This window comes from Nocardiopsis sp. FR4 (assembly GCF_009830945.1).
In the GTDB taxonomy this organism is placed as follows: Bacteria; Actinomycetota; Actinomycetes; order Streptosporangiales; family Streptosporangiaceae; genus Nocardiopsis.
The window spans coordinates 1-56,632 of the sequence record NZ_VWVV01000023.1 but is presented as its reverse complement, the minus strand read 5'-3'; the positions used below and the strand labels follow the sequence as shown (position 1 = coordinate 56,632).

The following is a 56,632-nucleotide window of genomic DNA, read 5'->3' as shown; positions in this document are numbered from 1 at the left end:
GTAACCGCGCTCGATGACCACCTCGCGGATGGTCTTCTTCTCCTTCAGCGACTGCTTGGCGACCTTGGCGGCCTCCTCGTAGCCGATGTAGCGGTTGAGCGGCGTGACGATCGAGGGGGAGGACTCGGCGTAGACGCGGCACTGCTCGGTGTTGGCCTCGATCCCGGCCACGCAGCGGTCGGCGAACACCCGGGAGACGTTGGCGAGCAGGCGGATCGACTCCAGCACGTTGCGGGCGATCATCGGCAGCTGCACGTTCAGCTCGAAGTTGCCGCTCGCGCCGCCGAAGGCCACCGCGGCGTCGTTGCCGACGACCTGCGAGGAGACCTGGAGCATGGCCTCGCACAGGACCGGGTTGACCTTGCCCGGCATGATCGAGGAGCCCGGCTGCAGGTCGGGCAGCATGATCTCGCCCAGGCCCGTGGTCGGGCCGGAGCCCATCCAGCGGATGTCGTTGGCGATCTTGGCGAAGCCGACCGCGATCGTCCGCAGCTGGCCGGAGAGCTCGACCAGGCCGTCGCGGGCGCCCTGCGCCTCGAAGTGGTCGCGGGCCTCGGTCAGGGGCAGGCCGGTGTTGGCGGCGACCTCGGCGATGACCTTGGCGGAGAAGCCCTCGGGGGTGTTGATCCCGGTGCCCACCGCGGTGCCGCCCAGCGGCAGCTCGGCCACGCGGGGCAGGACGGCCTCCAGGCGCTCCACGCCGTAGCGCACCTGCGCGGCGTACCCGGCGAACTCCTGGCCCAGGGTGACGGGGGTGGCGTCCATCAGGTGGGTGCGGCCGCTCTTGACCACCGAGGCGAACTCGTCGGCCTTGCGGGTCAGCTCCCGCTCCAGGTGCCGCAGCGCCGGGACGAGGTCGTTCTGCACGGCCGAGGTGGCGGCGATGTGGATGGAGGAGGGGAACACGTCGTTGGAGGACTGCGACGCGTTGACGTGGTCGTTGGGGTGCACCGGGGCGCCCAGGCGCTCGGTGGCCAGCGAGGCCACGACCTCGTTGGTGTTCATGTTGCTGGAGGTGCCCGAACCGGTCTGGAAGACGTCGACCGGGAACTGGTCGTTCCACTTGCCCTCGGCCACCTCCAGGGCGGCCTCGCGGATGGCCTTGCCGAGGTCGTCGCCGATCACGCCGAGTTCGGCGTTGACCTTGGCTGCGGCGGCCTTGATCTGGCCGAGGGCGGCGATGTGGGCGCCTTCGAGGCCCTGGCCGGAGATCGGGAAGTTCTCGACGGCACGCTGGGTCTGGGCCCGCCACTTGGCCTCGGCCGGGACCCTGACCTCGCCCATCGAGTCGTGCTCGATACGGAACTCGCTCATTGCAACCCATCTCTCCTGGGAAAACCTGTGAGCCCCAGACTGCCAGACGCACCGGAGCACACCACCACCTTCCCCGGGGTTGACGGTGTTGCGCGCGTCATGTTGACACCGCCGCCCCCTCCCGCGCGGTCCTCGCAGGTGGCGGCCGGGTGCGCCGGTCCCCCCGGAACGATGTTCCCGGATGTTCCCCGCCGCCCCGGGTGCCGCGGACGGTTCCCGCGGTCGGCCGGCCGGACCGCCGCTTCCCGGTTCCTCGGGTCCCGGGCGCCGCCCCGGTCCCTCAGGCACCGATGCCGCGCCTGCGCTCCCGGCGCCGCCAGCCCAGGAAGCGGCGGCGCCGGGGCGCGCGCACGCGCACCACACCGAGGAGGGAGAACCCGTCGATCTCCAGAACCGGAGGGTGGGACAGGTTCGAGCGCTGGGCGGTGGTGGTGCGCCTGCCCAGGAACGACCACCCGGTCAGCCGCACCTCGACGCCCTCGGGAACGTCGATCTCCACGCGGCCCAGGACCGCGCTCACCCGCATCCGGTGGTGGTTGTGCAGGAGGAGCGCCTCGCGCATGTCCACGTCGACCCGTCCGAGGAGGGCCACCGCCAGCTCGTCGGGGTAGGCCACCCAGCGGCCCCGGCGCACGACCGTGCCGAACACGCCGAAGAGCGGCTTCGGGGCCAGCTGGAGGGGCTGCTGTTCGGCGGGCATCAGGTCGGCGGTGACCGGCGGCAGCTCACCCAGGGTGCGGGCCCGGAAGACGAGCGACGAGCGCTCCTCGAACTCCTCCAGATCCAGGCGGCCGTCCGCGGCCGCCTCGCGCAGCGCCTTCAGGACCCGTTCGCGGTCGGCGTCGGAGGCGCGGAGCCGTTCGGGGGGTACGTGCTCACTCACGTCTTCACCATAGGAGGTCGCGCGGGCGGGCGTCCCCGAGGCGGCCCCTCCGCGCACGTCAGCGCCTGCGGTCGAGGGAGCGCGCGGCGCGGGCGCCGTAGTGCTGCAGGTGCCAGTCGCCGGGCACGCCGGCCTCCGGCCCCTCGGCGGGCGCGCTGTACTGGCACATCGGAGGCATCCACACCCGGTTGGGAACGGTCACCGAGCGCAGGGTGAGGGGGTGGACAGGTGGCTGGACACGGTCATTCGGTCTTCCCCGCCTACGGGGTGTCCCGCCCGGGCCGGGCGGGAGCCGGAATCCGTCCCCGGGAGCCCGGCCGGAACCGGAGCCCGGAGACGGCCGCGCCGCGCACGGGGGCGGCCGCTTCCGGGGGACGGCACACCGCGAGTTAGCCCCGAAGGCATTGAACGACCAATAGGAAGCACGATGCCCGGCATTGGCCTACTGATGGGTCGGAGTCCGGGTTCCGCACGCCCCGCTCCCCGGGAGCCCCTGTGAGCTGGGGCCCGGCCGCGGGCCTCTCGGCGGCGGCGGAGGAGCGCGGTGGGCAGCCCGGGCGGAAAACCAATGGAGAATCGTCCGACCCGCTGCCTACCGTGTGTGTATGACCACACCTGACCCCGGTCCGCGCCTGCCCGGAAGCGCGTCCATGGCACCGCGTGACACGTCGGAAGTCCCCGCCCTGCTGCTGCGGGGGGTCGTCAAACGCTTCGGCGCACTCACCGCCGTCGACGGACTCGATCTGGAGGTGCCCCAGGGGGTCGTCCTCGGACTCCTCGGACCCAACGGCGCGGGCAAGTCCACCACGATGAAGATGCTCACCGCCCAGGCCCTGGCGGACGAGGGCGAGATCCGCATCCTCGGCCACGGGATCCCGGCCGAGTCCAAGTGGGCCCGCGCCCGCATGGGCGTCGTCCCCCAGCACGACAACCTCGACGAGGAGCTCACCGTCGAGCAGAACCTGCGGATGTTCTCCTACCTCTACCGGGTCCCGCGCCGCCATCGCCGGGAGGCCATCGCCCGCGCCATGCGGCTGGCCCAGCTCTCCGACCGGGGGGAGACCATGGTGGACGACCTGTCCGGCGGGATGCGCCGCCGCCTGCTCATCGTCCGCGCCCTGCTGCACCGGCCCGAGCTCGTCCTCATGGACGAACCCACCGTCGGCCTGGACCCGCAGGTGCGCCAGGACCTGTGGAGCGTCATCGCGGCGCTGCGCGAGGAGGGCGTCACCGTCCTGATGTCCACGCACTACATCGAGGAGGCCGAGCGCCTCTCCGACGAGGTGGCGCTCATGGCCCGGGGCAGGGTGGTCGAGCGCGGCACCCCCGCCGACCTGGTCGCCAAGTACGCGGGCGCCACCGTGGAGGAGTACCTGCCGGGGGAGGAGGGCGTCGACGGGCTGGAACGCCTTCTCCACGACCACGGCTTCAGCACCCGCCGCACCGGCACCACCGTGTCCGTCCTGCGGGCCGAGGAGCTGCCGGACTCCCTGCGCGACCGGCTGGACGTCCCGCTGCGCCGCGCCAGCAACCTGGAGGACGTGTTCGTGACCCTGACCGGGGAGAGTGTGGAATGACCCTTCAACAGAGGCAGGCCCGGGAGGACGCCCGACCGGAGGTCCACGCGCGCCCCGGCCGGTTCGAGGCCGACGCGGTCATGGGCGTCGTCGCCCGCGAGTGGATCCTCTACGGCCAATCCTGGCGGTCGACCACCTTCGCCGCCGTGGTCGAACCGACCCTCTACCTGCTGTGCTTCGGCTTCGGCATGGGCGCCCTCGTCGGTACCCTCGCCGGGTACGACTACATCGACTTCCTGGGCACCGGCATCGTGGCGGTGTCGGTGATGTTCCAGTCGATGATGCCCGCCGTCATCAACACCTTCATCAAACGCCGCTTCCTGCACACCTACGAGGGCATCCTCGCCGCACCCGTGGACGTGCGCGAACTCGTCACCGGCGAGGCGCTGTGGCTGGCGGCGCGCTCGGGGGTGTACGGGTGCGTGCCCCTGCTGGTGGCGATCGGGTTCGGGCTGCGCCCCGGTCCCGGGATGCTGCTGGTGCCGCTCATCGCCTTCGTCGCGGGGTTCGCCTTCGCCCTCTTCGGCATCTGGATCTCGGCGGTGATCACGTCGGTGCGCTCCATGGACTACGTGTTCAGCGGCCTGTTCACCCCGCTGTTCCTGGTGGCGGGCACGTTCTTCCCGCTCACCGAACTGCCCGGCTGGGTGCAGTACGCGGCCACGGCCAACCCGCTCTACCACGCGGTCGAGCTGATCCGCGGGGTGGTCTTCGGCGACCTCGGCGCCGGTGCCGCGCTGGGCCACGTCGGGGTGCTGCTGGCGTTCATCGTGCTGATGTGGTTCCTGGCCTCCTTCCAGGTGCGCCGCCGCGTCGTCAGCTGAGCTCCGCCCGGTCCCGGACCGCCCGTGGACGCGGAACGGGGTGGGAGGCGCGCGCCTCCCACCCCGTTCTCCGTCGGGCCGCCGCTACTCGCCGCCGCTGGGCGCCCAGCGGAGCTCGACACTGCCGCGCTGGCCGCCGTCGGCCACGTTGAGCGCCATACCCAGCGCCCCCCACTGGTCGGGGTCGCGTACCTCGGTGCCGGTCAGCACCTGGCGCAGGTCGAAGAACCCGGCCACCACCGCGTCGTCCATCTCCTGCATGGTCTGCTGGAAGACCGGGTCCTCGCCCAGGCGCCCGGTGGAACCGCTGCCCCGGGCCACGACCACCGTGTCACCGTCGGTGCTCACACCGGGGGGAGTGGAGTAGGGGCCGCCGGCCACGTAGTCGACGAAGTCGCTCAGCGCCTGCTCGTCGCCGCCCACCGCGCGGTACTCGAAGGACATCTCCTCGCCCCCGCCGTAGGCGGAGCCGAAGAAGCCCTCCAGGTCGACGCTGGTGACGCCGAAGGCCGTCGAGGAACCCAGGAGCCTCGAGAAGCCCTCCGGCATGGGCACGCCCATCCCGTTGAACTCGCGCTCGAACTCCTGCTGCTCGCCGGTGCTGCTGAAGAACGGGATCTCGTCGCTCTCGTAGGCGTCGGTCAGCGCCGACCCCAGGCCGCTGGAGCCGAAGGCCATGACCGTGTTCTCGGGCAGCGACTCCATGGCCGCCACGCTCGCTCCCGGCGCCTCGGACAGCCACGCCAGGTCGGACTGCTCCACCGTGAAGTCGAAGACGTCCATGCGCGCCTCCAGGTAGTCGCCGTCCACGCGCAGCGACGCGGTGGCCCGGCCGCTCAGCTCGGAGGTCTCGGCGGCCAGGTCGGTCTCGAACTCCCGGGCGAACTCCTCGACCTCCATGAGCCGGGCGAGATCCGCCCACCCCGCGGCCAGGCTGCCCCCGGGCAGGTCGGCCATGTCGGCGGAGAAGGCCTCCGCCCGGTCCAGGGTGCCGTGCTCGTCCACCTGCGCCCGCAGGTCCTCCAGCGCAGCCTCCGAGTCGCTCATGAGCGCGAAGTCCCGGACCACCTCGAAGGCGATGTCGTCGCGCTGGGAGCCGAGTTCCGCCAGGCCCTCCTCGGCCAGGCGCTCGTTCTCCACCGAGAGTGCGACCGCAGCGGCCACGCCCGCGCCCCCGTACGCCTCGACCTCACCGCTGGCGGGCCAGACCGCCACGCCCACGCGCTGGCCGATCCACTCCTCCACCTCGGCCTGCCGCGCCTCGGGGAAGGTCTCCACGAATCCCTCGGCGAACAGCTCCGTCATGTCGCCGTCGGGCTCGTCCATCTCCTCGGTGACCTCGTCCGGGAGCCGGTCCACGAACCGGAGCAGCTCCAGGGCCTGGGAACCGTTGATCGACAGGTCGAGCTTGGCGAAGGCGATCGCGTTGCCCGGGAGCACTTCCTCGGGCTGGGGGCCGCCGAAGCTGACCAGGGAGACGGTGGCCCACACGGTCGTGGCCATCACGGCGACCGCCACACCGGCGGCGGCGGGGATCAGCCACCGCCTGCCCCGGCCGCCACCGCCCGGGTACGGCCCTCCGGGGTACTGGCCTCCCGCCTGGGGCCCGCCGGGCGGCGGACCCGCGGGGCCGCCGGGAGCGCCGCCCGGGAAGGAGCCCTGCCCCGCGGAGTGCGGGCCGGAGCCCTGCGGAGGAGGAAAGCCCTGGCCCGGCTGCCCGGGCTGCGGGGGCTGCCCCGGCTGCGGGGGCTGCCACTGGGGCTGCTGTGGGGGGTCGGGGTAGGACATCGGACCTCCGGCGGGGATCTTCTTCGCGCGCGGGCGCACGGCCAACGACGGGTCTGATGCCTGGCCGACCCGGGGAGGTTCGCGTCCCGCGCCCATGGCGCGCGGCCGGTCGGGAGGGCGCGGGGGCGCGCCGGGCACCCCGGACCGGCCGCGGCGGGGCACCCGCTTCGTGGGACGCGGCTACACCGAGGAGGGTTCCTCACCGCGGTAGGGGGCGGAGGTCAGGTCCACACCGCTGTAGGCGGACAGCTTGCTCAGGCGGTGCTCGCTCAGCACCTGGCGGACGGTTCCGCTGCGGCCGCGCATGACCAGGGAGTCGGTGATGACCCGGGAGGACTCGTAACGGACCCCGCCGACCAGTTCGCCGTCGGTGATCCCGGTCGCGGCGAAGAACACGTCGTCGGAGCCGACCAGGTCACCGGTGTACAGCACCCGGTCCAGGTCGTGCCCGGCGTCCAGGGCCTTGCGCCGCTCCTCCTCGTCCTTGGGCCACAGGCGGCCCTGGATGACGCCGCCCAGGCACTTCATCGCGCACGCGGTGATGATGCCCTCGGGGGTGCCGCCGATGCCCAGCAGCAGGTCCACGCCGGTCCCGGCCCGCGCCGCCATGATGGCGCCCGCCACGTCGCCGTCGCTGATGAACTTGATGCGCGCGCCCGCGTCCCGCACGTCCTGCACGATCTGCTTGTGCCGGGGCCGGTCCAGGATGACCACCGTCACGTCCTGCGGGGACTTGCCCTTGGCGCGGGCCACCGCGCGGATGTTGTCGGCCACCGGGGCGGCGATGTCGACCACGTCGGCGGCCTCGGGGCCCGTGGCGAGCTTCTCCATGTAGAACACCGCGGAGGGGTCGAACATCGTGTTCCGCGGGCTCATGGCGATCACCGCGATGGCGTTGGGCATACCCATGGCGGTCAGGGTGGTGCCGTCGATCGGGTCGACCGCCACGTCCCACTCCTGGCCGCCGCCGTCGCCCACCTGCTCGCCGTTGTAGAGCATGGGCGCGTTGTCCTTCTCGCCCTCGCCGATCACCACGGTGCCGTTCATCGACACGGTGCTGATCATGTGCCGCATACCGCGCACGGCCGCGCCGTCCGCGCCGATCTTGTCGCCCTTGCCCACCCAGCGGGCGGCGGCCAGCGCGGCGGTCTCGGTGACGCGGACCAGTTCCAGCGCGAGGTTGCGGTCGGGCACCGTGGACTGCGGGCTGCTGGGCTGCGACATGGACGTGACACCTTCCGTCAGGGAACAGGGCGGGGTTGCAGGTCTTAGGGTAGTCACCCGACGTGATGCCGCACGGGCCCCGGTGCCCCGGAGCCGCGTGCTCCCCGGAGGGGGCCCGGTCCCGCCACGGCGTGGCGGCGAAGGTCTACTCTGGCGGGACCGGCCGGACTGGAGTGAGGCGTGACAGTGGACAAGACGGACAAGACCGCCAAGCCCGCGCGGATCTCCCCGCGCGGCGCGGCCACCCGCAGCGCTCTGCTCACGGCCGCCTCCCAGGTGTTCCGCACGGTGGGCTTCGCCAAGGCCGGGGTGAGTGAGGTCGTGGCCCTGGCCGGGGCCAGCGTCGGCAGCCTGTACCACCACTTCACCGGCAAGGCCGACCTCTACCTCGCCCTGTACGAGGAGTTCCAGCAGCGCCAGCAGGACCGCACGCACCACGCGGTCGTGCGGGCGCGCGCTGAGGGGGAGACCGACCCCACGCGGCTGATGAACATCGCCGCCCGCGCCTACCTCCTCGGCTGCATCGAGGAGAGGGAGACCACACGGCTCTTCTTCAGCGGCGACGGCCCGCCCGGCTTCGACTACCAGCTGCGCTCCCGGCTCACGCGTTGGACCGACCGCAACGTGGCGCTGTACCGCAAGGCGGACGAGCCCGTGGACGAGGCGCTGCTCATCGTGGTCAGCGGCGCCATGCTCCTGGCCGTGGCCGAGGTGGTGCGCCGCGACGACGCCGAGGCGCACGCGCTCGCCGACGACATCACCAGGCTGCTCACCCAGCTCGAACCCAAGCGCTGAACGGCGGCGCCGCGGCGGGGCCGGGCCTAACCCCACCCCGGGTCCGGCGGATCCCGGACCTGCGGCAAGCTGGACGGTGACATGAGTGAGTACAGCCGGTCCCGCGCGACCTTCAAGAACTACGCCATCTCCCTCGGGCTCATCGTGGGCATCGTCCTGGTGCTGGCGTGGGTGGTCTCCAGCCGCTCGGGCGAGAACATCCCCTCGGTGGACTACACCACCGACGCCTCGGTCGTGCGGGACGCGGCGGACTACCCCGTCACGCTGCCCTCCACCGAGCTGCGCGAGCGGGGGTGGACGCCCACCAGCTCCTCGCCCCAGGTGGACGGACCGGTCGAGTGGAGCGTGGGATTCGCCACCCCGCGGGACAGCCACGCCATGTTCACCCAGAGCGACGCGGACCCGGACACCGTCGTCGCGGAGCGGAGCGGGGGCGGCGAGCGGGTCGGCACGGTCGCCGTCGGCGGGCGCGAGTGGGAGCACTACGAGTCCGCGGAGCGCAGCGCCCTGGTCCTGCGCGAGGAGGGGGTCACCCTGGTGGTGGCCGGACCCGCCGACCTGGACGAACTGGCTCAGCTGGCGGAGTCCCTGGAGACCGGCCCCGACGGCGGGACCGGCCCGGCCGAGGAGACCGACGGGACCGGCGAGGGCGGACAGGACCGGTCCGGCGGCGGTCAGTAGCCATCCGGAACCGGTCACGGCGGCGGGGCCGCTCCCCTCGCCTTGACGCGGGCGTCAACGTCCACCGTCGTCGCATGCGCACCGGTGAACTCGCCAGACGGGCCGGGGGCACGACCCGCGTCCTGCGGTTCTACGAGACACAGGGGCTGCTGAGGGCACGCCGCGCCCCGAACGGCTACCGGGAGTACGACGAGGAGAACCACCTCCTGGCCGAGGAGATCCTGCGGCTGCGGGCCGTCGGGTTCAGCCTGGCGGGGAGACCCGGCCGTTCGTGGACTGCCCGAGCTCGGGCCACGCGACCGGGGACTCCTGCCCGGACTCGATCGCGGTCTACCAGCGCAAGATCGCCGAGGTGGACGCCGCGCTGAGCGGCTGACCGGTTCTCCCGGCGCGGTTCGGGCGCGGTGGTGTCCCGCTACTCCGCGCGCAGGTCGCGGCGCAGCTCCTTGGGCAGGGAGAAGGTCAGCGTCTCGTCGGCGGTCGTCACGGGCGTGACCGTGCCGTAGCCGTGCCCGGCCAGCTTGTCCAGCAGTTCGCGCACCAGGATGTCCGGCACGGAGGCGCCGCTGGTCACCCCGACGGTGGTCACGCCCTCCAGCCAGGAGTCGTCCATCAGCGAGGCGTTGTCGATCAGGTGGGCGGCGTCGGCGCCGGCGTCCAGCGCCACCTCGACCAGGCGCACCGAGTTCGACGAGTTGTCGGAGCCGACCACGATGACGAGCTCGCACTCGGGGGCCATCGCCTTGACCGCGTCCTGGCGGTTGGAGGTGGCGTAGCAGATGTCGTCGCTGGGCGGGTCGAGGAGGTTGGGAAACCTCTCGCGCAGAGCGTCCACCGTCTGGGTCGTCTCGTCCACCGACAGGGTGGTCTGCGACAGCCACGACACGTTGTCGGGGTCGCGCACCTGGACCTTGTGGACCTCGTCCGGGCTCTCCACGATCTGGATGTGCTCGGGGGCCTCACCGCTGGTGCCCTCGACCTCCTCGTGGCCGATGTGGCCGATGAGGATGATGTCCCGGTCCTCGGCCGCGAAGCGCTTGGCCTCCTTGTGGACCTTGGTGACCAGCGGGCAGGTGGCGTCGATGGTCTTGAGGCTGCGCCGCTGGGCCTCCTCGTGGACGGCCGGTGAGACGCCGTGCGCGGAGAAGACCACGATGGCGCCCTCGGGGACCTCCTCGGTCTCCTCGACGAAGACCGCGCCGCGCTCCTCCAGCGTGCGCACCACGTGGGTGTTGTGCACGATCTGCTTGCGCACGTAGATCGGGGCGCCGTACTGCTCCAGAGCCTTCTCGACGGTGATGACAGCTCGGTCGACACCGGCGCAGTAGCCTCGGGGATTGGCGAGGAGCACACGCCGTTGGTTCGTGGCAGTCGTCATCGCAGTCATGCGTTACATCCTAGGTGGCTTGAGGGGTCTACGGCCCGGGTCCGGGGAAAAGGCATGGTGGAGCCCGTAGCCGCCGCCGAACCGGGGTCATGGTGACACTACCGCGACGGCGGGTGTCCGGTTGGGCTGCGACGTGGCGAAATCGTTCACTTATCGCCTGCTCATGGTGTTCCTCCCTCCTCTATCCTGGTTCACCATCGCATCTGTTCACAGGCGGTTCGCCCTCAACTCGGCCCTGCTGGTTTGCTGGTCGCGCGCCGCTCACCCCCACCCGCCGAGAGCATCAGGAGCCCCCGTCCTATGTCGAACCCGACGCTCGCCACGAAGCTGGTCACCCTGGTCAAGGGCATCTTCGGGCGCAAGGACCAGGCCGCCCCCGCGGCCGAGAACACGGCCGAGGCCAAGGCCGACGCCACCACGGCCCCCGCGGTCGAGGAGACCCGGGACGAGGCCGCGACCACCGGGACCCCCGCCGGGGAGTCCGCCGAGCCGGTGAAGGCCGGGGAAGAGCCCGCTGAGGCGAACAAGCCCGCCGAGCCCGCCGGGGCCGTTTCGGACAAGCCCGCCAAGGCCGAGGGACCCGCCGAAGAGGCCAAGACGGAGGGGCCCGCCGAGCCCGCCAAGGCCGAGGACGCGGACGGCGGCCTGGAGCCCCGCACCGAGCCCGCCACCCCGGCCACCGCCGACGTCACCGAGGCGGTCGAGGTGATCGCCGAGGAGCTGGAGGCCGCCGAGGCGCACACCACGGTCGCCAGCGACGAGGTCCTGGAGCGGGTCCGCAAGGGCGCCGCCCCCTCCGCCGAGGACCTCGCCGTGCCCACCTACGACGAGCTCACCCTGCCCTCGGTCCGCGCCCGCCTGCGCAAGCTCACCATCGACCAGGTCCGCGACCTGCGCGCCTACGAGGTCGCCCACCAGGGCCGCCCCGAGTTCATCAAGATGTACGACAACCGCATCGCCAAGCTGGAGGCCGAGGTCTAGCGGTCCCGCCGGGGCCGTCGGCGGGGCCGGCCGCCCCGCCCTCGGTGCCTGGCGGGCCTGCCCCGAACTGTCGGCGCCCTCACCTAGGCTTCGGGTCATGGGCATGGAGAGTTCCCCCGAGGCGCCGCAGCCGGTACGCGTCGTCCTCAACGCGGTGGGCCAGTGGATCGGCCGCCTGGGCCGGATCTGGGTCGAGGGCCAGATCGCCGAGCTCAACCGGCGCGGCCGCATGGCCTACATCACGCTGCGCGACCCCGTGGCCAACGTCTCGGTCCGCGTGGTCTGCCAGACCTCCGTCCTGGACGCGCAGAGCCCGCCGCCAGAACCCGGCGCCCGCGTGGTCGTGCACGCCAAACCCGACTTCTACGAGGTTCGCGGCACCTTCTCGCTGCGCGCCCTGGAGATCCGCCACGTGGGCCTGGGCGAGCTCCTGGCCCGCCTCGAACAGCTGCGCCGCACGCTGGCCGCGGAGGGCCTCTTCGACGCCGAGCGCAAGCGCCCCCTGCCCTTCCTGCCCAACACCGTCGGCCTGGTCTGCGGGCGCGACTCCGCCGCGGAACGCGACGTGCTGGAGAACGGCCGCCGCCGCTGGCCCGCCGTGCGCTTCGAGGTGCGCCCGGTCGCGGTCCAGGGCGACCGGGCCGTGCGCGAGGTGCTGGAGGCGCTCAAGGACCTCGACTCGCATCCCGAGGTCGACGTCATCGTCATCGCCAGGGGCGGCGGCTCCCTGGAGGACCTGCTGCCCTTCTCCGACGAGGCCCTCGTGCGCGCCGTCGCCGCCGCGGGCACGCCGGTGGTCAGCGCGATCGGGCACGAGCAGGACACGCCGCTGCTGGACTACGTCGCCGACGTGCGCGCCTCCACGCCCACCGACGCCGCCAAGAAGACCGTCCCCGACGTCGGCGAGCAGCTGGAGATCATCCGCCAGCTCCGCGACAGGGGCAGACGCGTGCTCAAGGGGGGACTGGACCGCGAACGGGCCTGGCTGGAGGGCATCCGCTCCCGTCCGGTGCTGGCCAGCCCGGTCCGCGAGGTCGAGCGGCTCGCCGAACAGGTCCTCGACCTGCGCGACCGGGCCCGCCGGAGCCTGACCGTGTCGCTGGACCGCGCCGCCGACGGCCTCGGCCACACCCGGGCCCGCCTGCACGCCCTGTCCCCGGCCACCACGCTGGCCCGCGGATACGCCATCGTGCAGCGCCGGGACGGCTCGGTGGTCCGGTCGGCCGTGGAGCCCGACGTGGGCGAGTCCCTGCGCGTGCGCTTCGCCGAGGACAGCCTGACCGCCACAGTGGAGACGGTCCACACCGAAGACACCGCCGAGGGGGAGTAACGATGGCAGCCAAGGGCACCAGGGACCAAGCTCGCGAGAGCGCGAACGACACCGCCGCCGAACCGGAGCTCAGCTACGAGGAGAGCCGGGAGGAGCTGAACGACGTCGTGCGCCAGCTGGAGTCCGGCGGGCTCAGCCTGAAGGAGTCCCTGGCGTTGTGGGAGCGCGGTGAGGAGCTCGCCCGCGTCTGCGAGCAGTGGCTGGAGGGAGCCCGCGCCAAGCTGGCCGCCGCCGTGGACGAGCGCCGGAGCGGGGACGAGGGGGACAGCGGGGACACGCCCTTCTGAGGGAGGCCGTCCCGGGTCCGTCGCGCACGCCCTAGCGGCGTCCGTTCAGCTCGTCGCCCAGGTCGCGGATGTTGCCGGGCAGGCCCCGGAACACCCCGATCACCAGCACCAGCGCCGTCCCCAGGAACAGCCACGGCGCCACCTCGGCCAGGCGCGAGGCCAGCCCCAGGATCATCACCCGGGCGAACCCGTCGCTGCCCAGGGCGAGCGCGCTCTCGGCGGCGACCACGGCCGCGAAGAACGCGATGGGCGGGCTCACCGACAGCGACAGCAGGTCGCTGGGCCGCACCATGCACACGCTGACCAGGCACGCGAGGGTGAAGGCGATGCCCGGGGCCGCGGGGGTGCCCGCCCAGTGCGCGATCATGGTTCCGGCGAAGCTGAACAGCGTGATGGCCAGCACGCCGCCGCGTCCGGTCAGACGGGGCGGGCGCCGCGGAGCGCCCTCCTTCGGTTTCTCCGGTTCGGCCGCGCGGTCCCTTCTGGCGCGCGGCACGTTCCGGCCGCGACCGTCGGACCGCACGAAGTACGGTGCGTGTCCGGGCTCCGGACCGTCCGCCTTGCGCGGGGGCATAGCCGTCCGCCTCCCAAGTGTGTTACTCACAGTGTTTAGTGTGTCACTTCTGGTGAATGTTCGGTGTCTTTTCCAGGGAACGTGTCGTCCTTTCGGATACTTGCCCCATCCGCTACGAACACGGCTTCCACCCCTTGGACACCGGGATGGGGCGTCGCGGTTCCGGTGTTTCGCGGTCGCGGGTCCGACTCGTCCGCCCGGCGGGGGCGGCCGGGCGCGTGCGGGCCCGCCGATCTCAGGAACCGCGGACGCTCTCGCCGTGCCCGTGCGGGGACCCGTTTCCGGCCGCGCCGTCCAGCGCGATCCCGTCCGGTCCGGCCCCGTTGCCTCCGGGCCCGTCCAGTCCGGATCCGTCCAGTCCGGGTTCGGCCAGTTCGGGGGCGGCCACCGTGCGCGGCCGCTCCTCCACACCCGAGGGCCGCTCCAGCTCCCCGTCCACCAGGCCCAGGTCCCGGAACCTGCGGGCCGTCACCAGTACCCGGCTCTCCAGCGACCCCACGGTCTGGTTGTAGGCGGCCACCGTCCGGTTCAGGGCCCGGCCCAGTCCCTCCACGTGCCCGCCCAGGGTCCCCAGCCGCTCGTGCAGCTGCTTGCCCAGGTCGAACACCGCCCGCGCGTTCTCGCTCAGGGCCTGCTGCTGCCACGCGTAGTGCGCCGTGCGCAGCAGGGAGATCAGCGTCGTGGGCGTGGCGATGTGCACCCGCCGCGCCATCGCGTGCTCCAGCAGCTCCGGGTCGTACTCCAGGGCCGGGGCCAGGAAGGCCTCGCCGGGGATGAACAGCACCACGAACTCCGGTGCCGGGGTGAAGGCCGACCAGTACGACTTGGCGGCCAGCTGGTCCACGTGGGTGCGCAGGTGCCGGGCGTGGACCCGCAGGTGCCGCGCCGACTCCTCCGGCCCCGACTCCACGGCGTCCAGGTAGGCGGCCAGCGGCACCTTGGAGTCCACCACGATGTTCTTGCCGCCCGCCAGGCGCACCACCATGTCCGGCCGCCGCGTCCCGTCGCGCGTGGCGGCCTGTTCCTCGAAGTCGCAGTGCGCGCCCATCCCGGCCAGCTCCGCGACCCGGCGCAGCTGGAGCTCGCCCCACCGGCCGCGCGCCTCGGGACGGCGCAGCGCGGTCACCAGGGACTGGGTCTGGTCGCGCAGCCGCTCGGAGCCCTCGCGCACGTACTCGATCTGCCGGGCCAGCTCGGCGTGCGCGGCGGCCCGGCCCGCGTCGGCCTCCCGCAGCTGGCGCTCCACGCGGTCCAGGGTCTCGGTGAGCGGGCCGACCATGCGCTCCACCGCGCGCCTGCGCTCCTCCAGGTCGCTCCCGGCCTCGGCGCTGACCGCGCGCAGCCGCCCCTCCGCCATCTCCAGGAAGCGCTGGCCGCTCTGGTCCAGGGCCTGCGCGGACAGGGAACGGAACCGGTCGGTGAGCTGTTCCTCGACGTAGGCGGCGTGCTCCCGGGCGGCGCGCGCGTCGGCCCGGGCCTCGGCCTCCCGGCCGCGGGCGAGCAGCCATCCCACGGCGGCTCCGACCGCCAGTCCGACGAGGAGCGTGAGTACGAGTGCGAGGCCGTCCATGAGGGCCTATGGTGTCAGTCCCCGGTGCCGGGCCGCTCCCCGCCACGCAGGACATCGGTGAGCAGACCGACCAAGTCGGGCATGTCCACGGCTTCGGGGTCGTGGAGCCACTGGAGCTGGAGGCCGTCCATCGCTGCCACGAGCAGCGCGGCGACCTGTTCGGGGGTGGCCCCGCCCGCCAGGCGCTCGCCGTGGCGCTCGCGCACGTTCCGGGCGATGGCCGTGCGCAGCCGGGCGTAGCGCTCGCGGAAGTAGTCGCCCGCGGGGTGGTCCTCGGTGACCGCCTCGGCGGCCAGCAGCGAGTAGAGCCGTACGAGCCCGGGGCGCTCGGTGTTGAGGGCGACCAACCGCGCCGTCCCGGAGAGGTCCGCCTCCTCCCCGAGCTCGGCGCCGTCCACCTCGTCGCGGCGGGCGAGCACCGCCACCAGGAGCGCCTCCTTGCTGGGGAAGTGGTGCAGCAGCCCCTGCTGGCTGAGCCCCACCCGCTCGGCGACCGCCGCCAGCGAGCTGCCCCGGAACCCGTTCTCGGCGAACTCCGCCAGGGCGGCGGACACGATCTGCTCGCGCCGCGCGGTCGCGGGCGGCCGTCCGCGACCGCGGCGGGCGGCGGGGGGAGGCGTCGGCTCGGTCATGGGCTCTCCAGGCTGTCGGCGGAACGGCGGTCGTGCTCCCGGGCGAGGAGCCCCCTCCGGGCGAACAGTACGGACCGGGGACTTCACAAGCCCAAGTTAAGCGTTTAACCTGAGGTTCGATTTTACCGACCACCCAGTAGGTCAATTCCCTGTCGCAGCCACGCAGCCCCGGGAGCAGTACATGAGCACACCGAACGACGCCGATCTCGCCCGCGCACGCCGGGTGGAGGCCGCGCTGGCCGCACTCGACCTGGAGGGCCGGGTCCGCCTGCTCTCCGGCGAGTCCATGTGGGCGATCGCCGCCAACCCCGACATCGGTCTGGGCCGCCTGGTGATGTCCGACGGGCCCGTCGGGGTGCGCGGCGAGCGCTGGACCCCGAACGACCCCTCGGTCCAGCTGCCCAGCCCCACCGCCGTCGCCGCCACCTGGGACCGCGACCTGGTGCGCACCGCCGGTCACCTGCTCGCGCAGGAGGCCCACCGCAAGGGCGTGCACGTCCTGCTGGCCCCCGCCGTCAACATGCACCGCTCCCCCCTGGGAGGGCGCCACTTCGAGACCTACTCCGAGGACCCCTACCTGACCGGGGAGATCGGTGCCGCCTACGTCCGGGGCGTGCAGGACGGAGGCGTGGCCACCACCGTCAAGCACTTCGTGGCCAACGACTCCGAGACCGACCGCTTCACCGTCGACGTGCGCGCCGACGGGCGCACCCTGCGCGAGATCTACCTGGCGCCCTTCGAGCGCATCGTGGCCCGGGCGCGGCCCTGGGGCGTGATGGCCTCCTACAACAAGGTCAACGGCACCACCATGACCGAGCACGCCGAGCTCAACGCCGTCCTGCGCGAGGAGTGGGGCTTCGACGGCTTCCTCGTCTCGGACTGGACCGCGGCCCGCGACACCGTCCGCGACGCCCTGGCCGGGCTCGACGTGGCCATGCCCGGGCCCAACACCGTCTACGGCCAGCACCTGGTCGACGCCGTCCGCGACGGCCGGGTCCCGGAGAAGGCGGTGGAGGCCATGGCCCGCCGGGTGCTGCTGCTCGCCGCCCGGGTGGGCCTGCTGGAGGGCGCCGAGCCCGTCGTCGCCCCCGCCGAGCGCCCCGCGCCCCTGGACGGGCGCGAGGTGGCCCGCGAGGTGGCCGCCCGCTCCTTCGTGCTGCTGCGCAACGAGGACGCCGCGCTGCCCCTGGAGCCCGCGCGCCTGCGCCGGGTGGCGCTCATCGGGCTCGCCGCCTCCGAGGCCCGCACCAGCGGCGGCGGCAGCGCCAGCGTCTTCGCCGAGCGCACGGTCACCCCGCTGGAGGGGCTGCGCGCCGCCCTGCCCGGGGACGTGGAGCTGGTGCACGCCGTGGGCGCCGACCCCCGTGCGAACCTGCCCGCCCTGCCCGGTTCGCTCACCGCCACCTTCCGGGCCGCCGACGGGCGCGTCCTGGCCACCGAGGCGCTGCCCGACGGCACCGCCCGCTGGATCGGCGAGCTGCCCGAGGGCGTCTCCAACGCCGAGCTGGACAGCGTCGAGGTGAGCGGTACCCACACTCCCGCCACCGGCGGCGAGCACCTGTTCGGCGTCTCCGGCGCCGGACGCTACGTCCTCACCGTCGGCGACCGGGTGGTGCTGGACGACGAGCTGCGCTTCGAGGGCGACGACCCGGCCGCGGCCATGTTCGACCCGCCCGCCGCCTCCGTTCCCGTGGAACTGGCCGCGGGCGAGCCGGTGCGGGTGAGCGTCACCAAGGCCCACCAGGACCTGGGCATGGGCGACTTCGCGTTCATCGGCTTCACCCTCACCCACCGCGAGCCCATGGCCGGGGCCGACGCCCTGATCGAGGAGGCCGTGTCGGCCGCCCGGGAGGCCGACGTGGCCGTCGTGGTCGTGGCCACCACCGAGGACGTGGAGTCGGAGGGCTTCGACCGCTCCTCGCTCACGCTGCCCGGACGCCAGGACGAACTGGTGGCGCGCGTGGCCGAGGCCAACGACCGCACGGTGGTCGTGGTCAACGCGGGCGCGCCGGTGGAGATGCCCTGGCGCGAGCGGGTCGGCGCGATCCTGTTGACCTGGTTCGGCGGGCAGGAACTCGGCGGGGCGCTCGCCGACGTGCTGCTCGGCCGTCGCGATCCCTCCGGGCGGCTGCCCACCACGTGGCCGGCCGCGCTCGACCAGGCGCCCGTCAGCCAGGTGGCCCCCGTCGACGGCGCGCTCGACTACTCCGAGGGCGTGTTCGTGGGCTACCGGGCCTGGGACCGCGCCGGGACGGCCCCGGCCTTCTGCTTCGGGCACGGACTGTCCTACACCCGATGGCGCCACGACGCGGTCGAGGTCCTCCGGAGCGGGCCCGGGACCGTCTCCGAGGACGGGGAGGCCCTGCTGGCCCGGGTCCGCGTGCACCTGACCAACACGGGGGAGCGGGACGGCCGCGAGGTCGTGCAGGTCTATCTCGCCCCGCACGAGCCCGGCGACCGCCCGGCCCGCGTCCTGGCCGGGTTCGCCGCGGTCGCCGCGTCCGCCGGGGAGTCCGTGGCGGTGGAGGTGGACGTGCCGCGCGACGCCGTGCGCGTGTGGGCCTCCGACGCCGACGAGTGGGAGTACGTCCCCGGCGGCTACGACCTGCTCGTGGGCCGCTCCCACGGCGACACGCGCCTGTCGGTCCGGATCGAGGTGGAGTAGGGTCCCGGCACCTCACGGGTGCCCCCCGCGCCCGCGCCGGGAGCCGAACGGCTCCCGGCGCGGGCCACCTCGCCTTCCCCGGGGTGCGGATGATCCGTGAGGAGCGGAGGCCGGACCTTCCCGGCACGGGGGCCGGCCGGATCCTGGCCGCCATCGTCGGTCGCCCCGCGCCGGTCAACCCCACCAACCAACCCGAGGACCGTGGTCTCCCACATCACGTTCCCGCCCCAGTTCGCGGACCCGGGAGCGGGTTCGGTGCAGGCGCGACTGCCCGTCCTCGGATCCGCTCTGTGCGGGCCCGCCCTCCTGCCCGGGGCCGCGATCGTCGCCTGACGAGGGTCCGGGGGCGGGTCAGGTCCCGCGCCGGACCAGCACCGGCCTCCACGGGGACAGGTGCACCTCGGCGCGCTCGGTGACCACCTCCACGATCCGGCGGGCCACCTCCCCGGGGTCCTGGGCCTCCAGGCGCACGGTGGTCAGCTTCGGGCGCAGCATGTGGCACAGCATGATGTCGTCGGCGCCGACCAGCCCCACCTGTTCGGGCACGCGCACCCCCGCGTCGTGCAGGGCGCCCAGCAGCAGGCCGCTGAACTCGTCGTTGTAGCCGAACACCCCCTCGGGCAGCCCCTCCGCCAGCCAGGCGCGCACGACCGACCCGGCCGACTCGGGCGACCAGTCCATGTCCTGGGTGCGCACGGTCGCCCCCTCGGCCGCGGCCGCCTCGCGCAGACCCCGCAGGCGCTCCTCGCCCATCCCGCGCAGGGGCGGCTCGGCGGGGATCACGGCGGCCAGGTCGCGGTATCCGCGTCCGACCAGGTGGCGGGCGGCCTCCTCGCCCACCGTGCGGTTGTCCATGCGCAGCGTGGACAGCCCGGTGCCCTTGACCTCGGCCGGGTCGGCGCCCACCGCGACCACCCGGATGCCGGACTTGCCCAGCAGGTCGATCCCGGCGGGGGTGAGCCGGTCGTAACCGGCGATCACGGCGGCGGGCCGCATGCCCGCCCAGCCGCGGGCGGCCTTCACTCCGCGGTTGCGCTCGGCCCCGTACTGCATGAGCGTGTAGCCCAGCTCGCGCAGCGCGTGCGTGAGGCCGTACAGGAACTCCGAGGCCAGCTGGCCCTGCACCACGTCCAGGTGCACGTGCAGCACCATGCTGCTGGAACCGGTGCGCAGCGACCGCGCGCTGGCGTGGGGGACGTAGCCCAGCTCGTCGGCGACCGCGCGCACCCGGGCCCGGGTCGCCTCGGGGATGCGTGCTCCGGCCGGGGCGTCGTTGAGGACGTACGACACGGTCGCCGTGGACACCCCCGCCTGTCTGGCGATGTCGGTGATGGTCGCTGGTCGGGGGCGGATCGAAGTCATGCCGCTATCTTGCCCTGCCCGTCGGGGACCGGACGCGGGGGAGCGACCGGTCGGGTCGGGGGTCCGTGTGAACTGCTCACGAAGAATCCATTGAAAAGGTTAAACGTATAACTTAGCTTAAACGAATAACCAATGGCTGAACAGGCATTTCCCCCTACCTCATGCCAGGGACGACGCACATGCCCACCACCCCCTCCCATACGGGGAGCAGGCCCCGCCCGCCCCCGGCGCCCCCGCGGGCGGACGGCGCGGAATGCGGCGCCTGGTCCCCGCGCTCGGCCTGGTCACCGGAACCGCCGCCGTCTTCGGCACGGTCTTCAACCCGGTCGGCGGCCCGCTCTCGGACCGCCTCGACCGGCGCAAGCTCTTCGCCCTGGTCTGCGGGATCGTCTCGGCGCCGGCCATGCTCATCCCCTACCTCGTCCCGACCTGGACGGGGATGCTGGTCTTCGCCGTCGTCAACGGCAGCGCCTTCGGCTGCTTCATGGCCGTGGACACGGCCATGGCCACCCTGGTCCTGCCCAGCGAGGCCGACGCCGCCCGCGACATGGGCGTGCTCAACATCGCCGCCGCCGGACCGCAGATCATCGCCCCGTTCGTGGCCTCAGCGATCATCCTCCACCTCGGCGGATACGGCTCCCTGTTCCCGGTCGGCTCGGCCGTCGGACTCCTCGGGGCACCCGCCATCGTCTTCGTCCGCGGCGTCCGCTGACCCCGCCCGCACCACCAGAGAGGAACACCTTCCATGAGACTGCGAACCCACGAGGCGGGTACCGGCGACCGCACGGCACTGCTCGTCCACGGCGCGATGTCCGACCACGGCACCTGGCACGCGGTCCGGGACCACCTGGTCGGCCTCGGCTACCGCGTGGTCGGCGTGGACATGCGCGGCCACGGCGCCAGTCCGCGCGGCGACTACTCCGCCGAGGCGCTCGGCCAGGACCTGGCGGACTCGCTGCCGGTCGGCGCCGACCTGGCCATCGGCCACTCCATGGGCGCACTGTCGCTCTCCCTGGCGGTGGACCGGCTGCGCCCGGCGCGCGCCGTCTACTCCGACCCCGCCTTCGCCTTCCCGCCGCAGCTCGCGGCGGCGATCCCGGCCATGCGCCGCATGGTCGCCGGGGCCACCTTCGAGAGCGTGCGCGCGGCCAACCCCCGCTGGAGCACGGCCGACGTCGAGGCGGAGCTGGCCGGGTTCGCCGCCTTCGACCCCGACTTCTTCGACGTCATGGCCGAGTGCGCCCGCGCGGACCGCATGCCCGCGACCGCCGTCGTGCCCTCCCTGGTCCAGCTGGCCGACCCCAGCCTCACCGTCGACTCCGACGGCGCCCGCCTGCTGGCCGAGCGCGGCTTCACCGTCCGCACGGTCGGCGGCGCGGGCCACTGCGTCCACCGCGACGACCTGAAGGGCTTCCTGGGGTCCCTGGAGGGCTGGCTCTGAGCGCGCGCTCACCCCCGAGCACCCCGAGCGAAGGCACAGCCAGGACCTCACGACCCCCCGCCCGGCCCCGGCACGGTGACGTGCCGGGGCGGTGTCGTGCCCGGGGGTGGACCGCGGGGAGCGGACACGCCGACGGGGGTGACGGAGGGCACCCGGGAACGACCGGTTCCGGTCATTCGCTTTCCTCGCGCAAAAGTTTTCGAGACCCTGGGGTCTCTCCGTACACCCCGGCCGGAGTCCCCTCCCCGGCCGCCGACCCCTCGGCAGTCCCCCACCTTCCCCAGGAGGCGCTCTCCCATGAGACTGGAGACCTACACCAGCGGTACCGGCGACCGCACCGTCCTCCTCGTCCACGGATCCACGGCCACCCACGAGACCTGGCACGCCGTCGAGGCCGAACTCCTCCGCCGAGGCCTCCGGGTGGTCACCGTCGACCTGCGCGGCCACGGCCGCAGCCCGCGCGGCGACTACTCCCTCCAGGCGCTCGGCGACGACCTGGCCGACTCCCTGCCGGCCGGCGCCGACCTGGCGATCGGCCACTCGGTGGGCGGTGTGGCGCTGTCCCTGGCGGTGGAGCGGCTGCGTCCGGCCCGCGCGGTCTACGTCGACCCGTCGTTCCGCCTGCCCCCCATGCACGCCGACGCCGGTCAGCGCATGCGCCAGGTCTTCGCCACCGCCGACGCCGCCCACGTGCGCCAGCGCAACCCCCGGTGGACCGACGACGACGTCGAACGGGAGGTCCGGGGCTTCGCCGCCTTCGACCCGGAGTTCTTCGACTTCGTCGCGGCCGAGATCGCCGGACGCGACCTCCTCCCCGCCGGGCCGGTCGTGCCCTCCCTGGTCCTGCGCGGTGAGAACAGCATCACCGTCACCCCGCAGGCCGCCCGGGAGCTCGCCGACCGCGGCTTCACCGTCAGGGTCGTTGGGGGCGCCGGGCACTGCGTGCACCGCGACGACCTCCCCGGTTTCCTCGCCGCCCTGGAGGGCTGGCTCTGACGGACCCCGCGGCGGCCGGGGCGCCTCAACCGCCCTGCTGGCGGCCGGGCGCGCAGTCCTCCATGGCCCGGCGCCAGTCGCGCACCGAGGGCCAGAACTCCTCCCGCACCGGTTCGGGGGTGAACAGCCACATCCGCTCCCAGGCGGGTGAGGCCCGGCCGGAGATCTCCGTGCGCGGCTCGTAGGGGGGCAGCCCGCTCACCGGGTACCACGTGTACTCCAACGGGTCGAGCAGGGCCATGAGCCGCTCCTCCACGCCCCGGTCCGGGCGGACCTTCACCAGCATCCACGGCCGGTACCGGCGCAGCACCTCCAGGCCCCCGGCGACCACGTCCGGCTCCGTGCCGACCGTGTCGATCTTGAGCACCGTGGGGAAGGCCGCAGCGTCCTCGTTCCACCGCGCCAGGGTGGTCACCTCCACGCTGATGTGCGACAGGTCGGTCCGGGCCGTGCGCACCAGGGTGTTGCACATGTCGTTGTGCCGGGCCCGGCGCAGGTGCGCGGTGCCCGTGTGGTTGCTCAGAGCCAGTTCGACCACGGTGAAGCCCAGGTTGGCTGAGGAGGAGACCACCCGCGCCGCCGAGGCGATCTCCGGGGTCGGCTCGAAGGCGAACACGGGGCGGCGGGTGCGCGCGGCGGCCAGCAGCGAGTACACCCCCACCCCCGCACCCACGTCGAACACCGCGCCGGGGCGGGTGTGGTCGAGCATCGCCATGAAGCAGGCCAGGCTGTCGGGCTCGTGTCTGGCCAGGCCGAACGAGGCCAGCCGCCGGGGAACGGTGAGGTCGCCGGGCAGTTGCAGGGTGAGACTGTCCGGACCGATCCGGCGCGTGTCCGACTCCAGCCGCGGCAGGGCGAAGGACACGCGGCGGCTCCACGGCGGGACCCGCTCGGGATCCAGGCCGCCCAACCGTCTGGGCAGGCGGACGCGCAGCTTGCGCGTCGCGAAGCGGACCAGCGGGTAGCGGTGCACGAGCGCCCTCAGTTGGTCGGTGACCACAGTTGTCTCCCCCCAGGAGCGAGGCCGCGGCGGGAGCGGCGACCGGTCGTCCACCGCTTCCGCGGCGACGGAGCGCGCCGGTCCGGCGCCCCCGCGCCCGGGGCCCTCGTACCCTCGCGGTCGGCGCCCGTGCCGGACCGCGCGCCTCGTGCCGACGGCCGTGTTTCGGTCCAGGGCCGGGAACGGAGGGGACCGGGGTACGCGACGGGTGACCCGCGCGCGCCGGACGGCCTTGCGCCCCCTTCCCCGGCAGCGTCTGTCGAACCTACTCTGAGTATTGGTGTCTGTGCACAGTGTTTCGGCGATTGGCCTGGCCTTTTCCGTGCCCGACCGCTGCCGGGCCTCCTCCCGGCGGGGGATCGTCCCACCCCGGGGTCCGCATAGACTCTGGGTTTGTGAGTCTGTCTATCGGGATCGTCGGCCTGCCCAACGTCGGCAAGTCCACCCTTTTCAACGCGCTGACCAAGAACGACGCTCTGGCCGCGAACTACCCGTTCGCGACCATCGAGCCCAACGTCGGAGTCGTGGGCGTGCCCGACGCACGGCTCACCAAGCTGGCCGAGATCTTCGACTCGGCGAAGGTCATCCCGGCCACGGTGGACTTCGTCGACATCGCGGGCATCGTGCGCGGCGCCTCCACCGGTGAGGGCCTGGGCAACAAGTTCCTCGCCAACATCCGCGAGAGCGACGCCATCTGCCAGGTGATCCGGGCCTTCGACGACCCCGACGTCACCCACGTCGACGGCGAGGTCGAGCCCTCCCGCGACATCGAGACGATCAACACCGAGCTGATCCTCGCCGACCTCCAGACCCTGGAGAAGGCGCTGCCGCGTCTGGAGAAGGACGCCAAGCGCAACGCCAAGGACAAGGACGCCCAGGAGCTGCTGGCGGCCGCCCGCGCCGCCCAGGAGGTCCTCGACGGGGGCACCTCGCTGTCCGCCGCCGAGGGGGTGGACCTGGACCGCCTGCGCGAGCTGAGCCTGCTCACGGTCAAGCCGTTCATCTACGTGTTCAACCTCGACACCGACGAGCTGGCCGACGAGGCCCTGCGCACCAAGCTGCAGGATCTGGTGGCCCCGGCCGAGGCGATCTTCCTGGACGCCAAGATCGAGGCGGAGCTGGCCGAGCTGGACGAGGACGAGGCCCAGGAACTGCTGGAGTCCATGGGGCAGACCGAGTCGGGTCTGGCGCAGCTCGCCCGGGTGGGCTTCTCCACCCTGGGCCTGCAGACCTACCTGACCGCAGGGCCCAAGGAGGCCCGCGCCTGGACGATCCGCAAGGGCTCCACCGCCCCCGAGGCGGCCGGGGTCATCCACACCGACTTCCAGCGCGGCTTCATCAAGGCCGAGGTGGTCTCCTTCGACGACCTGGTCGAGGCGGGCGACATGCAGGCGGCCCGAGCCGCGGGCAAGGTCCGCATGGAGGGCAAGGACTACGTGATGGCCGACGGCGACGTCGTGGAGTTCCGCTTCAACGTGTAGCGGTGACGCATCGCCACGTCGCCGATCCGGCAGACGTGCGGGTCAGGAGGGGCCCGGCTCCTCGGAGCCGGGCCCCTCCCCGTGCTGGGACGGCTGCCCCCGGCCACCCGGCGCCACCCCTGCCGTGCCGGGGCCCGGCGGCGTTCGCGGTGAGCGCCCAAGCCTCGTCTCCGTGTACGGGACACGCCCGGCCCGGGACGGCGGGCGCCAGGCGCGGGCGCTCTCCGCAGGAGAAGCCGTCGGCGGGCCGGGGTCGGTCCGTGATCACCGCGGCGCGGCGGATCCACTCGGGACTGCGGGCCGCCTTGTACAGGAAGTCGGCGACGTCCGCGCGGCTGACGGTCGGGACGCCCTTCATCGGGGGACGTTCGCCGACGAGGTACGTGCCCTTGGCGGGGCCTTGGTCAGCCTGGTCGGGTAGACCAGCGTCCAGTCCAGTCCGCTGGAGCGGACCGCCTGCTCGGAGAGCTCCTTGTTCGCGTAGAGGTTCCTCAGGACCGTGCGGTACATGGCCTTCCGCACGATGCTCGCCGAGCGGTGGGTGTCTCCGGCGCCGAACGAGGACAACCACACGAGGCGGGACGCACCCCCTCCTCGGCCGCGCCGGTCACGGCCGCCGCGGCACGGGTGAACAAGCCGTCGGCGCGTACGGAGGCGCCCCTGCCGAGAGCCGAGATGACGGCGTCCTGTCCGGTGACGGCCTTCGCGGCATCGCCCTGCGAGGTGGCGTCACCGGCGATCACACCGACCTGACCCGCCGGGCCCTCCAGCGCCTCCGGCGTGCGGGCCAGGACGGTCACCGTGTCGCCGGCCGCGAGGGCCAGGCCGACGACGTGGCGGCCGGTGGGGCCGGTCGCCCCGAGGATCAGGAGCTCCATGGGGTGTGCGTCCTTCGTGCGAGGGGTTCTCCGTGCTGGCACCGAGGCCGTCACCGGGGCGGAATCCGCCGCCTGTGCGGTAGGCCCGCGGCGCGCACGCCCTCCGGGCGAGCTCGTGGCACTTTGCCGCCACAACGGAACAAAGGACCTGTACCACAGGCCATGGGGCTCCGCGGCGAGGCCGGGTGCCGGGCGTCGGACCAAGCCCTTGACGGAGCCGGGCGATGAACGGGCTCCGTGGGAGGGCTCCGGTGACATCCCGCTGACCGTTCGCCGGACGGCGGGGACACACCTTGCTCTCCCCGAGGAAACTTCTCTCTTTCCGGCCCGACCATAATTGCGGCAATGTGCACGGCCACGGGGTGAGTTAGCTGGAACATTGCCGTATTGTGCACCTTTTGCGAAGTTGGGCCGTTGCGCGCAATGTGTGGTTGACGGGGAAACGCGCCGCCGCCAAGGGCGTTCCCAACCCGCACAATGCCTCACTATAGGGATGGGGTAGACAAGGGCATGGCGGATACGCCGTCCGGACCGGGCGGCACGGAACTGTTCAGGAGGCGGGGATGGCGAATGCGTCACGGCGCGGCACCGCCGCGCGTGACCGGGAGGACGCGGCCACGGAGTCCGGCGTCCCCCGCGCCCGGAGGCTGAGCGCCGGTGCGGGCGGCCGCTGGTGGGTCGGCGTGGGACGCGCCGTCCTGTGGGCGTTCATCCTCGTCGTCGTCTTCAACGGCATCTGGTTCCCGCTGCGCGGGGGCCTCGCCCTGCCCGGCCCGGACCAGCAGCCCGAACAGGCCGAGGACACCGCCTATCCCGAAACCGCCGCCGCGGCCTTCGGGCTCCGGTTCGCCGACGCCTACCTCGGCACCGCCGACCCCGAGGCGCGCCTGTCCGACCTGGCCGCCTTCGTTCCGGAGGGGGAGGCCGCCGCGCTCGACGTCCCGGCCGACAGCCTCACCGGAGAAAACCTCACGGTCGTCGCCGTGGACGTGCAGGACGAGCACAACGCCCTCGTCGTCGTGCGCGCCGACGTCAACGGCGAGCCCATGCGCCTGGACGTGCCTGTCTACGCCGACGGGGACGCCCTGGTGGTGTCCGGGCGCCCGGCCCTGCTGGCCGCTCCCACCCGGGCCTCCCTGCCCGAGGGCGCCTCGTTCGAGACCGACCCGCGGGCCGAGGAGCAGCTCGGGGAGGTGCTGTCCGGTTTCTTCGAGGCCTACGCGGGGGAGCCGGCTCACCTGGAGCGTTATGTGGAACCGGGTACCACTATTGCTCCGCTTCCGGAGAACAGCCTGGAATTTGGTGAACTGTCCGATATCACGGTGCCAACCCGGGCCTCGAACGGGAATGATGACGTACGACAGGTGGCGGCCACCGTCCGTTGGAACCTCCCGGCCCCCGAGGACGCCGACGCCGGTCAACTGACGCAGAACTACCTGGTCACCGTCGTGAACTCAGGCACTGAGTGGCACGTACGCGACATCCAGGGCGCCCCGCACTCGTTCGGCGGATGACGGGGCCGGTAGGCAAGGAGAAGAGAAGGACCATGCGCACACCAGCAACGACACCGGGGGGTGGCTCCTGACATGCTCCCCCTGATGTCCTCCACACCGGACGCGTTCCACGCCGCCGGAGGCGCCGACCTGCTCTTCCTCGCGGCGACGGTCGCCCAGGAGAACGCCCCCGACACCGGAGGCCTCGCTGATTTCCTACGCGGGTTCTTCGGGCCGCTCTTCCTCGTCATCGTGTCCATCGTGGCGGTGTTCTTCCTGTTCACCAGGGAGATCACCCGCTTCGCGCAGTTCATCATCCTGGCGATCTTCATCGGGATCGTCTTCTACGTCCCCGGCATCATCGAGGTCATCGCGGTGGCTCTCGCCCGAGCGATGGGCGTATCGACGGAATAGGCGAGGGAGGCCGGGAACGTGGATCTGCCCACGTACACCAACATCTGGCGTATCGAGAAGCGGCTCTACAAGCTCTACGATTTCCGGCTGCCCATGCCGCTGCCCGTGGGCACCTTCGGTGTCGCCCTGGGCGTGTTCGCGCTCTGGGTGGTGCTGCTCAGCCTCCTCAACGCCCCGTTCGTCTTCGGCAACGGCTGGCACCTGGTGCTCTGGGTGGTCCCGCCCGGGGTGATCACGGTGCTGGCCACACGGCCGGTCATCGAGGGCAAGCGCCTGACCGAACTGCTCCTCTCCCAGGCGCGCTTCCTCACCGAGGCGCGGGTGTACAACCGGCTGGCCCCCGAGTACGAACCCTCCGAGGTGCGCGTGACCGTGCGCGTGTGGCACCGCGCCCCCGAGGCGGGCCCCCTGCCCCTGGCCGGGCGACCGCGCGCGGAGGAGGAGGCCGCGGCCGGGCCCGAGCGCACTCCGGCGCGGGCCGAGGAGGCCCGGCCCTCCGGTGCCGAGGCGCCCCCGCTGCGGGGCGTGGCCGCTCCCCCGGCACCCGTCCGCGAAGCCGGGGGCGACCCGGTGTACACGCCCGCCGGAATCGAACGCGCCCCGGCCGTGCCGGAACGCCCGTCCGCAGCCTCCGAGCGGGCCCCGGCCCGAGCGGAACGCGCTCCCGCCGACGGGCCCGAGCGCGCACCCGCCAGCCGCGAGCGGGCCCCCGTGGCCGTCGCGGCGCGGCCCGAACCCGAGGAGCGCCGGCCGCTGCCCCCGGAGGAGGGGTTCCCCGGCGGCCGGGGCGGCTCCGACCCGGACCCGGGCACCCCCGACCGGACCCGGCGCGGGGTCGGCCGCCGTGTGCTCAACTACTTCGGCTTCGGCCTGGAACCGGAGCCCTCCGACCCCCCCGAGGAGGCCCGCCCGCGGCGGCGGGAACCGGAGCCCGCCGACGACGGTCTGGGCGGGGGCTTCGACGAGGACTTCGTCGGGGAGAGGGTCTACGAGACCGAGGGCGAGGAGCAGCGCGACAGCGACGCGTGGTTCGCCAGCCTGCGCGCCTCCTCCGGTGAGACGCCCGTCGGCCTGTCCTCCAAGAGCGCCTACAGCGTCGGCGACACGGCCGCCATGAGCCGGCAGGAGGCGGTCGGCGAGGCCGCCGAGGCCGACCGCGCCGAGGAGGAGACGCCCGCCGCCCGGCGCCTGCGCGGCCGCACCCAGGGCATCCGGGTCGCCAAGGACCTGGAGGAGCGCCGCTCCGAGCGGGTCCGCGAGCCCGGTCCCCGCGAACAGCGCTCCGCCCGGGCGCAGGGCCGGGGACTGCCGGACACCGGGAGGGCCCCGGAGCGGCCCCGGCGCAGGGGCCGCCCCCACGCCGCCCCGTGGGAGCTCACCGAGGGCCGGACCGACCAGGGCGGCCAGGCCGACATGTCCGACTACGCGGCCAGGTACGCCGCCGCCACCGGCCGTCCCGCGGCCGACACCGCGGCCATGCCCTGGCTGCCGCCCTCCTCTCCGGAGGAGGAGGCCGGTGAGCGCGCCCGGCCCGAGGAGTCCGCTGACGGGACGGCCGACGACCGGGAGAGCGGAGGCGACGGCGCCCCCGCCGCCGAGTCCCGGTCCCCGGGGCGGGTCTCCGGTGCGCCCGCGGCACCGGAGGCGCCCGCCACCGGGTCGGAGCCCGCTGAGCGGGCCGCCCCGGGCACGGCCGGGACGCCCGTCGCGGAGCCGGAGTCCGAGGAGCCGGAGCCCGCGGGACGGGCGGTCCGCGGGGCCGACGACTCCGCGGCCGTTGAGGCGCCCGCCCCGCCGCAGTCCGCCAAGCCCCCGCTGGAGCTGGACCACGGCACCGGCGAGCAGGCGGCCATGCCCGCCCAGCCGCGCGAGGAGCCCGAGGACCGCGGGCCGAAGTGGAACGAGCACATGTCCGTGCTCGACCAGCACCTCAGCACCGCCGACACCCCGGCGCCGCCGCGCCCCAAGTTCGCCGACGCCGTGCCCGATCGCGAGCCCGGGGACAGGGCCAAGGACCCCGCGCGGTGGTTCGAGGACGGCAAGAGGCGCCACCCGGACCAGCCCAAGGTCGGTGACCGCGGCAACCCCGTCATCCCGGCCAGCGAGCTGCGCGAGGACGGTTCCTCCACGACCGAAACCGGGGACGCCGAGGAGTCCGGGGCCGGGGGCGCGGAGGTAGCCAAGGCCGGGGGAACGGAGGCGGACAAGGCCGGGGAGAACGCCGAGCCCGACGCCGGGGCGTCCGGGCGCGCTGAGTCCCCGGTGCGCGGGGAGGGGCCCAAACCGCCCACCCAGCTCGACCACGGCACCGGCGAACTCGCCAGCTTCGCGGAGGTCCGTGAGGACCCCGCGCGCGGCGACGTCAACGTCCGCGCCGACGCCGCGGGCTCCGCGGCCCGCCGCCGCACCGTCTCCGACCTGGAGGAGGCCGAGGCCGCCGCCCTGGCGCGCCGCCGCCGGGCCGCGGAAAGCGGCAACGCCCGGGGTTCCGACGACGCGCCCCCGGCCGCCGCGCCCGCCGCGGAGCCGCGCCCGGAGGGGGCCGAAGACTCCCGTGACCAGGTCCGGGCCCGCTGGAGCATGCGCGCCACCGGGAGCGCCGCCGTTTCCGGGGAGGAGGCCGCCGCCCGGGAGGAGACCGCCGGACCCCCCGAGCACGGGGACCGGCCCGAGCGCACGGAGCCGAACGGGCGCACCGAACGCCCCGGGGCCGCCGACCGGACCGGGCACGCGCCCCGCGCCGGGGACGACGGGCCGGAACCGCACCAGGGCGCCGACCCGCACGACGGCGTCTTCCACCGGGTCGCGCAGAACGCCCGCCGCATCGGGCACCTCTTCGGCCAGCCCGCGCCCGGGGAGGAGCCCGAACCGCCCCGGCACGAGGCCAGGACCGAGTCCAAACCCGAACTGGAACTCGACCACGGCACCGGCGAGCAGGAGCGCCTGGGCGACACCCCCAGCGGCGTTCCCTCCCACCGGCCGGAACCCGCCGAGGCGCGGGCACGGCAGGAGGAGCCCGCCGGCGACTCCGGCGGCACCCGGGGCTGGCGGCGCCTGGCCAAGGTCGTCACCGGCGGCGCGGCCCCGGTCCGCTCCGATCTGCCCGCCAGCGACATCGAGCGCCTGCGCACCCCGCTGGACGGGCCGCGCAACCTCGTCGTGCTGGGCTGCACCGGAGGTGCGGGGCAGACCGTCACCACGCTGATGATCGGCCACACCCTGGCCGCGCACCGCGACGAACCCGTCGTGGCCGTCGACGTCAACCCCGGGCCCAACGGCCTGTCCCGCCGGGTCGGCGCCCAGACCCCCGAGACCCTCACCAGCCTGCTCGCCAACGCCGGGGCGGTCCGGGACCACGCCCGGATGAGCGCGTACACGAGCCGGACCGAAACCGGTCTGGAGGTCATCCAGACCCTGGACGACCCCTACGTGCAGACCCTCGACGACCGCGACTACGGACAGCTCACCTCGCTGCTCGGCGGCTTCTACGGCCTCACCCTGCTCGACCCCGCGGCCACGGGGGTGGCCCGCGCCCTGCCCGCCGCGGACGGCCTGGTGCTGGTCGCCCCGGCCAGCGCCGACGCCGAGCGCGCGGTCTCGATGACCTTCGACTGGCTGGACGGCAACGGCTACGCCAACCTGCGCGCCAGATCCGTCCTCGTGGTCAACGGCGTCAGCAAGCGCAGCCTGGAGGCCGTGGACGCCGCCGAGCGCGTGGCACGGGGCCGCTGCCGCGCCATCGTCCGCATCCCCTGGGACGACCACCTCGGCTCGTCCTACACCCGGATCGACGTGGGCGCCCTGCGCCCCGCCACCAAGCGGGCCCACGGCGCCCTGGGCGGGGTCCTGGTCACCTCACTGGCGCATTGACGTCCCCCCGGGGGGCGGACCCCGGGGATCGGCCTCGCGGCCGTGGGCGCGGTGCGCCCCGCGGCGCCCGCTGGTTCCTGCCTCCCCGGCCGGCGCCAGCGCCCCGGAAGGGGGGCGGCGGCCTCACTCAGCCTCCACAGGCGCTCTGCCTTTCCGCTTCCCGCGCCAAGGCGGGTTTGCGTCCGGCGGCGAGCACGACGCGGGACGCGCCGAGGTCCCGGCCGTGTCCGGTGCCGCACCCCGAACACGTCCAGGTACGGATGTTGAGGGGCTTGGGCCCGTCGGCCACCCCGCACTCGGCGCAGGTCTGCGAGGAGGCCGGGAACCGGTCGACCCTGGCGGGGGCGCGCCCGTACCGGGCGGCCTCGTACGCCAACGCCGACACGAGCGAGGCGGAGTACCGGCCCGCCGCGTCCTCGGCCACGGTCACCGTGGAGGGGGTCGAGGGAGGGGACGGTTTTCCCTCGTCGATGAGTTTCCAGCGGGCGTCGGCGGTGAAGCGGACCGACTGGCGGTGCTCTTGCGGGACCTGAACCGGGGCGGGCCCGCCCCGGGTCCCCGCGTTTGCCTCCGAGGGAGCCGAAGAAGTCGCGGTGGGCGGCTCCAGGCCGCGCAACGCCTGCTGGAGGAGATCACGCGGGCGCTGCGCGCGCACGCCCCCGCGAAACGGGGAACCCCCGGGGAGGGCGGGCCGCGGCCCGCCCTCCCCGGGGGCGCCGGGAGAGCGGGTCAGCGGCCCACAGGGGTGAAGTCCCGCGCGGAGAGGAACTCCGGGCGCGGGCTGGGGGCGCTGAACGGCTTCTCGCACGCGTTCTCGACGCTGTTGAACACGATGAAGACGTTCGAGCGCGGGTACGGCGTGATGTTGCCGCCCGAGCCGTGCATGCAGTTGGAGTCGAACACGGTCACGTCGCCCGCAGAGCCGGTGAGCACGTCGATGCCGTGCTGGTCGGCCAGCTGGGTGAGCGAGGACTGGTCCGGGGTACCCACGTGCTGGCTCTTGAGCGAGGACCGGTAGTGGTCCTCGGGGGTCTCGCCGACGCAGGAGACGAACGTCCTGTGCGAGCCCGGCATGATCATCAGGGCGCCGTTGTGCGGGTAGTTGTCGGTCAGGGCGACCGAGAAGCTGCACGCCCGCATCCGGGGCATGCCGTCCTCGGCGTGCCAGGTCTCGAAGTCGGAGTGCCAGTAGAAGGAGCCTCCGCCGAAACCGGGCTTGTAGTTGACGCGGCTCTGGTGCACGTACACGTCCGATCCGAGGATCTGCCGTGCGCGCTCGACCAGCCGGGGGTCGTTCACCAGGTCGGCGAACACCTTGCTGATCTTGTGCACCTCGAACACCGAGCGGACCTCGTCGGAGGTGGGCTCGACGATCACGCGCTCGTCGGCGCGCAGCGCCGGGTCGGAGCTGAGCCTCCTCAGCTCGTCTCGGTAGGTTTTGACCTCCTCGTCAGTGACGAGGGACTTGATCTGCGTGTACCCGCGGCGGTCGTAGCCCCCGATCTCCTCGGAGGAGAAGGGGCCCTCGCCGGATCCCCACACGGTGGGGTCCTTGCGGTACAGCAGGGCGGGTTCGGTGCCCTTGCGGGTGGGGTACTCGTCCGCGGTTGTTGCCGGAAGATCCATCTGCAGAGTCATGGTCGACCCCCTCGCGGGGTTCATCCTCTCTGTGGTCGACGGTTTTTCCTGCCGACATGCGAACTTAACAAAGGTCAGGCAAGCCTCATTCACGGCCTCCGGAGGCCGGTGTTTAGCAGTCTTTTAGCTGGGTATGACAGCTATACTATATGGGGCAAAACAATATGACGGGCCCGTCTTTTCCCGTCCTTTGCCCTCTTTCTTTCCCTCTAATCCGACCGTTTACCTGCGTGGCGTTACCCCGGGTGATCGAGTTTGGGTTGGTGCGTGCATATCCCCAGGTCGTCCCCTTGCGAGCCTTGCGGCTGGTTTGCGCCATTACGCAGGGCACTTTTATTGTGCGCTATATCACACTGCCATGGTTCAGGGTGTGATGCGTAATCCTGGCCGCGTTCGTACCGGCCATCTGCGCTTCGGAAGGAGTTTCCTTCCGGGTATGGCGCCGAAAACCCGGTCACCGCACAGTAGTGGGGTCTTTGTTTCCTCCGCCCGCTCGAAGGAGAAACGTGTTCCCCCTCCCCCGCCTCACCGGTGCGTTCACCCGCGCCACGGCCGCGGTCGCCGCGGTCGTCCTCGCCGTCGTCCTCGGCTGGGCCGCACCGGCCTCGGCCCAGGTGCCCCCCGGCATCCCCAGCACCGCCACCGCCCAGAGCCAGCTCAACTCCCTCACCGTTCGGGCCAAGGGCCCTCAGACCGGCTACGACCGAAGCCTCTTCCCGCACTGGAACGTGGTGCAGAGCCCCTGCACGGCCCGCCAGTACGTGCTGCGGCGCGACGGCCGCGACGTGGTGACCAACTCCAGCTGCCAGCCGACCTCCGGCCGCTGGTACAGCGCCTTCGACAACGTCTGGGTCCACGACGACCCGTCCCGGATCAGCGTGGACCACCTGGTCGCGCTCAGCGAGGCGTGGAAGACCGGCGCCGCCTCCTGGAGCACCGCGCGCCGCACCCAGTTCGCCAACGACGTCAACAACACCCAGCTGTGGCTGGCCACCCCGTCGAGCAACAGCTCCAAGGGTGACAAGGACCCCTCGCAGTGGATGCCGCCGAACCGGTCCGTGCACTGCGCCTACGTCAAGTCCTGGGTCAACGTGAAGTACGTCTACGGGCTCACCGTCACCTCGACGGAGAAGTCCTCCATCCAGAGCACCATCAACACCGCCTGCTGACCCTCCGCCGGGCGGGGCCCGCCTCCGGGGCCCCCGCCCGGCCCCCTCCGGGAGTTTCTGGCGCGCCGTAACCCTGTCCGCTTCTTCGCTCCGGCACGATGCTCCACTATGGGAGAGGCACAGGCGCCCGGCGGGCGCGGCCCCCGCGGGGCCCGCACGCCACGCGACGCGACCAGGAGGGCTAAGAGATGACCGGCACCAGGGGGACCCGCGGAGCGACCCGCCTCGCGGTCCGCTACTTCGACGACCGCGTGCTGATCAGCGACAGCGAGGCCTGGGCCTACTTCCGCCTGCCCACCGTGTCCTACGAGTTCACCACCCCGGAGGAGCGCCAGGCGCTCGCCACCAACATCACCATCGCGCTGGCCGCCATCCGGATGAACGACGCCGAGGTGCACCTGCGCGTCGCGCACCGCACCTACCCGGCCGCGGACTGGGCCACCCGCCTGGACGCCACCTCCGACTCCGGCCCCGGCTGGTACGACTACCTCGACGAGATGTACCGGCACGTGTGGGCCAAGGACTTCTGGACCAAGGAGGTCTACCTCGGAGTCCGCCTCGGCCAGCGCAACCCCGGCGCCGGGCTCGGCCTGTTCTCCCAGATCTTCGGCGTCTACCAGCGCACCGAGCAGGTCCTGGGCATCAACGACGACGCGGTGGACGACAAGGAGATCGCCCGCTGGACCGACCAGTCCGAACGCCTGGGCCGCGCCCTGGCCGCCAGCTCCCTGCACGCCCGCCACGCCACCTCCGACGAGATCGCCTGGCTCATCCGGCACGCGGTCAGCGGCACCGCCGAGGAGATCCGGCCCTCGGCGGTCGGACGGCGCACCTGGGGGCGCGGCGAGATCGAGGCGCTCGTGGACGGCGTCGTGCACAACGGGCGCTCCATGCTGCGCCTGGAGCAGCCCGCCGGGTCCACCTACGTCGCGTTCCTGTCCTTCGCGCGCTTCCCGGACCTGATGCCCTTCCCCGACGGCGAGCCGTGGATGCACCACGCCGACGCGCTCCCGTTCCCGGTGGAGATGTCCCTGCGGATGAAGCTCATCCCGCCGGCCAAGGCATCCAAGGACGTCGGCCGCAAGCTCGCCCACGCCCGCGACATGGACGCCCACATCCGCGAGGCCGGGGTGGAGGCGCCCATCGCGCTCGCCGAGCAGATCGACGCCGCCCGCATGCTCGAGCACGGCATCACCAAGGAGCGCCTCCCCTTCGTCTACGGCTGGCACCGCCTCATGGTCTCCGCGCCCACCGAGCGCCTCCTGGTCCAGCACGTGGAGGCGGTCGTGGAGCACTACCGCGACATCGGCATCGACGTCATCAACTCCACAGGCGACCAGTTCTCCCTCTTCAACGAGTCCCTGCCCGGCGACCGCATCCGCCTGGGCGCCTACGCCCAGCGCCAGCCGCTGCGCACCATCGCGGGCGGTATGCCCACCGCCACCGTCGACGTCGGCGACCGCGTCGACCACTCCGGCGGAGGCTGGGTCGGCCCCTACATTGGCGAGACCATCGGCCGCGCCCGCTCCATCGTCCACTTCGACCCCATGGTCGCCGCGGCCCGCAACCGCCCCACCGCCATCGCCATCACCGGTGAGCCCGGCGGTGGCAAGACCACCCTGGCGCTTCTGCTCATCTACCAGCTCGCCCTGCGCGGGGTCACCGTGGCCGCCATCGACCCCAAGGGCGACGCCGAGTCCCTGGTGGAACTGCTCCGGCGCCGCGGCCGCAAGGCCCGCATCATGTCCCTGGGCTCGGCCCAGCCCGGCCTGCTCGACCCCTTCGCCTTCGGCGACGACCTGCCCGCCAAGAAGACCATGGCCACCGAGACCCTGCGCCTGCTCCTGCCCCGCATGAGCGAGGAGCGCGAGTCGGCCATGATCCAGGCGGTGGCCGCCGTCGCCAACCAGCCCCAGCCCTCCCTGGCCAAGGTCGTGGACCACCTGGTCTCCTCGCCGGGGGCCGCCTCGCGCAACCTGGGCGCCGTGCTGCAGTCCATGTCCGAGATGCGGCTGGCCAGCCTGTGCTTCGACCCCCAGGGCGACGCCCGGATCGACACCGAGGGCTGGACCACCGTGTTCACCCTGGGCGGGCTCACCCTGCCCGACTCGGGTGTGGGCCGCGACGACTACTCCTACGAGCAGCGCCTGTCCGTGGCCCTGCTCTACCTGGTCTCCCAGTTCGCCCGCCGCCTCATGAACGGCCTGGACCGCCACCTGCCCAAGGCGATCTTCCTGGACGAGGCCTGGGCGGTCACCTCCACCCCCGAGGGCGCCAAGCTCGTCCCCGAGGTCTCGCGCATGGGCCGCTCCCGCAACACCGCTCTCATCCTCGTCTCCCAGAACGCGGGTGACCTGCTCAACGAACAGGTCACCAACTGCCTGTCCTCGGTGTTCGCGTTCCGTTCCAGCGAACGCTTCGAGGTGGAGAGCGTCATGTCCCTGCTGGGTGTCGAGCCCACCGAGGACCACCTCGCGGTGCTGCGCAACCTCGGCAACGGCGAGTGCCTGTTCCGGGACCTGGACGGGCGGGCCGGTCGGATCGGGGTCGACCTGGTCTCGGAGAACCTGCTGCGCTGGCTGGACACCAACCCCACCCGCCAGCGGCCCGCCGAGGAGGAGGGGGACGAGGACCTCGTGCCCACCGGCGGACACGACGAACGGGTCTAGGCGTACTGGCCTGAGAGGTCAGGCGGGGACCCTCCCCCCCCGGGGCCGTGCGGGCGGCCGCGCGGCGAGGTGGAGGCCGACAGCGGCCCCGGCGGCCCGGATGGCCAGGTGCTTGCCCGCCATCCGCATGGAAAGGCGCGGTCCAGAGCGGTGGGCGGGACGCGCGTGCGGTCCGCGGCAAAGGTGTACGGGATGCCAGGTTCGGGGCGCGCTCCGGGTGGGCATCTCCTACCCTGTCGGGTTCCTCCCCGAGTGCCCCGACTGAGCCAGCCCCTCCCCGCACCCCCGACCGACCCACCACTCACGAGGGACCGCCCATGAGTGAGGACGTCATCCGGCCGCGACCCGTCGTCGACCCCGCCCTGCCCGAGCAGCGGCGCGGGGAAGCCCTCCGGGAGGGGGATCCGCCCGGCCCCGAGGACGGCGGAGGCGAGGGCGCCACCCGCCTGGTGCGGTTGCGCGAGGGCGGCGTCCAGGTCCTCGGCGTCGGGTTCACCATGGTCCTGGCCCTGCTCACCGCCGGGTGGTACCTGGCCATGGTGATCGCCAGCATCAGCCTGGTCGCCTACGTCGCCGCCCTGGCCTGCCGCCGCGACGCCCATCCCGTCACCCGCGCCGCGGGCGCCGCCGCCGGGGCGGGCACGGTCGCCACCGCCCCCGCCTGGCTGATGGACGTCGTCCCCCAGGACCCCTCCATGGGTATGCCGTGGGCGCTGTTCGGCCTTCTCGTGGCCATGGTCACCGCCGACACCCTCACCTCCCGGGCGTACGGACCGGCCGGGAGGCGCCGGCGCGAGCACGTGGTCCTGCCCGAGGACCTCAGCGAGGCCGACCACGCCCTGCTCGTGCGGGTCCAGGACACGATCGGCCTCGTGTGCGAAGCCCGCGAGGAACTCGGCGGCGAGGCCCTGGACGGTGACCGGGCGCTGGCCGTCCTGCGCGAACAGGAGTGGCGCATCGCCTCGCTGCTGGCCCGCCAGCGCGAACTGCGCCGCGCCCACCTGCGCCGCTGGCAGCGCGCGGTCTCCCCCCGGGTCCGGGAGGCCCTCAAACCGCAGCGGGAGTACCTGCACGCCGTCGAGGAGGCGGTACGCGCCCGGGTCGACCAGATCACCGAGTACGGGCGCCTGGTCCAGGAGGCCGTGACCGCCCACCGGGAGTGGGAGCAGTGCCAGGAGGCACTGGACTCCACCGCCGAGTACGCCGACCACGTCGCCGCGGCGGCCTTCCTGGGCGTGAGCTCCGCCGAGGTCGGCGAGCTCGCCGCCACAGCCGCCCTGGCCCGCAGGGTGCGCGACGAGAGCGTCGAGCGCGCCTTCCGGGGCGGGCGCCGCCTGGCCGCCTCCACCGGTGCGGACGGCCGCGCCCGTGACGGCGGACGGAACGCCAGCACGGGCGCGTGGGAGGCGGCCGCCCCGTGGGGCGCCGAGGCGCCGGGGCACGCCGGGCCGGACGGGACCGGGCGCGGGAGCCCCGCCCCACGGCCGCCAACGGCTGACCGCGCCAGCGCACGGATGCGGTGAAGATCACTCCGGCGGCGGCTCCGGCACCCGCTGCGACCAGCCATGGCGTAGCTGTCCGATTGCGGACAGCGAGCTCTCCGGCAAACGGTCCCAAACACTTCCGGCTTCTGAGACATTGGGCGCATGAGCGAAGTCAGGGAGAGCATTCGCCACCCCCTCGCCGCCGCCGAGGAGGCCGTGGCCGTCCGGGTCGCCTCGGGCCGGGGGGGATACGTGGAGATCCTCCGGCACGCCCGGCAGGCCCTGGCCGACGCGCTGGATGCGGGCTCCGACCCCGACGGCCCCGACGTCAGCGCCGCGCTCACCCAGCTCACCGACCACGTGGACCGGGCGCTGGCCGACCACGTCCACCGCCAGCGCCGCTGGCCCCCGCGTACCGACGGCGAACGCCTCACCCGCGCCTTCCGCGCCCTGGACGAGGCCGGGGTCATCGCCCGCGAGGACTTCGCCTGCTGCGACGGCTGTGCCAGGACCGCACTGGACGGCGAACTCGCCGCACGCAACTCCAACCCCAGCGGCCTGGCGGCGCGGGGCTACGCCTTCTACCACCACCAGGACGCCGGGCACGCTGCCGGGGGCGCGCCGCTGACCATCCGCTTCGGGGCCACCCATCCGCTGCGCCGGGCCGCCGTGGGCGAGGAGACCGCCGAGGCCCTGCGCGCCCACGGGCTCACCGTCGACTGGGACGGCGACCCCGAGCGGGGCCTGCGGGTGCTCATGGACTGGAACCGCCGCCGCTTGGGCCGCCAGGCCGCCTTTCCCGGCCCCGCCGTGAACGCCGAGCCCATGGTCGAGGTGGCCTTCGACAGCCCCGGCCCCTACGAGGCCCCCGAGTGGGTCTCCCACTACGAGGGCCGGGTGAGCGTCCGCGAGCTGTCCCGGATGGTCCTGCCCTGGCTGCCGCGCTCCTTCGTCGCCACCCTCACCAGCGACCGGGGGGACAGCGTCGCCCTGGAACGCGACTTCGACCTGCTGCGCGTGCGCCAGGGCCCCGCGCTCTCCCGGGAACGCGTGGAGGAACCCCTCAGCCGCTGGGCGGTCGGGGCCCTCTGGCCCCGCGAGGAGGCCCGCCCCGACCCCTCCGGCCTGCTGGAGGTCCACTACGCCGACACCGCCGAGGGCGGTCTGGGCTTCATGGACTACCCCGTGCCCCTGGAGACGGCCGCCGCCCGCCACGTCGTCTACCAGCTCACCCCCGCCAAGGGCACGTTCGCGGTGTTCACCGCGGCCAACGGTCGGGTCGTCCAGATGATGTGGGAGAGCGGCCCCCGGCTGTGGCTGGAGAGCCCCTCACCCGGCGAGGGCCTGTCCCGGGGCCGCCACGTCACCCTGCCCGAGGCGGAGGAGATGGTGCGCGTGCTGGCCGAGGAGGGCCGGGTGGCCCTGGCCGACCTGGGGGAGCTGAGGGTGACCTCCTGGTGAGCCGCCGGAGCCGGGGCGCCCCGCTCAGCCGAAGTTCGCGCCGAACCCGAAGAAGGCGCGGACCTTGGGCGGAATCAGCACCAGACCCACGATCACCAGGTTGTACGCCAGCATCAGCACGTAGACCGGCAGCTGTTCGGGCGTGTAGATGAACACCGTGAACATGCTGAACAGCACCATCACCGACACCAGCAGCTGCACCAGGATCACGGCCCCGTAGACCAGCCGCGAGCGGGTCATCACGCCCGCCGCCGCGAAGGCCGAGAAGACCCCCCACAGGCCCAGCGGGAACACCGGCCCCCAGCCCTGGCCGCCGGGGTCCCCCAGCGCCGCTCCCGCGTACGCGGCCGTGAGCACCAGCAGGTAGAGCGCGTTGAGCCCGAGCATCACCGCCGCGATGACCACCGGCACGGGCCCGCCGTGCCCCGCCGGGGCGAAGCCCGCCTGGGGCCCGGACGCACCCGGGCGCCCGGGCAGGGGTGCCCGACCCGTCGGATGCCCCGAGGGGGCCGCGTAGCGGCCGGTTCCCGCTCCGGGGGCGGTGGAGGAACCCGGCGGTGCGGCGTACGGGCCCGCCGCACCCGGCCCGTGCGCGGCCGGCCGGAGGCCCGGCGCCTGGTGGGGACCGCTCGGACGGTGCGGACCGCCGTACCCGTGGGGCGCGCTGTTCCCGTGCGGGCCGGACGGGGTGCCGGACCACGGTGTGTGCGCTCCGCCGCCGGAGGGCTCCCCGCGGTCCCTGGCCCGCCGCTCCCGCGCCAGGAGGGCGAGCGCCTCGTCCGGGCTCGGCCGCGTCGACGCGTCCCGGCTCAGCAGGGCCCCGATCAGCGCCCGCAGCGGTGCGCTCTCCGGCCCCCGCGGCCCCTCGTCCAGCGTCAGCCGGGGCGGCACCGGTGCGGTCAGCACCGCGCTGATGATGCCCGTGATGCTGTCCCGCTTGAACGGCGAACGCCCCTCCAGCAGCGCGTACAGCGTCACGCCCAGGCTCCACAGGTCCGACGCGGGCAGCGCGCGCTCCCCCTCGAACCGCTCGGGGGCCATGTACTCGGGGGAGCCGATGTACACACCGGTCTGGGTCAGGGCGGTGCTGCCGTCGACGTTGGCGATCCCGAAGTCCGTGAGCACGGTGCGGTCGTCGTCGGTGAGCATGATGTTGGCGGGCTTGACGTCCCGGTGGGTGACCCCCGCCGCGTGCGCCGCGCGCAGGCCCTCCAGCAGGGCGCGGGCGGCCTCCTCCACCCGTTCCACCGGCAACGGCCCGCGGTGGTCCAGGTGGTGTTGCAGCGAGGCGCCGCTGAGCAGCTCCATGACGATCCACGGGTTGCCGTCGTGCTCGAGGACGTCGTGGACGGTCACCACCGCCGTGTTGGTGATCCGCGCGGTCGCCCGTGCCTCGCGCAGCGTGCGCTCACGGGCCTCGGCGTGCTCCTCGGGGGACATGCCCTGGGGGAGCAGGACCTCCTTGACGGCCACGTCGCGCTGCAGGGAGGGGTCCCAGGCACGCCACACCGTGCCCATCCCGCCGACGCCGAGCCGTTCCCGCAGCTCGTAGCGGCCGACGGAGGAACGACCGGGAGAGGACATGGGCACGCGTCCCTTCGGGGGTGGGGGAGAGGAGGGGAGGAGCGGCGACTCGGAGTTCCGGGAGTACGGGAGCACGGTGCGCAGGCCAATCTATCCAAAAAAGCCCGCCTGCGGCGCTTTGCGGGGTCCTGGCGCGTTTCCCGGCGGAGTTCCCGCCATCGGGGGACTTCGGGGCCGGCGGGCTGTGTGTTGTGGGTGGTGCGGGTCGTTCGCCTAGCTGACAGGGGCGGCGGGGGTGATGGCGCCGGGTGGCTCTGGACCCTCCTGTGCCGCGCCGTGACCGCTGGCCGCGTCCGTCGCCAGGGCGAGGAGCGCGTGGGCCAGCACCAGCCCGCACACGGCCGCGCAGGCCCATCCGAGGGCCCGGCCCCCGCTCACGATCAGCACGGCGGCCACGGCGGCACCCTGGAGGGCGGCCACGAAGGGAGCGGCCCCAGGCCAGCCGATGTCCAGGCCGAGGATCGGAGAGACCGCCTGCGCGAGGGAGAGCACCGCCGACGCCGTCAGCAGGGCGGCCGTCGCCCCGGGGCGGGGCAGCCCGATGCCGCGCAGCAGCAGGAGAAGGGCCCAGTGCGCGCCCGCGAGCAGGACGCAGGGCAGGACGACGACGGCCAGGACGACCGCGGGGCCCGCGCCCAGGAGGGTGGCGAGCGCGAGGAGGCCGAACAGCAGCAGTAGCCCGCAGGTGAGCAGCGGGTACAGCACGGCGGTCACCAGGAGGACAGCGGCACCGGCGCCGGAGGGCGGGCCGGGTCGGGGAGCGGGAGGCGGGGGCGGAGCGGGCGGGTGGTCCATGGCAGCGGGGTTCCCGGTCGCGGACGTGGTGGGTGGTTCCTTCCCCGGTGACGGCTGCGCACTCCGAGTGGGCCGTGCCGGGGTGTGGCCTGGGAGCACCGTGGGAGGGAACCCGGGTCCTATGTCGGGTTTCGGCTATGCGCCAATGGGGACTCGGGCAGCCACTGAAGACGGTTCAGGTACCGAGTACCAGTCCGGTTGATTGCATGGTGTCCGCTTTTGGTGGAGAAACTGGGTGTGACGCCCCTCATAGTGGCTACGTGGGTAGAAAATTGTGGCCTGGATGTTTTCGGGTGTTTCGGAAGGCCAATCACGCCTGCTACCTGCGCAAACGTGGAGAAGTGAGGGTTTTGTACCCCCTGTTCCGGGGAGGTGGGCCCCCGGAACCGGAAAACTCGTCGCGTTGCGCCCATCTCTGCCCGGGGTGATGACGCACCATAGAGGATGGGGTAAAGACATCGGGGGCCTTGCGGTCGCGCTCGGCCGCGTGCGGTGAGCACGCGTGCGCGGGCGGGATCCGTGGGGCCCGGTGTCTGTGCACGCCCCCCAGGCCGAACCACGACGCAGGAGCCAGCAGATGACGCATCAGCACGTCCGACGGGGCGGTTGGCGACGCATGGTGATGACGTTTCTGCTGTTGACGGGTTTCGTCGTACTGCCGTTGAGCGGTGCCCAGGCCAATCCGCTGTGCCCGGGCGAACCTGCGCCGCTGCCGGAGTCGGCCGGGAGCGGTTCGGACGGCCTGCTGGTGCCCCCGCAGTCGCAGTCCTCCATCGAGGGCTCCACGGACGGTCTGCCGCCCGACGCCAGCATGTACGGCCAGTACGGCACCGCCGGCCAGCAGTGGCACATGATCACCGAGTCCTGCGTGGACGGGATCAGTAACGGCGCCCAGGCCACCCTCGCCAACACCGCCTGGGACCTGTCCAAGACCATCAACCAGTCGACGATCACCGTCTACCAGGCCGCGACCTCGGACGGCCTGCTCGCGAGCTTCAACGAGCTGGTCGAGAACGTCGTGGTCACGCTGCGGGAGGGGATCTGGCGGCCGCTGATCCCGACCGTGGTCATTCTCGGTGCGCTGTGGCTGGGATGGTTCGGGCTCATCCGCAAGCGGATGACGCTCACGATCGAGTCCAGCATCTGGATGGTCGCGGCGACGGCTCTGGGCCTGTGGATCCTGGTCAACCCGGCGCAGATCATGGGTATGGCCAGCAGCCTGGTGAACTCCGGCAGCCAGCTGGTGACGAGCACCGTCGGCCAGGTTCCCTACGGGGGCGGGTCGGGGACGTGTCCCCCGGGGGCCCAGGCGCCGGAGCGGGCGGACTGGGAGTCGGAGGCCGACTTCCAGGTCAGGCGCAACGCGGACATGCTGTGGTCGAGCCTGGTGTGCCAGCCCTGGGTGGCAGGGCAGTTCGGAAATGGCGATATCGCGGAGATCGCGGCTCAGGAGCACGCCGCAGACCTCATCACCGCGCAGGGTATTAGCCGTATAGAGCAACAGCAGATCGCTGATGGAGATCTCGAAGCGACGCCTTTGGTCGAAGAGAAGCAGGCGGCCTATGAAGAGATCGCTTCGAACGTCGAGTCTTCCTTCCCCAGCGTGTATCCTCTCTTTTCGGGGCAGGACCAGGGGAGCCGTCTTGGAGTCGCTACTCTGGCGCTTTTCGCTTCGATCTTCGCCGGTGGCCTTATCCTGGCGGGGTCGGTCGCACTTATCGTTCTGAAGATCGCCTTCCTTCTTCTCTTTCTCCTTGCACCTGTCTTCCTGCTGATCGGTATCCACCCGGGTTACGGACGCATGGTCCTGCTGCGCTGGGTGGAACTGATGGTGGGCTTCCTGCTCAAACAGATCTTTATCGTCCTCCTGATCTCGTTGCTGGTCATGTGCTACGGCATGGTCATGTCCACCAGTCTGGGATGGGGCCTGCAGATGATTCTGCTGGCGCTCTTCACCGTGGCGCTGTTCGTCTACCGCAAGCCCTTCGCCTACCTCTTCGCCTCGGTCAACGCGAACACCTTCACCTCGCGCATCGTCAGCGACGCGGCGCAGAGCCAGGCGCTCAGCAAGAGCGCGGTCGTCCTCCCCCCGGTCGCGAACCTCAAGGCCCAGGCATGGGGTCTGCGCCGAGGACCGCAGATCGCCGGGGTGGCCGCCGGGGTACCCGCTGGCGGAGGCGGTGTGCCGACCAGTGGCGTCGAACCGGGGGTCGGGGACGAGGCTCCGGCCGACGGCGGTCCCGTCCGCGCGGAGGGGGCGCGGGCACGTGGAACCGCAGGATACGGAAGGGTCCGCGACAACGCGGCTCCCCCGCTCAACGTCTCCAGGAGCGCTCCGGCGGGCGGTGGCGGTCCCCGTAGCGGCGCGCCGACCCGAAGCGGTGACCAGGCGCCCAGCCTTTCCGGCGGTGGCGCTGGCGGAGGAGGCCGGGGATCCATCCCGCCCCGGCCCAGCGGCGGCTACACGGGCACGGGAGACACCGGTTGGGCGTCGGTGTTCGGTACGGGCTCCGGCAGCCGGGGCGGTTCCGAGCGGCGCGACGGGGGAGGCGGCTCCGTGTTCGGAGGCGGCGCTCCCGCCTCGGGCGGTAGCCGCGCGGCCAGTTCCGAGCGGCCTGACCCCGGCACCGGCCGTGGCATCTTCAGCGGGCGCGAGGACACCCCGCCCCGAGGCAACCCTGACGCCCGCGGTTCGCGCTGGAGCGCTCCGCGGGAGAGGCGGGACCGACCGGCACCGCAGCGTCCGGCCCGGCCCGCTCCCTCCCACGAGGGCCGTGGCCGCGGTGACGGAGACGGCGGCTGGATCACCGGTTCCGGTAGGCGCAAGGACGACGCTCCCATCACCCCCTTCTGGGGCGAGAGCAGCTCCACCACGAGGGACCGGAAGCGCGACGTGCCCTTCTGGCTGAACAACGACTGAGGAACAAAGGCCCCGACCGATGCCCAACCCTCTCCCCGAACGTGCCCAACGGGCGGTCTTCGTCGGCCTGATCGTCGTGCTGGTCGCGTTCGGCCTGTACATCAGTCTCGGAGGCTTCGGGGGAGAAACCGAGGAGGAGCCGAACACGGCTTCCCCGAACCCCGGAACCACCCCGGAACAGCCTGGAAGCGGAGGAGGCAGCGGCCCGAACGGGCTCTCCAACGTCGAGCCGAGCCCGATCCCGACGACCGCCGCCGAGGATGTCGACGTCCTCGAGTGGTTCCCCTTCTCCGAGCAGGAACTCCAGGCGGCGGGCGCCGTGGCGCGCTCCTTCGCGGAGGCTTACGGGACCATCGACTACACCGAACCCCCCGAGTCCTACTACGGCTCGATGGAAGCTCTGGCCACCGACGAGTTCGCCGAGGTGCTCGCCGAAACCAGCAGGGTCGGTGCCTTCTGGGCCGAAATGTCCGAAGCCGAGGCCGTGGCCGAAGGGCGTGCGGAGATCGACTCGGTGCGGACCTTCGGGGAGGACTCGATCACCTTCGTCGTGACGGCGCAGTCCATCACCGAGACCGCGAACGCCCAGTTCGACGAGGAACTCGGACAGTTCGCCGTCACCGTCGAGCGCAGCGGTGACTCCTGGCGTGTCTTCGACTTCCAGCCCGCGGATGTCGGGCAGTACGGGGAGGAGTAACCCGAGTGATCTCCCTTTTCTCCCCCAAGTCCTCCGACAGGGGAGCGGCGGGCCTCTGGGTCGGCGGCGCCGTCGTGGTCGCGGTCTCCCTGATGATCATGCTGGCCATGTTCGTGATCCCCGTGATCACCAACACCACCCAGCAGATCGGGTCCTTCGTGGCCAACGGGCTGACCTGCTCTCCGAACGCGGACGCCGAGCAGCCGGACGCGAGTGGCTACGCCATGGACTCCATTCCGGAGAACTACCTGGAACTCTACGTCGAGGTCGGTGAGGACCGGGGGGTCCCGTGGAACGTCCTCGCGGGCATCGGGCAGGTGGAGTCCCACCACGGCCGCTGGGACGGACCGGGTATCACCGAGGGACACAACGACTGGGGTGCCGCCGGACCGATGCAGTTCGGGGCCCTGGACGGCTCGGCGGCGGGTAACAGCTGGGGCGGGGAACCGATCCAGGCGGTCGAGGACCGTCCGGAGAACGGCTACGGCGTGGACGGCAACGGGGACGGGATCGTCAACGTCTACGATCCCGCTGACGCCATCCCGGCCGCTGCTGACTACCTGCTGGCTCACGGCCTGGAGGAGGATGTTCGCCGGGCCATCTACGGCTACAACCACGCCTGGTGGTACGTGGACGACGTCCTGGGTTGGGCTGAGGAGTATGCCGAGGGCAACTACGACACCTCCGGTTCCATCCGCACGGCGGTTCTGTGCCAGTTCGACGAGGCGGGCGCACCCATCGGGCGTGCTCCCGACGAACTCACGCAGGCCGTCATCGACTGGGCCCTGGACCAGCGCGGAAAGCCGTACATCTGGGGTGGCACCGGCCCCAGCGGCTATGACTGCTCAGGTCTGACGATGAAGGCGTATGAGAGTATCGGCGTCACGATTCCGCGTGTGTCCCAGGACCAGTGGAAATTCGGCCCCGAGGTTCCCATAGGCGAGGAGCAGCCCGGTGACCTGGTGTTCTTCGATGTGACTCGGGCGGGGGAGCCGCCCGGACCCGGGCATATGGGAATGGTGATCGGCGACGGGCTGATGGTGGAGGCCTGGTGCACCAACTGTGGACCGATCGCGGTGCGCGAGTACGATGACCCCAATCGTGCGGACATCGTGGGTTTCACCCGTCCGCTTGAGCACCCGGACGTGAAGGCCCAGCTGGAGGCACAAGATAGCCGTGGTTGAGGAGAAGGCACCACCCCAGAAGCAGGGGCTGCACGGGTGGAAGGCCGCCGCGGCGGTCTTCGGGGGCGGAACACTGGCGGCCTTCGGGGTCTTTGGAGTCCTTCTCGGCCTTGCCAGCATGTTCTTCAACTTCACTTCCTCCGGCATGGCGGGCGGGGACGAGGGCTCCGGTGGCAACCCCGCAGAACGCATCGGGGAAGCCCGGTCTTCGTTGGAGGAAGGCGAGATGAATGTCTGCGAAGACAACATCGAGTACCTGTCTTCTGTCAACGTCACGCGCCAGGACGGCAATGAGGACTACGTTGACACCGCATCCGGTGGTCAGCCAGAAATCGAGGGGGCTGAGCGAGTAGTTCGGGATGAGTGCCTATGGACTATCGTGCCCAGTTCAGGTTCTTCGCTTTGGGATTTTCATTTCTCCTATGAGGCGGTCATCGATGCTGAAGAAGGGGAGGCAGTTGAAGAAGTCGCTGCTTCCAGGTATGCGGTTCTCAAGTCTGAACTTGCGAGCAACCTCACTCAGGTCGATTCCGAGGGGGATGCCGGATTTGGCGATAAATCCCACTCCGTCTACGGAACCGGGGAACAGGGCCAATCGGTGTACATAGCTCTTGTTCAGACGAAGAGTGCCGTCTACCAGATTCGATTCGATGATCGGACGGGAAGCTCGGTTGGAACCGTTTCGGAGAACGAGTTCAAGAATGAGGCCAGAAAAGTCTCCAGCTTCCTTGGGTACGGTTTCGAGTACTGGATCCCTGAGTAAGAGTTCGTTGGCTTATGCGGTCATCCGGAGGGAAGGCCCCATGGCGGCCGGAGCAGTCCGATAAAGCCTGTCAGGCCACCCCGGCCATGAAGTGGTGGCGGCACAGGGTCGCGTACGACTCGTTGCCCCCGATGTGCACCTGCTCGCCCTCGTAGACCATCACGCCGTCCACCACGCGCGCGTTGTGGGTGGCGCGGCTGCCACACCAGCAGCGGGCCGACACCGGCAGCACCTCCACCTTGTCGGCGAGCTCCACCAGGCGCTGGGAGCCCGGGAACAGCTGCCCCTGGAAGTCGGTGAGGATGCCGTAGCAGTACACGTCGATCTTCATCCCGTCGACGACGCCAGCGAGCTGTCCCACCTGCTTGGCCGACAGGAACTGTGCCTCGTCGCAGATGGCGTAGGGGGCCTTGCGGTCGGCGATGTCGTCGTACAGGTCCAGGCCGTCGGTGACCTCTATGGCGGGCGACTTCAGGCCCAGACGGGACGAGATGATGCCCGCGCCGGCGCGGTCCTGCCTGGTGTAGAGGACACCTTCCCCGCCGCGGGAGTGGTGCTCCTGGAGAGCCATGGTGCTCTTGCCCGAGTTCATCGCCCCGGTGAAGTACTTCAGCTCCGCCATGTCTCTTCCTGCGTCGGGGGTCGTGGGGTGGTGGGGGCGCTGTCAACGGCTCTCGGATCCCCGCAGCGTCGGCCTCTGCCGCGCCGGGTCGCCTGCCGTGGCCAGCAGCGAAGATACCAGTGCCCGCCGAGGTGCCCGGAACCGCTGTCCTCCCGGCCCCGTCTCACTTCCAGGAGAGCTTTCCCGAAGGAGCGGGAAGTCCGCGCCCGTTCCGGCGTTTGTGGGCCTACCGCTCCCGACAGCCAGTCAGACCGAAAACGTAAGTGTGGGATGCCGCACGCATCATTGCCCTCGGCTGTGACTCCACTGTCATCTTCAGGTTCGTGGGAAGCGTGCCTTTCGGCGGTGCCATAACCCCATAGGACAGCGTCGGTGCAGCACACGAGAGGCGCACAGGCCCACGGCAAGGCTGCGGGAACGCCCTGTGCCTGATGCGCGGCGAGAGAAGGAAGTCCACTTAGATATATTTAGCTGCTCCATGCCCGAATAAGGCTGGAATTTCGAAGGGGGATGCGGCATTGAGGCGTGATCAGGTCACTCAGATGGTGGAGAGCCGATGGTTCTCCAACGTGATGCTCATGGTGATTCTGGTCAACGCCGCGATTTTGGGTTGGGCGACTTACCAGGATTCGGCTCTTCCATATTTGGTCGTTGTGGAACGGATCGTCGTCGGTCTCTTCGTCGTGGAGATGACTCTCAAGCTCTACGCCTGGCGCTGGCGCTTCTTCCGCGACCCGTGGAACTGGTTCGACTTCTTCGTGGTCGTCGTCTCCCTGATCCCGGCTACCGGACCGTTCGCCGTGCTCCGCATCCTGCGGGTGCTGCGGATCCTGCGGGTGATCACCGTCGTACCGCAGATGCGCCAGATCATCACCGCCCTGTTCAAGGCCGTGCCGGGGATGGGCACGGTGATCGGGCTGCTCCTGGTCGTCATCTACACGGCGGCGATCATCGCCCACCAGCTGTTCGGCGAGGACGTCCCGGAGTTCTTCGGCAACCTGGGCACGTCGCTGTACACGATGTTCCTGCTGATGACCATGGAGAACTGGCCGGACGTCTCGGACGCGGTACTGGAGCAGCACCCGATGGGCTGGGTGTTCTTCGTGCTCTACATCGTGCTGACCACGTTCATCATGCTGAACCTGGTCATCGGCGTGATCGTGACCTCGCTTGAGCAGGAGGTCAGCGAGGTCCGCTGGGCCGAGGACCAGGAGATCGAAGAAGTCCAGCACGAGGCGGTCATGACGCGGCTGGCGGAGCTGGGGCGGCAGGTGGAGCGCCTGGACCGGCTGCTCCGCGAGCGCGAGGCCGCGCCCGCCGTCAACGGAGCCAGCGCGCCGGAGGCCGACCGGCCGCTCGAAGCGTTGGAGTCCGTCGGGGAGTGCGAGGGGACCTCCGCCCGGAACTCTCGCAATGATCTTGAGTAGTGCCACGGTGAAGCACCCGGATGCCCGGGGGCGGGCTTCCGGGTGGTGTGCTGTGTGCGCACCGGGGCCAGGGATGGCGGGGGAGGGGTGTGGGAGGTCCGGGTGCGCTGCAGTCCACGGCCGCGAACGGTGTTGAGGAAGGTGGTCCACTCCTCGGCGGGGAAGGGGAGGTGCCCGGCGCCGGGGTGCTTGGAGTCGCGGATGGCGGCACCGCCGCAGCCGTTCTTGCGGAAGCCCTCAGAGATGTGGGCGACTTCGGCGCACTCCTGCCCCTGGGCGCTGTGGCTGCTCCTGCGGAACTCAAGTCGGACGGTCATGCCATGTCCTCCGGGGACCGCAGCACATCGTCGGTGAGCTGGAACGAGAGGGGAGTGGAGGGAGCCACGCTCTGCACATTGCCGAATGCCAAGGTATATCGCTCCATTTCCTCCGGTTGATCCAGGTGGAGACCTTCCACGGCCGTCTCCACGTAGGCGATCGGGGGATCCCTGGGATTCGGGAAGTCCAAGATCGTGAACGGCCCAGCGAGGGCCAGGTGGGCTCCTGCGGTGTACGGCAGGACCTGGACACCGATGTGATGCCGAAGGGCCATGTTCTTGAGATAGGTGAGCTGCTCCCGCATCACCTCAGGGCCGCCGATAACGCGTCTCAACGCACCTTCGTCGATGACTGCCGCCGTGTGCGGCGGTTTGATGCGGTTGAAGATGTTCTTGCGCTCCATCCGCGCCCGTACACGGCGCTCCACAGCGCTTTCCCCTAGGACGCGTCCGGCGCGCATGACAGCGGTCGAGTACTCGGGGGTCTGCAGGAGCCCTGGGACCGTGAGTCCTTCGAACCTTCGGACCAGTGAAGCCTCGGCCTCGAAGTCAGGAAGGGCGTTACCTCCGAAGACGTCCTTGTAACTGGACCACCACCCCGACTCTGTGGACTCGCGGGTGAGCCCGTGTAGGGCTTTCCGCTCCTCTTCGGAAGCACGGTAGAGATCGGCGAGTGCATCGATGTCTCGGGCTCTGACCCGCCTGGCTGTGGCGTTTTCGATGCTGCTGATCGTGGACAGGGGAACACCGGGCTCCTTGGCGGCTGCGGCCAGCTTGAGACGGTGGGCCTCGCGTAGGCGGCGCAGCTCGCGGGCCAGGCGACGGCGGCTGCCGCCCCGTTGACCGACCTGGGCGCGAGGCCACCGTGCCGCTGGCCAGTTTCGTCCGCCCCGTTCACCGCCACCGCACCGGACGGCACCTGACCTGCCGTTACCGATGCGGCCTCACTTCCAGGGACGCCCGCCTCAAACCCAGGAGGAATGGGCTGGAACTGAGTGCCGAATCCGGTCGGGGCCTGGCCACGGTGCATGCCTTCGCCACCGAGTGGGGAGACAACGGCCAGGCGGAGTTCCGCAGTGTGTGGTTCCTGCTGGCCTACGACCTGACCGGCAACCCGTGGAGCACCACCGACGACTGATGCTCGTGCGCTGACATGTCCGTGACATGAGACGGGCCCAGGAAAGCGTTGCAGCGCTTCTCCCGGGCCCTCAATCCCGAAATCCAACCCTCAGAAAGTAAGGAGACAGGATCTGATGCGGAATCCTATCCCCTCGCCCCGCCGCCCTGACGACGTTCGCCGCATTCGCCCGTTCTCGCGCCGCACCCCGCTCGTCGGCCCGGCCTGCCCGGTATGCGAGCACCCCTCCTGCCGGGAGAGCCGTGCCCAGTGCCTGCCCCGCCTCGGGGGTCACCGCGCCGAGTTCGCCGTGGAGCACGCCAGCGCCGCCGAGGTCCAGGCCCGGCACCACCACCTGATCGTCTACTTCGGCGAGGCCACGCAGTCCTTCTGGGCCATCACCCCCGCCGGCATGGTCGAGGCCCGCGACGTCGACGCACTCCTCCTGGCCCTGTGGCCGCACACCGACCCGCCCGCCGCCCGGCCCTGGGCCGGGCCCACCGCCGGACGCGTCCCCGTGGCCGCCTGAGCAGCGGGTGAACCGCATGACGGCGAGGGGCGCAGAGTCATCTTCCATCGCTGTGTGTACTCGCCTGCCTCTTCGGGCAGTGGCATGACCGGTAGGGGAAAGCACGACACCGAGGAGGTTGTCATGGCTTCTGAGCCCGCGAGCCCGCTCAAGGACAAGAACTACAACCTGGTCTGGGCCATCCACCAGTCGCTGGAGAACGTCTGGCGCCTGGAGACCTACATCCAGGACGCCGAGAGCCGGGGTGACGAGGAGCTCGCCCGCTGGTTCCGCCGGATCCAGGAGAACAACCAGAAGGCCGGTGAGCAGGGCAAGCAGATGCTTGTCGAGCGCATCAAGAAGGAGAACGGCTGACCTGCCGGTCCCTCCCTTCCGCTCATAGAAAGGCGCCCCCGGCCGGGGGCGCCTTTCCGCGTGTCCGGGGTACGGCCCAGAGCACCGCCGGTAAGCGTGTTGACCGTTCCTGGCCGCACTGGTCTCCGCTGGGGCGGACGTGCACGGGCCGGGACCATTACGGCGGACCTGGCGGGGGTTCCCGAAGAGTCACCGCCGATGCCGGTCCCTCGAAGGGCACCCGATCCGGGGCCGGTCCGGCTCAGGGCGGCGAGCGGCTCCGGCGCGGTCCGTTCCCGCCCGGGTCAGGCGGTCACCGAGAGCACGAGGGCTTCGCGCTCGCCGGGGCGCTCCGCCCGCAGGGCCCGGGATGCGGCGACCAGGTCGGCCGCGGTGCCCGGCTCCGGGATCAGGCTCGCCACCGTGCCGTCGCTCAGGTGCGTGCGCAGCTCGCTCGGGTGGCCGTCGGAGTGGTGCACGAGCACCATCCCGTCCACGTCCCGGCACCACATTCCGGGGAAGTCGCACCCGGCGTGGATACCGGGGTCGGCCGAGCGCGCCTCGTCCCAGGTCACCACGTACAGCGGTCTGCCGTCGGCGTCGCGGTAGGTCAGACGCAGCCCGTTGTTGACCTCGTGCACCTGGCTCGGTTCCCAGTCCGGGTGGTCCAGCACCGCGATGGTCTGCTCGAACGACAGGATCTGCGTCCGTGAGCGCTCGTCGGCCGCCCGCGCGCGGACCTGTTCGCTCACGCTGGGCAGCGCGGCCAGCAGCAGGCTGATCACCGCCATGGCGGGCAGCAGCCCGGGTTTCCAGCGGCACCCCGGCCGGTTCGCCGCCAGCGACGCGCCCATGCCCAGCGTGCTGATCGCCGCGGTCAGGAAGGCGATGTTGGCGTTCGTCCCGCCGGGCAGGCTCATGACGTCCGGGGCGAGGAAGGTGACCACGACGGGCGTGACCATGGCGGTGGCCGTGACGAGGGCGGCGGAGGCGGCGGGGTGGTTCACCCCGCAGTGTTCCAGCCACTGCGTACTCAGCCAGAACATGAGCAGGATGACCCCGGCGACCACCGGGGTCAGGAGCAGGATGCCCTGTCCCGCGCCGCTCATGGTCAGGGCGTGGGCCGTGTCCCACACGCCCACGGGGAACAGGGACATCAACGGGGCCCACACCAGGCACAGGGTGAGGATCGCGCCGACCGCGGCGACCCGAGGCCGACCCGTGGATGCGCGAGGCAGCACGCCGTCCATCAGACCGAATCATCCTCCTGGTGGGAATGACACGTTACGCCTGTTGTGACTTGGGAGCCAGATGTGCAAGAAGGGATTTCCGCTTGACTCTGGCGTCCCCCAAGGTCGAGGGCGGGTTAAGGCACGGTCTCGGGTTGTTGCGCGAATGGTCGACCCTTCACACGAATCCGTTACCGGCCGCCGGGTCGCGACCGCCACTACCGCGGCCGCCCCCTCGCGGCCTGCCGCTCACGCGACCAGGAGGTCACGTTCGGTCACCGGTCGGGGCCGTCGGGACGGCGAGGCGTCGGGTGGGCACCACCGCCGGTCCCGACACGGCCCAAGGGAGCCCACCGGCGGTGTGCCGGAGGCGACCCCGGGTCCTGCCCGGACGCCCCCGGGACGCGGGCCTCCCGCGACTGGTCACCGGGGCACCGAGGTCCGCGGGAACTCCCGGTCCCACGGTCCCCCTGCCCAGGCGGCCGGACCCTACTCGCCCAGCTGGCGGCGGAACGGTCTGCGGGCGGACTCGAACTGCGCCCAGGCCGGGTCGAGCTGGCTGCGCAGCTTGATCTCCCCCTCCGGCCAGTCCATCAGGGCGGCCTCGAACTCGGGCAGCACACCCGAGTCGGGGTCCAGGTAGTAGCGGTAGTCGCGCCTGCCCCCCGCGGTCTGGCGCATGAACAACGCGCCGTTGTCCCCCAGCACCCCGCTCACCCGGGCCTCCAGGTCGTCCAGGGCCGAGGCCGAGGCCCCCTCGGGCAGCCTGTCCTCGTTCATGTGCGTGTAGGGCACCACGACCTGCACGAACAGCGAGAACGCCGGGAAGTCGCGCCGGGTGAGCGGGTGGCGCAGCAGGATCTCCACCGCGCCCTGCAGCGGGACGCGGCCGTGCAGGGTCACCCAGCCGCCGGAACCGCCGAGCATGTCGGCCATCTGCCGCACCACGGCGGGCATCGACGTGGGCGGCAGCGGGTCCAGCGGGGGCTCGTCCAGCGGCGCTGTCCTACCGATCCACCGGACCGTGTCGTCCTCGCCCAGCGCCAGCATGGTGACGTGCTCGGCCAGGCGCTCGCGGGTCTCCCCGGACAGGAACATGTTGTCGGGGTGGTACACGCCCACCTCGATCCGGCCGCTGGCGTGGTCGACCCGCATGGACACCGACACGTGCGACAGGTCCAGCTCGTGGTCGTCCCAGCGCACCGTGGCGGACAGCTGGTCGTGGTCGGCCGGGCGCACCGGACGGAACGCCCACCGGTCGTCCCCGGGTGCGGAGCGGGCCCAGCGCTCGGACTGGATGCGCGCCTCCTCCGAGGCCCCCGGGCGCAGGGTCAGGGCGTAGGCGGGGCCCCCGGTGAGCCGGGAGGGGTCGTCCAGCGCCGCGAGCTGCTCCAGGAGCTTGCCGGGGTCCACGTCCGGGGACAGGTCCAGGTCCCCCACGCCGCCGCCCCCGGGTTTGGGGGCCGGGCCCACCTCCCACTCCAGGTCGGGGTGGATCGCGCGGACCAGGGCGGTGACGCGCTCGGAGACCTCGGGGGGTACGGGCTGGTCCGACTCGACCGCGTCGGCCAGCGCCTCACGCGCGGAGGGCCAGGCGTCCCAGAACTCGGTGACGGCGGTGGTGGAGTCGGCGGAGCGGCGACGACGGAACAGAGCCATGCCCCGATTTTCGCAGAACCGGAACACCACCCTCGCCGCTTCCGCGCCCGTGCGCCGGCCCCCCGCGCGCGGTCCCGCCGACGGGCCCGGCCGACCCGCGGCCCCCGCCCCCGGCGCCCGACGTGTCCCAGCCCTCGCCCGGTCCCGGTGAAAGGGCGTGGCCGCGACCCCCGGCGGGCGCATACGCTGGACGCACTATGACTTTGCGTGTACTGGCCGCCATGTCGGGCGGGGTCGATTCCGCGGTCGCCGCGGCCCGGGTGGCCGAGGCGGGCCACGACGTCACCGGCGTCCACCTGGCGCTGTCCAAGAACCCACAGTCCTACCGCACCGGCGCGCGCGGCTGCTGCACGGTGGAGGACTCCCACGACGCCCGCCGGGCCGCCGACGTCATCGGTATCCCCTTCTACGTGTGGGACATGTCCGAGGAGTTCGACCGCGAGGTCGTCCAGGACTTCGTCGCCGAGTACGAGGCGGGCAACACCCCCAACCCGTGCCTGCGCTGCAACGAGAAGATCAAGTTCGAGGCCGTGCTGGACCGCGCCGTGGCCCTGGGCTTCGACGCGGTGGCCACCGGGCACCACGTCCGCAAGGTCGACGGCCGCCTGGTGCGCAGCGTGGACCAGGCCAAGGACCAGTCCTACGTGCTGGGCGTGCTCACCGCCGAGCAGCTGGAGCACGCGCTCTTCCCGCTGGGCGACTGCACCAAGGAGGAGGTGCGCGCGGAGGCGGAGCGGCGCGGCCTGTCGGTGGCGGACAAGCCCGACAGCCACGACATCTGCTTCATCGCCGACGGCGACACCAAGGGCTTCCTCAACCGGCGCATCGGCGAGCGGCCGGGGCCGATCCGCGACGAGGACGGCAACGTGGTGGGCACGCACGACGGCGCGCACACCTTCACCGTGGGCCAGCGCAAGGGCCTGGGCCTGGGCGGAGCCGCCCACCCCCGGTACGTGCTCTCCATCGAGCCGGTGAACAACACCGTCACGGTGGGTCCGCGCTCCTCGCTGCGCGTGGACGCCATCACCGGTGTGCGCCCGGTGTGGAGCGGGTCCGAGCCGCTGACCGAGCCGACCGACTGCCACGTGCAGCTGCGCGCCCACGGGGAGGTCTACCCGGCCCGCGTGTGGCAGCGCGAGGGCGGCGGGGGCCCCGAGCTGGTGGTCGAGCTGGCCGAGCCCGCCACGGGCGTGGCCACCGGGCAGGCCGTGGTGGTCTACGAGGGCGACGCCGTACTGGGGTCGGCCACGATCTCCGCCACCTCCCGGGCCACCGCCTCCGCCTGAGCGGTCCCGGGCCCGTGACCCGTGGTTCGTCCGAGCGGTCCGGCCCCCGCCCCCGGGGCCCGGACCTGCGGCGACGGGCCCCGGCCCGGCGGCCGGCGTGGGGCTCGCCACCTCGCCCGGGAGCCCGAACCCCTTGCCGGGGTTAGGTAAGGCATAGCATAGTTGCGGGGCGAGCTAACGACGTGGTGCGCGATAGCTGACATCCCGGCCTGAGCATGCGAACGGCCGTGCGGGACGATCATGATTGTGACGTCAAAATGGGCCCGCACGGCCTTGAGCCATCGTATCTGCACCGGGATCCC

General features: G+C 72.1%; 48 protein-coding genes and 3 pseudogenes (1 of these 51 cut by a window edge). 29 read left to right on the top strand and 22 right to left on the bottom strand.

Annotation, left to right across the window (positions count from 1 at the left end; genetic code table 11):
• The 3 genes from FYW95_RS19430 to FYW95_RS19420 all read right to left on the bottom strand — a co-directional run.
• Window positions 1–1,314, bottom strand: the 5' portion of a protein-coding gene (locus FYW95_RS19430; RefSeq protein ID WP_159941810.1) for a class II fumarate hydratase. 75 nt of this gene lie to the left of the window's left edge; the window shows 1,314 of its 1,389 coding nt (coding positions 1–1,314); it begins with the start codon at window positions 1,312–1,314; the stop codon falls past the left edge of the window.
• A 280-nt stretch (window positions 1,315–1,594) separates the two neighbouring features.
• On the bottom strand, window positions 1,595–2,197 hold the full coding sequence (locus FYW95_RS19425; protein WP_160050629.1) for a DUF1707 SHOCT-like domain-containing protein: 603 nt from the start codon (window positions 2,195–2,197) through the stop codon (window positions 1,595–1,597).
• A gap of 58 nt (window positions 2,198–2,255) precedes the next feature.
• Window positions 2,256–2,399 carry a hypothetical protein gene (locus FYW95_RS19420; protein ID WP_159941812.1) on the bottom strand — a complete coding sequence of 48 codons (144 nt, stop codon included), beginning with the start codon at window positions 2,397–2,399 and terminating at the stop codon, window positions 2,256–2,258.
• 448 nt (window positions 2,400–2,847) lie between these two features.
• On the opposite strand from FYW95_RS19420, the gene FYW95_RS19415 reads away from it, so the two are divergent.
• Entirely contained in the window at window positions 2,848–3,774 is a 927-nt protein-coding gene (locus FYW95_RS19415; protein WP_159941937.1) for an ABC transporter ATP-binding protein, read from the top strand.
• A complete protein-coding gene (locus tag FYW95_RS19410) occupies window positions 3,771–4,598 on the top strand; it encodes an ABC transporter permease (RefSeq protein WP_159941813.1) in 828 nt (275 codons plus the stop codon). Before FYW95_RS19415 ends, FYW95_RS19410 begins: the two co-directional genes overlap by 4 nt.
• Before the next feature lie 84 nt (window positions 4,599–4,682).
• On the opposite strand, the gene FYW95_RS19405 is transcribed toward FYW95_RS19410, so the two are convergent.
• Complete coding sequence (locus FYW95_RS19405) at window positions 4,683–6,386, bottom strand: hypothetical protein (RefSeq protein WP_160050628.1); 1,704 nt, start codon at window positions 6,384–6,386, stop codon at window positions 4,683–4,685.
• A gap of 180 nt (window positions 6,387–6,566) precedes the next feature.
• The gene (gene glpX / locus FYW95_RS19400; RefSeq protein ID WP_159941815.1) at window positions 6,567–7,610 is read right to left on the bottom strand and encodes a class II fructose-bisphosphatase; all 1,044 of its coding nucleotides are present in this window, start codon (window positions 7,608–7,610) and stop codon (window positions 6,567–6,569) included.
• Window positions 7,611–7,796: 186 nt separating this feature from the next.
• Here glpX and FYW95_RS19395 point away from each other — a divergent pair, with 186 nt between their 5' ends.
• From FYW95_RS19395 to FYW95_RS28970, 3 genes and pseudogenes are all read left to right on the top strand, one after another.
• Window positions 7,797–8,405: a TetR/AcrR family transcriptional regulator gene (locus tag FYW95_RS19395; RefSeq protein WP_159941938.1), complete on the top strand. Its 609-nt coding sequence runs from the start codon at window positions 7,797–7,799 to the stop codon at window positions 8,403–8,405.
• Between the two features lie 81 nt (window positions 8,406–8,486).
• Window positions 8,487–9,086: a DUF4245 domain-containing protein gene (locus FYW95_RS19390; RefSeq protein ID WP_159941816.1), complete on the top strand. Its 600-nt coding sequence runs from the start codon at window positions 8,487–8,489 to the stop codon at window positions 9,084–9,086.
• Between the two features lie 74 nt (window positions 9,087–9,160).
• Window positions 9,161–9,283, top strand: a pseudogene (locus tag FYW95_RS28970) (MerR family DNA-binding transcriptional regulator); the annotation flags it as partial.
• 218 nt (window positions 9,284–9,501) lie between these two features.
• On the opposite strand, the gene FYW95_RS19380 reads toward FYW95_RS28970, so the two are convergent.
• The gene (locus FYW95_RS19380; protein ID WP_236567709.1) at window positions 9,502–10,437 is read right to left on the bottom strand and encodes a 4-hydroxy-3-methylbut-2-enyl diphosphate reductase; all 936 of its coding nucleotides are present in this window, start codon (window positions 10,435–10,437) and stop codon (window positions 9,502–9,504) included.
• A 336-nt stretch (window positions 10,438–10,773) separates the two neighbouring features.
• On the opposite strand from FYW95_RS19380, the gene FYW95_RS19375 reads away from it, so the two are divergent.
• From FYW95_RS19375 to FYW95_RS19365, 3 genes are all read left to right on the top strand, one after another.
• Complete coding sequence (locus FYW95_RS19375; RefSeq protein ID WP_159941818.1) at window positions 10,774–11,454, top strand: DUF8129 domain-containing protein; 681 nt, start codon at window positions 10,774–10,776, stop codon at window positions 11,452–11,454.
• Between the two features lie 97 nt (window positions 11,455–11,551).
• The gene (xseA, locus tag FYW95_RS19370; protein WP_201294939.1) at window positions 11,552–12,784 is read left to right on the top strand and encodes an exodeoxyribonuclease VII large subunit; all 1,233 of its coding nucleotides are present in this window, start codon (window positions 11,552–11,554) and stop codon (window positions 12,782–12,784) included.
• A gap of 2 nt (window positions 12,785–12,786) precedes the next feature.
• Complete coding sequence (locus FYW95_RS19365) at window positions 12,787–13,071, top strand: exodeoxyribonuclease VII small subunit (protein WP_159941819.1); 285 nt, start codon at window positions 12,787–12,789, stop codon at window positions 13,069–13,071.
• A gap of 31 nt (window positions 13,072–13,102) precedes the next feature.
• On the opposite strand, the gene FYW95_RS19360 is transcribed toward FYW95_RS19365, so the two are convergent.
• The 3 genes from FYW95_RS19360 to FYW95_RS19350 form a co-directional block, all read right to left on the bottom strand.
• Window positions 13,103–13,645: a DUF6542 domain-containing protein gene (locus tag FYW95_RS19360; protein WP_159941820.1), complete on the bottom strand. Its 543-nt coding sequence runs from the start codon at window positions 13,643–13,645 to the stop codon at window positions 13,103–13,105.
• Window positions 13,646–13,880: 235 nt separating this feature from the next.
• Window positions 13,881–15,215, bottom strand: a complete 1,335-nt coding sequence (locus FYW95_RS19355) for a DNA recombination protein RmuC (protein ID WP_159941821.1) — start codon at window positions 15,213–15,215, stop codon at window positions 13,881–13,883.
• Between the two features lie 14 nt (window positions 15,216–15,229).
• The gene (locus FYW95_RS19350; RefSeq protein WP_159941822.1) at window positions 15,230–15,847 is read right to left on the bottom strand and encodes a TetR/AcrR family transcriptional regulator; all 618 of its coding nucleotides are present in this window, start codon (window positions 15,845–15,847) and stop codon (window positions 15,230–15,232) included.
• 181 nt (window positions 15,848–16,028) lie between these two features.
• Between FYW95_RS19350 and FYW95_RS19345 the strand changes: the two genes are divergently transcribed.
• Together FYW95_RS19345 and FYW95_RS28655 are read left to right on the top strand one after the other, a co-directional pair.
• Window positions 16,029–18,512, top strand: a complete 2,484-nt coding sequence (locus FYW95_RS19345) for a beta-glucosidase (RefSeq protein WP_160050627.1) — start codon at window positions 16,029–16,031, stop codon at window positions 18,510–18,512.
• 201 nt (window positions 18,513–18,713) lie between these two features.
• On the top strand, window positions 18,714–18,845 hold the full coding sequence (locus FYW95_RS28655; RefSeq protein WP_255459614.1) for a hypothetical protein: 132 nt from the start codon (window positions 18,714–18,716) through the stop codon (window positions 18,843–18,845).
• An 18-nt stretch (window positions 18,846–18,863) separates the two neighbouring features.
• Here FYW95_RS28655 and FYW95_RS19340 read toward each other — a convergent pair whose 3' ends face one another.
• Complete coding sequence (locus FYW95_RS19340; protein ID WP_159941824.1) at window positions 18,864–19,874, bottom strand: LacI family DNA-binding transcriptional regulator; 1,011 nt, start codon at window positions 19,872–19,874, stop codon at window positions 18,864–18,866.
• A gap of 253 nt (window positions 19,875–20,127) precedes the next feature.
• Here FYW95_RS19340 and FYW95_RS19335 point away from each other — a divergent pair, with 253 nt between their 5' ends.
• The 3 genes from FYW95_RS19335 (at window position 20,128) to FYW95_RS19325 (ending at window position 22,311) form a co-directional block, all read left to right on the top strand.
• Window positions 20,128–20,586: an MFS transporter gene (locus tag FYW95_RS19335; protein ID WP_236567703.1), complete on the top strand. Its 459-nt coding sequence runs from the start codon at window positions 20,128–20,130 to the stop codon at window positions 20,584–20,586.
• 33 nt (window positions 20,587–20,619) lie between these two features.
• Window positions 20,620–21,315: an alpha/beta fold hydrolase gene (locus tag FYW95_RS19330; protein WP_159941825.1), complete on the top strand. Its 696-nt coding sequence runs from the start codon at window positions 20,620–20,622 to the stop codon at window positions 21,313–21,315.
• Between the two features lie 297 nt (window positions 21,316–21,612).
• Entirely contained in the window at window positions 21,613–22,311 is a 699-nt protein-coding gene (locus FYW95_RS19325) for an alpha/beta fold hydrolase (protein ID WP_159941826.1), read from the top strand.
• A gap of 25 nt (window positions 22,312–22,336) precedes the next feature.
• Here the strand turns inward: FYW95_RS19325 and FYW95_RS19320 are convergent, their stop codons facing one another.
• Entirely contained in the window at window positions 22,337–23,311 is a 975-nt protein-coding gene (locus FYW95_RS19320; RefSeq protein WP_159941827.1) for an FkbM family methyltransferase, read from the bottom strand.
• 395 nt (window positions 23,312–23,706) lie between these two features.
• Here FYW95_RS19320 and ychF point away from each other — a divergent pair, with 395 nt between their 5' ends.
• On the top strand, window positions 23,707–24,792 hold the full coding sequence (ychF, locus tag FYW95_RS19315) for a redox-regulated ATPase YchF (protein ID WP_159941828.1): 1,086 nt from the start codon (window positions 23,707–23,709) through the stop codon (window positions 24,790–24,792).
• A 354-nt stretch (window positions 24,793–25,146) separates the two neighbouring features.
• On the opposite strand, the gene FYW95_RS28650 is transcribed toward ychF, so the two are convergent.
• Window positions 25,147–25,365 (bottom strand): NAD(P)H-binding protein, encoded by a 219-nt coding sequence (locus FYW95_RS28650; RefSeq protein ID WP_236567704.1) that lies wholly within the window; start codon window positions 25,363–25,365, stop codon window positions 25,147–25,149.
• On the bottom strand, window positions 25,284–25,670 hold the full coding sequence (locus FYW95_RS27790; protein ID WP_201294937.1) for an NAD(P)H-binding protein: 387 nt from the start codon (window positions 25,668–25,670) through the stop codon (window positions 25,284–25,286). Before FYW95_RS27790 ends, FYW95_RS28650 begins: the two co-directional genes overlap by 82 nt.
• A gap of 563 nt (window positions 25,671–26,233) precedes the next feature.
• Between FYW95_RS27790 and FYW95_RS19305 the strand changes: the two genes are divergently transcribed.
• From FYW95_RS19305 to FYW95_RS19295, 3 genes are all read left to right on the top strand, one after another.
• Complete coding sequence (locus tag FYW95_RS19305; protein ID WP_159941840.1) at window positions 26,234–27,184, top strand: conjugal transfer protein; 951 nt, start codon at window positions 26,234–26,236, stop codon at window positions 27,182–27,184.
• A gap of 72 nt (window positions 27,185–27,256) precedes the next feature.
• The gene (locus FYW95_RS19300; protein WP_159941841.1) at window positions 27,257–27,577 is read left to right on the top strand and encodes a hypothetical protein; all 321 of its coding nucleotides are present in this window, start codon (window positions 27,257–27,259) and stop codon (window positions 27,575–27,577) included.
• A gap of 18 nt (window positions 27,578–27,595) precedes the next feature.
• A complete protein-coding gene (locus tag FYW95_RS19295; protein WP_159941842.1) occupies window positions 27,596–31,447 on the top strand; it encodes a conjugal transfer protein in 3,852 nt (1,283 codons plus the stop codon).
• Between the two features lie 127 nt (window positions 31,448–31,574).
• On the opposite strand, the gene FYW95_RS19290 is transcribed toward FYW95_RS19295, so the two are convergent.
• Together FYW95_RS19290 and thpD are read right to left on the bottom strand one after the other, a co-directional pair.
• Window positions 31,575–31,877, bottom strand: a complete 303-nt coding sequence (locus tag FYW95_RS19290) for a zinc ribbon domain-containing protein (RefSeq protein ID WP_159941843.1) — start codon at window positions 31,875–31,877, stop codon at window positions 31,575–31,577.
• Between the two features lie 299 nt (window positions 31,878–32,176).
• On the bottom strand, window positions 32,177–33,085 hold the full coding sequence (thpD, locus tag FYW95_RS19285; protein WP_201294936.1) for an ectoine hydroxylase: 909 nt from the start codon (window positions 33,083–33,085) through the stop codon (window positions 32,177–32,179).
• 506 nt (window positions 33,086–33,591) lie between these two features.
• On the opposite strand from thpD, the gene FYW95_RS19280 reads away from it, so the two are divergent.
• From FYW95_RS19280 to FYW95_RS19265, 4 genes and pseudogenes are all read left to right on the top strand, one after another.
• Entirely contained in the window at window positions 33,592–34,254 is a 663-nt protein-coding gene (locus tag FYW95_RS19280; RefSeq protein ID WP_160050626.1) for a GmrSD restriction endonuclease domain-containing protein, read from the top strand.
• Between the two features lie 188 nt (window positions 34,255–34,442).
• Entirely contained in the window at window positions 34,443–36,923 is a 2,481-nt protein-coding gene (locus FYW95_RS19275; RefSeq protein ID WP_159941845.1) for an ATP-binding protein, read from the top strand.
• A gap of 317 nt (window positions 36,924–37,240) precedes the next feature.
• Window positions 37,241–38,236 (top strand): annotated as a pseudogene (locus FYW95_RS19270) (hypothetical protein); the annotation flags it as partial.
• A 333-nt stretch (window positions 38,237–38,569) separates the two neighbouring features.
• Window positions 38,570–39,868, top strand: a complete 1,299-nt coding sequence (locus FYW95_RS19265; protein ID WP_159941846.1) for a DUF6891 domain-containing protein — start codon at window positions 38,570–38,572, stop codon at window positions 39,866–39,868.
• A 24-nt stretch (window positions 39,869–39,892) separates the two neighbouring features.
• Here the strand turns inward: FYW95_RS19265 and FYW95_RS19260 are convergent, their stop codons facing one another.
• Window positions 39,893–41,452 carry a serine/threonine-protein kinase gene (locus FYW95_RS19260; protein ID WP_160050625.1) on the bottom strand — a complete coding sequence of 520 codons (1,560 nt, stop codon included), beginning with the start codon at window positions 41,450–41,452 and terminating at the stop codon, window positions 39,893–39,895.
• Window positions 41,453–41,665: 213 nt separating this feature from the next.
• A complete protein-coding gene (locus tag FYW95_RS19255) occupies window positions 41,666–42,166 on the bottom strand; it encodes a hypothetical protein (RefSeq protein WP_159941848.1) in 501 nt (166 codons plus the stop codon).
• A gap of 703 nt (window positions 42,167–42,869) precedes the next feature.
• Between FYW95_RS19255 and FYW95_RS19250 the strand changes: the two genes are divergently transcribed.
• The 4 genes from FYW95_RS19250 to FYW95_RS19235 are packed head-to-tail and all read left to right on the top strand — an operon-like array spanning window position 42,870 to window position 47,811.
• Entirely contained in the window at window positions 42,870–45,167 is a 2,298-nt protein-coding gene (locus FYW95_RS19250) for a type IV secretion system protein (protein WP_236567705.1), read from the top strand.
• 19 nt (window positions 45,168–45,186) lie between these two features.
• Complete coding sequence (locus FYW95_RS19245; RefSeq protein WP_159941850.1) at window positions 45,187–45,864, top strand: hypothetical protein; 678 nt, start codon at window positions 45,187–45,189, stop codon at window positions 45,862–45,864.
• 5 nt (window positions 45,865–45,869) lie between these two features.
• Entirely contained in the window at window positions 45,870–47,048 is a 1,179-nt protein-coding gene (locus FYW95_RS19240) for a C40 family peptidase (protein ID WP_159941851.1), read from the top strand.
• Window positions 47,041–47,811 (top strand): hypothetical protein, encoded by a 771-nt coding sequence (locus tag FYW95_RS19235; RefSeq protein ID WP_159941852.1) that lies wholly within the window; start codon window positions 47,041–47,043, stop codon window positions 47,809–47,811. Before FYW95_RS19240 ends, FYW95_RS19235 begins: the two co-directional genes overlap by 8 nt.
• A 70-nt stretch (window positions 47,812–47,881) precedes the next feature.
• Here the strand turns inward: FYW95_RS19235 and FYW95_RS19230 are convergent, their stop codons facing one another.
• Window positions 47,882–48,433, bottom strand: a complete 552-nt coding sequence (locus tag FYW95_RS19230) for a thymidine kinase (protein ID WP_159941853.1) — start codon at window positions 48,431–48,433, stop codon at window positions 47,882–47,884.
• A 542-nt stretch (window positions 48,434–48,975) separates the two neighbouring features.
• Between FYW95_RS19230 and FYW95_RS19225 the strand changes: the two genes are divergently transcribed.
• Window positions 48,976–49,860: an ion transporter gene (locus FYW95_RS19225; RefSeq protein ID WP_159941854.1), complete on the top strand. Its 885-nt coding sequence runs from the start codon at window positions 48,976–48,978 to the stop codon at window positions 49,858–49,860.
• Window positions 49,861–49,994: 134 nt separating this feature from the next.
• Here FYW95_RS19225 and FYW95_RS19220 read toward each other — a convergent pair.
• A pseudogene (locus tag FYW95_RS19220) lies at window positions 49,995–50,177 on the bottom strand (DUF397 domain-containing protein); the annotation flags it as partial.
• Window positions 50,174–50,995, bottom strand: coding sequence for a helix-turn-helix domain-containing protein (locus FYW95_RS19215; RefSeq protein WP_159941942.1), 822 nt, complete (start codon window positions 50,993–50,995; stop codon window positions 50,174–50,176). The pseudogene FYW95_RS19220 and the gene FYW95_RS19215, both read right to left, overlap by 4 nt.
• A gap of 435 nt (window positions 50,996–51,430) precedes the next feature.
• Between FYW95_RS19215 and FYW95_RS19205 the strand changes: the two genes are divergently transcribed.
• Both FYW95_RS19205 and FYW95_RS19200 read left to right on the top strand, forming a co-directional pair.
• Window positions 51,431–51,823: a hypothetical protein gene (locus FYW95_RS19205; RefSeq protein ID WP_159941855.1), complete on the top strand. Its 393-nt coding sequence runs from the start codon at window positions 51,431–51,433 to the stop codon at window positions 51,821–51,823.
• Window positions 51,824–51,946: 123 nt separating this feature from the next.
• On the top strand, window positions 51,947–52,177 hold the full coding sequence (locus FYW95_RS19200) for a hypothetical protein (RefSeq protein WP_159941856.1): 231 nt from the start codon (window positions 51,947–51,949) through the stop codon (window positions 52,175–52,177).
• A 284-nt stretch (window positions 52,178–52,461) separates the two neighbouring features.
• On the opposite strand, the gene FYW95_RS19195 is transcribed toward FYW95_RS19200, so the two are convergent.
• The gene (locus tag FYW95_RS19195; RefSeq protein ID WP_236567706.1) at window positions 52,462–53,406 is read right to left on the bottom strand and encodes a hypothetical protein; all 945 of its coding nucleotides are present in this window, start codon (window positions 53,404–53,406) and stop codon (window positions 52,462–52,464) included.
• A gap of 468 nt (window positions 53,407–53,874) precedes the next feature.
• Complete coding sequence (locus tag FYW95_RS19190) at window positions 53,875–55,044, bottom strand: DUF695 domain-containing protein (protein WP_160050624.1); 1,170 nt, start codon at window positions 55,042–55,044, stop codon at window positions 53,875–53,877.
• A 197-nt stretch (window positions 55,045–55,241) separates the two neighbouring features.
• On the opposite strand from FYW95_RS19190, the gene mnmA reads away from it, so the two are divergent.
• Window positions 55,242–56,330 carry a tRNA 2-thiouridine(34) synthase MnmA gene (gene mnmA / locus FYW95_RS19185; protein ID WP_236567707.1) on the top strand — a complete coding sequence of 363 codons (1,089 nt, stop codon included), beginning with the start codon at window positions 55,242–55,244 and terminating at the stop codon, window positions 56,328–56,330.
• The last annotated feature ends 302 nt before the right edge of the window (window positions 56,331–56,632 follow it).

Bases quoted from the DNA above. Each gene is read 5' to 3' on its own strand.
- FYW95_RS19415 (WP_159941937.1), top strand. From the start codon at position 2,848: ATGGCACCGCGTGACACGTCGGAAGTCCCCGCCCTGCTGCTGCGGGGG.
- FYW95_RS19410 (WP_159941813.1), top strand. From the start codon at position 3,771: ATGACCCTTCAACAGAGGCAGGCCCGGGAGGACGCCCGACCGGAGGTC.
- FYW95_RS19405 (WP_160050628.1), bottom strand. From the start codon at position 6,386: ATGTCCTACCCCGACCCCCCACAGCAGCCCCAGTGGCAGCCCCCGCAG.
- glpX (WP_159941815.1), bottom strand. From the start codon at position 7,610: ATGTCGCAGCCCAGCAGCCCGCAGTCCACGGTGCCCGACCGCAACCTC.
- FYW95_RS19390 (WP_159941816.1), top strand. From the start codon at position 8,487: ATGAGTGAGTACAGCCGGTCCCGCGCGACCTTCAAGAACTACGCCATC.
- FYW95_RS19375 (WP_159941818.1), top strand. From the start codon at position 10,774: ATGTCGAACCCGACGCTCGCCACGAAGCTGGTCACCCTGGTCAAGGGC.
- xseA (WP_201294939.1), top strand. From the start codon at position 11,552: ATGGGCATGGAGAGTTCCCCCGAGGCGCCGCAGCCGGTACGCGTCGTC.
- FYW95_RS19365 (WP_159941819.1), top strand. From the start codon at position 12,787: ATGGCAGCCAAGGGCACCAGGGACCAAGCTCGCGAGAGCGCGAACGAC.
- FYW95_RS19360 (WP_159941820.1), bottom strand. From the start codon at position 13,645: ATGCCCCCGCGCAAGGCGGACGGTCCGGAGCCCGGACACGCACCGTAC.
- FYW95_RS19355 (WP_159941821.1), bottom strand. From the start codon at position 15,215: ATGGACGGCCTCGCACTCGTACTCACGCTCCTCGTCGGACTGGCGGTC.
- FYW95_RS19350 (WP_159941822.1), bottom strand. From the start codon at position 15,847: ATGACCGAGCCGACGCCTCCCCCCGCCGCCCGCCGCGGTCGCGGACGG.
- FYW95_RS19345 (WP_160050627.1), top strand. From the start codon at position 16,029: ATGAGCACACCGAACGACGCCGATCTCGCCCGCGCACGCCGGGTGGAG.
- FYW95_RS19340 (WP_159941824.1), bottom strand. From the start codon at position 19,874: ATGACTTCGATCCGCCCCCGACCAGCGACCATCACCGACATCGCCAGA.
- FYW95_RS19335 (WP_236567703.1), top strand. From the start codon at position 20,128: ATGCGGCGCCTGGTCCCCGCGCTCGGCCTGGTCACCGGAACCGCCGCC.
- FYW95_RS19330 (WP_159941825.1), top strand. From the start codon at position 20,620: ATGAGACTGCGAACCCACGAGGCGGGTACCGGCGACCGCACGGCACTG.
- FYW95_RS19325 (WP_159941826.1), top strand. From the start codon at position 21,613: ATGAGACTGGAGACCTACACCAGCGGTACCGGCGACCGCACCGTCCTC.
- FYW95_RS27790 (WP_201294937.1), bottom strand. From the start codon at position 25,670: ATGGAGCTCCTGATCCTCGGGGCGACCGGCCCCACCGGCCGCCACGTC.
- FYW95_RS19305 (WP_159941840.1), top strand. From the start codon at position 26,234: ATGGCGAATGCGTCACGGCGCGGCACCGCCGCGCGTGACCGGGAGGAC.
- FYW95_RS19300 (WP_159941841.1), top strand. From the start codon at position 27,257: ATGCTCCCCCTGATGTCCTCCACACCGGACGCGTTCCACGCCGCCGGA.
- thpD (WP_201294936.1), bottom strand. From the start codon at position 33,085: ATGACTCTGCAGATGGATCTTCCGGCAACAACCGCGGACGAGTACCCC.
- FYW95_RS19275 (WP_159941845.1), top strand. From the start codon at position 34,443: ATGACCGGCACCAGGGGGACCCGCGGAGCGACCCGCCTCGCGGTCCGC.
- FYW95_RS19265 (WP_159941846.1), top strand. From the start codon at position 38,570: ATGAGCGAAGTCAGGGAGAGCATTCGCCACCCCCTCGCCGCCGCCGAG.
- FYW95_RS19260 (WP_160050625.1), bottom strand. From the start codon at position 41,452: ATGTCCTCTCCCGGTCGTTCCTCCGTCGGCCGCTACGAGCTGCGGGAA.
- FYW95_RS19250 (WP_236567705.1), top strand. From the start codon at position 42,870: ATGACGTTTCTGCTGTTGACGGGTTTCGTCGTACTGCCGTTGAGCGGT.
- FYW95_RS19245 (WP_159941850.1), top strand. From the start codon at position 45,187: ATGCCCAACCCTCTCCCCGAACGTGCCCAACGGGCGGTCTTCGTCGGC.
- FYW95_RS19230 (WP_159941853.1), bottom strand. From the start codon at position 48,433: ATGGCGGAGCTGAAGTACTTCACCGGGGCGATGAACTCGGGCAAGAGC.
- FYW95_RS19225 (WP_159941854.1), top strand. From the start codon at position 48,976: ATGGTGGAGAGCCGATGGTTCTCCAACGTGATGCTCATGGTGATTCTG.
- FYW95_RS19205 (WP_159941855.1), top strand. From the start codon at position 51,431: ATGCGGAATCCTATCCCCTCGCCCCGCCGCCCTGACGACGTTCGCCGC.
- FYW95_RS19200 (WP_159941856.1), top strand. From the start codon at position 51,947: ATGGCTTCTGAGCCCGCGAGCCCGCTCAAGGACAAGAACTACAACCTG.
- FYW95_RS19195 (WP_236567706.1), bottom strand. From the start codon at position 53,406: ATGGACGGCGTGCTGCCTCGCGCATCCACGGGTCGGCCTCGGGTCGCC.
- FYW95_RS19190 (WP_160050624.1), bottom strand. From the start codon at position 55,044: ATGGCTCTGTTCCGTCGTCGCCGCTCCGCCGACTCCACCACCGCCGTC.
- mnmA (WP_236567707.1), top strand. From the start codon at position 55,242: ATGACTTTGCGTGTACTGGCCGCCATGTCGGGCGGGGTCGATTCCGCG.